This is a genomic window from Malikia spinosa, from assembly GCF_002980625.1.
Taxonomy (GTDB): domain Bacteria; phylum Pseudomonadota; class Gammaproteobacteria; order Burkholderiales; family Burkholderiaceae_C; genus Malikia; species Malikia spinosa.
The window spans coordinates 1-57671 of sequence record NZ_PVLR01000019.1; the positions used below are offsets into that span (position 1 = coordinate 1).

A 57671-nucleotide genomic window follows, 5' to 3' on the forward strand; every position below is an offset into this window, starting at 1 on the left:
CAGCGCGGCCAGCAGCTTGGCCACTGCCAGCGGCTGCAGCTCGGCGTCGGTTTCGACATGAATCGCCCGGTCAGCACCGATGGCCAGCGCGGTGCGCAGGGTTTCCTGGCACTGGGCGACGCCGCAGGAGACCGCGATCACTTCGGTCGCAGCGCCCTTTTCCTTCAGGCGCACCGCTTCCTCGATCGCGATCTCGTCGAACGGGTTCATGCTCATCTTGACGTTGGCGATGTCCACGCCCGTGCCGTCGGCCTTGACCCGCACCTTGACGTTGTAGTCCACCACGCGCTTGACGGGGACGAGGATCTTCATGTTTGACTCCGAATTTGAAAATGATCAGCTTTTGGCTGCTGCCGCGGCACGACGCGCCGAGGAAGATGTCATCACCAGCGCTTCGCCTTCGATGACGACCTTGCCCTTGACGGTGCAAACCGTCTCCAGTTCGGCCCTGGCCTTCTCGGGATTCAAGGACTTGACAGTGACGGTCGCATGAACCGTGTCACCCGGCCTGACCGGCGCCTTGAACCTGAGCGCCTGGCTGAGGTAAACGGTGCCAGGCCCAGGCAGGCGATTGGCCACTGCCGCAGAAATCACGCTGGCAGACAGGAAACCATGCGCGATGCGGCCACCAAAAATCGTGGTCTGGGCGAACTCCTCGTTGGTGTGGATCGCGTTGTTGTCACCCGAGACACCAGCGAACAGCACGATATCGGCCTCGGTGATCGTCTTGGCAAAGGTGGCGGTCATGCCCACTTGCAGGTCTTCGATGTCGTATCCGTTTTCTGCGTTCATCTGCTGGTTCCCTGGTAGCTGTTGAAGAAGATTAGTTGGCGAATGCCGCCAGACCGGTGATGGCGCGACCCAGGATCAGCGCATGCACGTCATGGGTGCCTTCGTAGGTGTTGACCACCTCGAGGTTGACCAGGTGACGCGCCACGCCGTACTCGTCGCTGATGCCGTTGCCCCCCATCATGTCACGAGCCATGCGGGCGATGTCGAGCGCCTTGCCGCAGCTGTTGCGCTTGAGGATCGAGGTGACTTCGACCGGCGCATTGCCGGCGTCCTTCATGCGGCCCAGCGCCAGGCAGCCTTGCAGCCCCAGGCTGATCTCGGTCAGCATGTCGGCCAGCTTCTTCTGGATCAGCTGGTTGGCGGCCAGCGGGCGGCCGAACTGCTGGCGATCCATCACGTACTGGCGGGCGCGGGCGTAGCAGTCCTCGGCGGCACCCAGGGCGCCCCAGGCGATGCCGAAGCGGGCGCTGTTGAGGCAGGTGAACGGGCCCTTGAGGCCGCGCACGGTCGGGAAGGCGTTCTCTTCCGGGCAGAACACCTCGTCCATCACGATCTCGCCGGTGATCGAGGCACGCAGGCCGACCTTGCCGTGGATGGCTGGCGCGCTCAGGCCCTTCCAGCCCTTCTCGAGGATGAAGCCGCGGATCGCGCCTTCGTCGTCCTTGGCCCAGACCACAAACACGTCGGCGATCGGGCTGTTGGTGATCCAGATCTTGGCGCCGCTGATCGAATAGCCGCCCGGCACCTTGCGGGCACGAGTGATCATGCTGGCCGGGTCGGAGCCGTGGTTGGGTTCGGTCAGGCCGAAGCAGCCGATGAATTCACCGCGCGCCAGCTTGGGCAGGTATTTCTGCTTCTGCTCCTCGGTGCCGAATTCGTTGATCGGCACCATCACGAGCGAGGACTGCACGCTCATCATCGAGCGGTAGCCGGAGTCGACGCGCTCGACCTCGCGCGCCACCAGGCCGTAGCAGACATAGTTCAGGCCCGAGCCGCCGTAAGCTTCAGGGATGGTCACGCCCAGCAGGCCGAGCTCGCCCATCTCGCGGAAGATCGCCGGATCGGTCGACTCGTGGCGGAAGGCCAGTTGCACGCGCGGCAGCAGCTTTTCCTGGCAGTAGGCATGCGCGGCGTCGCGCACCTGGCGCTCGTCGTCAGTCAGTTGGGTTTCGAGCTGGAAGGGATCGGACCAGGAAAAACGGGCGTTGGCACTCATGACGGCTCCTCTGTACGGGTTATGCGAGTAACGATAGATCGGACAAACTCATGGTAGTTGCCGTCTGCTGAAGCTGACACGAATCTTTCTCAACAAGATATGAGAAAAACAAATATCTAGAGGTAGTCCTACTCAGCGTTGACCAAACCGCACATCGCCGAAAATGGCTGGTAGGCCGCGCGGCAGAGAGCGCAAATAGGGCGCCGGGGCCTCGACTTGCCCCCCCAGCGCAGCAGCAGCATGCCAAGGCCAGCGTGGATTGAACAGGATGGTTCGCGCCAAGGCCACCATATCGGCCTTGCCGCTGGCAATGATGTCCTCGGCCTGTTGCGGCTCGGTAATGAGGCCAACCGCCATGGTCGGCAGCCCTGTCGCACGCCTGATGGAAGCCGCAAAATCCACCTGGTAGCCAGGTCCGAGCGGAATCTTCTGCAATGGAGAGAGTCCGCCACTGGAAACATGGATGAAAGTACAACCACGCTGCTTGAGCTCGTCGGCAAAAGCGAGGCTCTGCTCGAGATCCCAACCACCCTCGACCCAGTCCGTGGCAGAAATCCGCACACCAACGGGCATTGATTCTGGCACCGCCGATCGGACCGCCTCGAAAACTTCAAGCGGAAACCGTATTCGATTCGACAGCGAACCGCCAAACTCATCGGTGCGGAAATTCGACAAGGGCGACAGGAACTGGTGCAACAGATAGCCATGCGCGGCATGCACTTCTATCGCATCAATACCAATACGGCATGCCCGCTGAGCCGCCAAGGCAAAGGCATCTCGAATTCGGACCAGGGATTCCTGGTCCAGGGCCTCGGGTGCAGGCTCGCCGGGCGACGGTGGAACCGGAGAAGGCGCCAAGGGCGTCCAGCCGCCCTGGTCGACAGGAATCAACTGCCCACCCTGCCATGGCACATGGCTGGAAGCCTTGCGCCCCGCATGCGACAGTTGAATCGCAACAGGCATCGAAGCATGTTTTCTGACGGATGACAGCACATGGCTCAAGGCCTGCTCGTTCTCGTCAGACCAGAGGCCAAGGTCATGCGGCGATATCCGACCCAGAGCCTCGACCGCAGTCGCTTCCAGAATCAGCAAGCCAGCGCCAGAAAGCAGCAGATGCCCGAGATGCACCAGGTGCCAATCACTGGCATTGCCATCATGGGCCAAATACTGGCACATCGGCGCAATCACGATCCGGTTGCCCAGCCTGAGCCGACCCAGATCGAAAGCAGAAAAAAGCATGCTCATGATCTACCCTTGGTTATTGCTTTTCAATCTTCTTCAAGCTGTCCCTGAGCACCACGCCGGACAACAAGGGCAGCTCATCGGAGACGGAATTCCCCTCTATCAGACTGACGATCCGGTGCGCCGCACGGATACCGATCTCGTTGGTCGGCACATGAACCGTCGTCAACTTGGGCTGAACCAGATGAGCCAGCTCAATGTCGTCCGAGCCTGTGATGGACAGGTCGTCAGGAACGCTGATGCCTTGCTCGCGACACTCGGCCATGGCACCGACTGCTTGCAGATCGGTGCCACAAATGAGGACTGATGGCCGGTCCGGATGGCTGAGCAACTGGATCACGGCTTGCCGTCCGCCCTCGAAGGTGAAAGGCTGCTCGATGATCCATTCAGGCCTGAGCTTCAGACCTGCGGCCTGGAGTGCATCCTGCGTCGCGGCAATACGGGCGCGGACACGCTCGTTGCGATAAGACAAGCCGGGACAGATGGCGATTTGGGTGTGCCCGTACGCCAAGACCAGCCGAGCCATCTCGAAGGTAGCGTCGTAATAGGAAAAACCGACGCACGGACGGCTGTTCGCCTCGTCCAACGACTAGGTCAGCACATAGGGAATCATGTACTGCTCAAGCAACTCGAAGACAGCATCATCATGGTCCGTTCCAACCAATACCACAGCATCCACGCCGCGCTCGACAAAGGAACGCAACAGATCCAGCTCGCGCTCGGGCCGATATTCATGGCTGGCCACGAACAACTGGTAACCCAGGCTCCAAAGCGTCTGCTGCAAGGACTGTATGGACACGGCAAATATGGGGTTGTCCAGCGTCGGGTAAATGGCGGCCACCGAACGCGTCTTGCGCGAAGCCAATGCGCGCGCAGGACCATGGCGCACATACCCCAACTCTTTTACTGCCCGCGTCACACGCTCCAATGTTGACGACTTGACCTGATCAGGAACGGACAATGCGCGCGAGGCACTGCCCAAAGATACACCAGCCAAGCGAGCGACATCCTCAAGAGTGGGACGGGTAGTTGTTGTCATAAATTTGAATACTGGATCGACCTGGTTGAAAGTGACCGAACTCGCGGGAAACTGCCAGGCTTCTCAGGCACGACGGTCTTCAAGGATCAGGTCAGCGCCTTTTTCTGCCACCATTATCACCGCTCCTTGTATGTTTCCTGACACCATTTTCGGCATCACCGAGGCGTCAACGACCCTCAAGCCATCGAGCCCCCTGACCTTCAGGCGCAAGTCCACCACGGCATTTGCATCGGAACCCATTCTGCAAGTGGCAATCGGATGGTAGATGGTCTGCCCGTTGCTCCTGGCAAACTCCAGCCATTCAAGATCCGATTTCACTCCGACGCCAGGGCTGATCTCGTGATCGATGTAATCCTTCATGGCGGGTTGACTGACGATGCGGCGCGCCAATTTCATGCTGTCGATCATGCAGCGCTGATCGACTTCGCTGGCAAGAAAATTAGGGCGAATGACAGGCTGATCAAAAGGATTGCTGGACTGGATATGGATGCTACCTTTCGACTCTGGCCGCAATTGCGCAACACCAATTGTCATGCCCGGCAATCGATCGAGGACACGTTCAGCCGCGTTGGCATAACTGGCGTGGACCATGAAATACTGGGCATCAGGCGTCAGCAGGTCCGGCCGAGTCTTCAGGAATCCATGAACCAGACCCGTTCCCAGGGTGAGGATGCCTTTCTTGGCCGAGAAATATTTGGCAACCTCACGCGCCAAGCGCCAGCCTCTGGACATCTCGTTGAGAGTGACCGTGTTCTTCACACGCCAGTTCATGCGGGTGGCAAAATGGTCGATGTAGTTCTCCCCCACCCCTCTCGACACATGCCGAACAGGAATCCCCAGTGACTGCAGCAACTCAGGGCAACCAATCCCTGACAGCTCAAGGATTTGTGGGGTCTGGATCGCTCCTGCCGCCAGCACGACTTCGGTCGCAGCGCCGACCGTCACTTCGCGACCATTCTGCCGGTATGTCACTCCGGTGCAGCGCTTGCCGCTGAGCTCCAGCCGCAACACATGGGCATGGGTTTCAACCACCAGATTGGAGCGGGATCGGGCTGGCTTCAGATAAGCGTCATAAGCGCTCCAGCGACGACCGTTCAACTGGTTGACCTGGTAATAGCCAAATCCTTCCTGGGTGGGCGAGTTGTAATCCTCGTTGTAAGGCTGACCATCCTGGGCCGCGGCCTTCAAGAAAGCATCGGAGATCGGAAAGCGTTCGTTGACCTGCTCCAGATGGAACGGACCCGCCTTCCCCCGAGTCGAACCGCCGGGCTGGTAGTTCTCCAGCTTGCTGAAATAAGGTGAAACGTCACGGTATCCCCATCCGACAGCACCGTCAGCCTCCCAGGCGTCGTAGTCCTCGGGTTGCCCACGCACGTAGATCATTCCGTTGATCAGCGTTGAGCCACCCAGGCCTTTGCCACGGGGCACGGAGATTACCCGTCCCTTGGTATTTTCTTCCGGTGCCGTCTTGAACAGCCAGTTGTATTTCTTGTTGGTCAGCAGCTTGCTGAAGCCGGCCGGTATGGGTATCCACAGGCTGGAGGGCTCGCCGCCGGCCTCCAGCAAAAGAACGCGGAACTTGCCAGAGGCCGACAGGCGGTCTGCCAGCACGCAGCCGGCCGTTCCACCACCGACGATGACGTAGTCGAATGTTTCCATGATCGTGCGCAATCAAAATCAGATCCGGCAGGGATCATTGAAGAGGCAACACCTTGCCCGGGTTCAAGAAATTGTGAGGATCAAGGGCATGCTTGACGCGCCGTGCGATCTCAAGCTCCGCTGGTGCGCGACACCGCACCATTTCACTGACGCGGTATTGCCCAATGCCGTGCTCGGCAGAAATGCTGCCGCCAAACGAACACACGACGTCGTGCACCAGCCGATTCAAGGCAGCAGCATCCACCCCCGGGGCAACGATGACGTTGTAGTGGATGTTGCCGTCGCCGGCATGGCCAAAGGCATTGATCCTGGCCTCTGGAAATGCCTGCTGAACCGCTTGGTCAGCCTGCGCCAGGAAAGCGGGAATGGCGGAAATTGGCACCGACACATCGTGCTTGATCGATCGTCCCTCCTTGCCCTCGGCTTCGGTAATGGATTCCCGCAAGGCCCACAGCTCGGCTTCCTGACGCTCTGACTCAGCCACGACACCATCGGTCGCCATCTCTTGCTCCAGCAAGTCGCCGAGCAAGGACTCAGTCGCCTCACGCAAGCCGGGCAGCGAAGAACTGGCCTCCAGCAGGACATACCAGGCGGAATCGGTCAACGGCAGCCTGAGCTGTTGATGTCGCGCCACCAGCTCGAGTGCAGCGCCGGACATCAGCTCGAATCCGGTCAATGTCTCGCCTATGGCACGCCGGGCAGCGCAAAGAACGGCCAATGAGTGTTGCGCCGAAGCCACGGCCAACAGCGCCGTGACCCGATACCTGGGCATCGGTGCCAGTTGCAGGACGGCAGCGGTCACGATGCCCAGCGTCCCCTCGGTACCGATGAACCACTGCTTCCAGTCATAGCCAGCGTTGTCCTTGCGCAAACTACGCAAGCCATTGATCACTTGACCGTCGGCAATCACGACTTCCAGGCCCATGACACGGGCACGGGCCATGCCGTAACGCAACACGTTGGTGCCACCGGCGTTGGTCGAGACGATGCCACCGATGCGGGCGGATCCTTCTGCTGCCAGGCTGATCGGCAACAGCAGCCCTTGCTCCGCCACCGCCTCCTGTGCAGTTTGCAAGACACAGCCGGCCTCGACTTCAATCGTCTCGCCCACGACATCAATGTGACGGATCGCGTTCATGCGAGCCAGAGACAGCACGACCTGGCGGCCGCTGTCATCCGGCGTAGCGCCTCCGGACAGGCCGGTGTTTCCGCCCTGAGGCACGACGGAATAACCCGCAGCCGCACAGAGCCGAACCGCCGCGGCCACCTGCTCGGTATTGCGTGGCAACAGCGCACACAAGGGACGTCCCTTGAACATGTGGCGCCAGTCGTGGCAGTAAGGCTCCAGGTCTCGTTCGTCGGTCAGGACAGCAAGTTCGCCCAGCGATTGGCGCAAGGCCAGCAACAGCGCCTCGGCACTCATGGTGCCACCTCAAGCTGCTCCAGCTTGCCCCGCATGAAGGCCGCCATCAGTGCCAACTGCGACGAGAGCATGGGTGCGCCAAAATGAATCCGGCAGCCTCGGGCCTTGGCCGCACTCAAGAGCGGGGTCTCGGCGGGCTGCATGATGATTTCGGCCACCACCTGCGAGGCCTGCAGCTTGTCTGCCTGCAAGGGCAGCGCATCACCCGGGCGCAAGCCCAGCGAGGTGCCGTTGATCACCAGCTCATGCCCTGACGGATCTTCCGTGCCTACGTTCAGCACGGCAGCAGGATGGATCGAGCGGATGCGCTCGATCAGCTGCAGTGCCTTGTCGCTCGTGCGGTTGGCCACCGTGAGACGGCTGACTCCGGCCCGCACCAGCGCAAAGGCGATCGCGCTGGCAGCGCCTCCGGCTCCGGCCAGGTAGGCACTGAGGCCAGCGGGCTCGATGCCCTGTTGGCGCAGGCCCGCGACGAAGCCTTCGCCGTCCAGCATGGTGCCGTGCAGACGGCCGTCTGCAGAACGGTGCACCACATTGACTGCACCGATGAGCCTCGCGGCCGCAGAGACCTGGTCGCACAAGGCCACCATGGCCGATTTATGGGGTACGGTGACCACGAAACCGGACAGGTTTCTCACTGCACGCAGGCCTTGCACCACGGTGGCCAGTTCGCCTTCACCGACATGAATCGGCACCATCACGCCATCGAACGCCTCGGCAGCAAAATGCTGATTGATGCCTTGCGGTGTCTTGACGTGCTGAATGGGGTCGGCAAGTATGCCGAAGATCCGGGTGTTTCCAGTAATTTGATGCATGTGATCAGGCCAGTGTGTAGGCAGTCTTGACAGAGGTGTAGAACTCACGCGCGTGAGATCCCTGCTCGCGCGGTCCATAGCTCGATCCTTTTCTTCCACCAAACGGAGCGTGGTAATCCACACCGGCGGTCGGCACGTTGACCATGACCATCCCTGCCGTGGAACGGCGCTTGAAATCGGTAGCATGCTTGAGGGAAGTGGTGCAGATACCGGAAGAAAGTCCGAAATCGGTATCGTTCGCGAGGTGAACCGCTTCCTCGTAGTCGCGCACGCGCACCACGGATGCCACGGGACCGAATACCTCCTCACGGTTGATTCGCATGGCGTTGTGCGTTTGCGTGATGAGTGCCGGGGCCAGATAGAAGCCCGGCGTGTCACGCTGCAACAATTCACCACCGGCGTACAGAACCCCACCCTCCTGACAACCCAGTTCGATGTAATGGCGGTCTTGATCGAGCTGGTCTTGCGATGCGACGGGACCGATATCGGTACCGGCCTTGAGCGCATGATCCACCCGCAGTGCGGCCATGCGCTGCGCCATGGCTGCGACAAATTGGTCGTGTATGCCGTCTTCCACGATCAGGCGGCTGGAACCGGTGCAGCGCTGGCCGGTGGAAAAGAAAGAGCCATTGATAGCAACCGAGACGGCCAGTTCGAGATCTGCATCATTGAGCACCACCAACGGGTTCTTGCCGCCCATTTCCAGCTGAACCTTTGCGCCGCGCTCCATGCAGGTCATGCCGATGCTGCGGCCGGTGGAGACGGAACCCGTGAACGTGAGGGCCCGCACCTTGCGCGAATGGGCCAGCGTCTGACCCACCTTGGAGCCGGGTCCCATGACCAGATTGAAGGTGCCGGCTGGCAACTGTCCGGCACGGGCAATGATTTCAGACAAGGCCCAGGCGCTGCCCGGAACCAGATCGGCCGGCTTGAAGACGACAGCGTTACCAAAAGCCAGCGCCGGCGCGATTTTCCAGGCAGGAATCGCGATCGGGAAATTCCACGGCGTGATGATGCCCACCACACCCTCAGGTTCGCGTGTCACCTCGACATCGACGCCCGGTCGGATGGAGGGCAGTTTCTCGCCGGCCAGGCGCAACACTTCGCCCGAGAAGAACTTGAAGACACGACCGGCGCGTACCACCTCCCCGATGCCTTCTGCAAGCGTCTTGCCCTCTTCGCGCGCCAGCAGCTCTCCGAGCTCATTGCGACGGGCCAGCACCTCGGTACCGATCCTGTCCAGCGCGTCGGAGCGCTGCTCGGCAGTCCACTGGGCCCAGGTCTTCTGAGCCTGGTAGGCCGACTCAATTGCCTGTTCGGTCTGGGCCGCATCAGCTCGGCTGTATTCACCGATGACGTCCCGGGTATCGGACGGATTGATGTTCAATCCAGCCGTGACTCCCTCAACCCATTCACCGGCTATGAAATTCTTGTGCAACTTGGTGTTCATTGAATGGTTCCTCGCAATTTATTTCAGGTCATCAGCCAACCGCCGGCGACATCAATCACTTGCCCAGTGATGAAGCTCGACTGGTCTGAAGTCAAGAACAGGCAGGCATCAGCCACCTCAACCGGTTTACCTAGACGCCGCAGGGGAGTCACGGCAATGACCGCCTCATTGGCTTCGCGCGGCGCTCCGGCCACCATCGGGGTATCCACCCGACCGGGCGCCAGTGCGTTCACGGTGATGCCATGTGGGCCAAGCTCTCCCGCCAGGTGCCGCGTCAGGCCGATCAGGCCGGCCTTGGTGGTGCTGTAATGCGCCGCAACGATATCCAGATAGGCTTTTCCTGCGACCGAAGACATGCTGACAATCCGACCAAAACGGCGCTGCACCATGCCCGGCGCCAACAACCGGGTGAAGTTGAATACGCTATTCAGGTTGACGTCCATCACCTGCAGCCATTCCGCCGGCTCCATCTGCCAGATCGGTGACGGAAGCCCGGCATGCTTGGGTGAAATGCCTGCGTTGTTGATCAAGGTGTCAACAGGCCCCAACGCTGCGACCACGCTGCGGCAGGCCGCCTCGCAATCCGCATAGTTTCCGACATCAGCCGCGGCGAAATGCACCTTGCAGCCTTCGGCCGCCAGGGTTGAAACCAGGGCATTGGCCACTTCGGGCGAGCGATCGACCACGCCGACAGCGGCACCCTGGCGGGCGTATTGCCTGACGATCTCCGAACCAATGCCACCACCACCGCCAGTCACCAGGACCACGCGACCTTTGTGCGTCAATGTAGCTTCCACTTGTTGCCTCCTGATCGGGTGATCTCAATGCCCCAGATACGCGCGTCGCACATGCGGGTTATCCAGTAATTCGCGGCCCGTGCCACTGAGGGTGATGCAGCCATTCTCGAGAACGTAACCACGATCAGCGATCTGCAGGGTATGGAAAACGTTTTGCTCGACCAGCAATACCGTGGTGCCTTGATCGGCGACGGTTCGCACCACATCAAACATCTGATCCACCAACAGTGGCGACAAGCCCAGCGACGGCTCGTCAAAGACCAGCAAGCGCGGGTCGGCCATCATGCCGCGTGCAATCGCCACCATTTGCTGTTCACCGCCGGAAAGAGAACCGGCCAGCTGTGCCAGTCGCTCCTTGACACGCGGGAAAATCTCCAGGACTTTCTCCATGCGCTCCTTGTGGAATGGGCGGGCCGAAGTCTTGTAGGCACCCATCAGCAGGTTTTCCTCGACGGTCAGGAACGGGAACAGTTGCCGCCCTTCAGGAATCATCGTGATGCCAAGCTCCACGATTTCATGCGGAGCGTGGCTGGTCAAATTCAAGCTGTCGAACTCGATCGAACCACTGCGTGCCTTGACAAGGCCGCAAAGGGTTTTCAGCGTAGTGGTCTTGCCGGCGCCATTGGCCCCCACCAGCGTGACCACCTCACCCGCATGCACCTCGAGCGAGACACCACGCAGAACCTCACTTTTTCCGTAACCCGCGGTTACATCACGCAGCTTGAGCATGGGTGTAGCCCTTTCCTAAATAAGCCTCGATCACGGCCGGGTCATTGACGACATCAGCCGGCTTGCCCTCGCGCAACACCTTGCCGACGTTGATGACAACGATGCGGTCAGACAAGGCCATGGTCGCTTGCATCAGATGTTCGATCATCAGCACCGAAACACCGGAATCTCGAATCCTCTTGATCATTTCAATAGCGCGTGCCACATCAGAAGGATTCAATCCGGCCAGCACCTCGTCGAGCAGCAGGACCCGTGGTCGGGTGGCCAAGGCGCGCGCCACTTCCAGGCGCTTCATTCCGCCCACCGTGAGGCTGCGCGCCTCGGTATCGAGCAACGCGGTCAGGTCAGTCAGGTGCGCCACTTCGCGCGCGACAGCCTCGGCCTCCGAACGCAAGCGGGTGTGCATGAAGGCGCCGAGCATGATGTTTTCCATGACCGACAACCCTGCAAACGGCTGCACGATCTGGAACGTGCGTCCGACACCGGCCCTGGCAAAGGTTTCCGGAGACCGCGGCGAACTCCAGTCGACCCCGGTTCGGACAGTCACCGTGCCCTGGTCTGGCCGGATGAACCCCGACAACTGGTTGAAGACCGTGGTCTTGCCAGCCCCGTTGGGACCGATGACGCCCAGGATCTCGCCCTCATGCAAGGTCAGCGACACGTCGTCGGTGGCTTTCAGACCACCAAACCGCTTGTGCAGGCCCTCGGCCTTCAAGATGGGCTGGCCCAGACTGGTGGCAATCCTCTGGACAGCCGGCCTGGCGGGTTCTGCGGCCTTGGCCTTGTGGCCATTCGGCAGCCGATCGATCAGGCGCAGGACCTGCTGGCTGAGATGGCCGACCAGACCACGGGGGAAGAACAGCACGACAAACACCAGCAGCATGCCGTAGACAAAACCGTGAGTGCCATTGCCAAACGCACTCAGCCAGCCGCGCGCCAACTCGGCCACAGGCAGCACCAGCACGGTACCGACCACCGGACCCGCCACCGTTCCCAGACCGCCGATGAGCGCAAACATGGCAATCTGGATCGAGAGCTCGAGCGAGAATGCCGCGGAAGGCTCCAGGAACGTCAGGTACATGCCGTGGAAGCTGCCAATCAGGCTGGTCAGCACCGCCGATATGACAGCGGCCGCAATCTTTGCACGCACCGCATTGACACCCACGGCACGGGCCGCATCCTCGCGCTCACGCACAGCGATCAGGTAGAAACCGAAGCGCGAGCGGCGGATCAGCCATGCCACCAGCAAGGTGACGGCGAAGAATCCGAAGGCAACCAGCAGATAGGCCCACTTTTCGCGAAAGATCATCCAGGGCAGACCGATCTGCAACGGAACGTTCAAGCCCGCCGATCCACCGGTCCAGCCCTCGAAGTGGGTGACCAGCAGGCGCACGACCTCCAGGAAAGCAATCGTTGCCAGTGAAAAGAAGGGGCCGCGCAAGCGCAAGGTCGGATAGGCAATCAGCAGGGCAACCACGGATGAGACTGCGGCACCCGCAAACATCCCGATCCAGGGCGAGATGCCGAATTTCGCTACCAGCAGACCGGCCGAATAGCTGCCAATACCGTAGAAGACGGCGTGCCCAAGCGACAACTGGCCGGCAAATCCACCAACGATGTTCCAGGCAGTCGCCAAGCCGGCAAAGACACAGACCTGGATGGCCAGGTGGTAGACAAATGACGACTGGAGCGCCAGGGGCAGCCACAGGATGGCCGACAACGCCAGAAGTCCGATATAGACCCGTGGGTTCAAGATGGGGGGCATCATGGGATGTCCTTTACTCAGATCCGCGACCCAGACCGAACAGACCGGTCGGACGCACAATAAGAATGGCCAGGAAAACAAGGAAGTAGACAACCTCCTTCAATGCCGGACCGACGTAGTAACCCGCAAGACTGTCAATCAGTCCGATGAAAATGGAGCCGATGACAGCACCCGGCAAACTCCCCATGCCACCGAGCACGACGATCACGAAAGCAGTCAGGACAAAATACTGCCCCACGGTCGGAAAGGCGGGATACTGGACGGCCAGCAGACCGGCAGCAAGGCCGACCAGACCGGCTCCAATGCCAAATGCCAGCACATAGGATTTATTGACGTTGACACCCATCAGGGCAGCAGATACCCGATTCTGGGCCAGCGCCCTGAATGCGCGGCCAGTGTAGGTATGCTTCAGGAACAGGTGCATTCCGGTAGCCACGGCAATCGCAACCACAAAGGTGATGACTTGCCCGCTGACGAAGGTCAGCGAACCCAGCGTCAAGGGCTCGGTACCCAGGGTTACTTCGGCCTTGCGAATGTCTGCACCAAACAGCATCAGCGCAAGATTCAGCAGTGCCGTCGAAACACCGACAGTTGCAAAGATCTGGATATGGGCATCTGCTGTCAACAGCGGCTGAATGACAAGTCGCTGCATCAACGCCCCCAACACAAAGAGCAGCACTGCCACCAGCACCGCTGAGGCGTAGGGATGCAATCCCGCGTGTTGCGCCAGCAGCCAGACGGCATACATGCCTATCATCAGGAACTCGCCATGAGCAAAGTTCACGACCCGGACGACGCCAAATATCAGTGTCAAGCCAATGCTGATGATGGCGTAAGCACCGCCTAGCAGCAGTCCGTTAACCAAGAGCTGAATAAATATCGACACAGCAACCCCCATGTTGCGAGAGACTAGCCTCGCGCAACTTTAAAAAATTAACGACAGGTCGCGCAGCGCCTTATTTGGCAGCAATGGGCTTTGCTGTAGCAACCGATTCCGGGAACACCGTCAGCAGCTTGCCACCTTGCCATTGCATCAGGTTGCTGGAGGCCAACTGGTTCTGACCGTTCTCGCCGAACTGGAAGCCCCAGCCAGCGGCACTGGAGCCAACGAGCTTCTTGTAGGAAAGTACCGCCGACCGGATCTTTTCCTTGTCGGTTGACTTGGCTTCCACCATGACATCAAGGAAAGCCTTCGCTCCCACATAGTTCACCAAGCTATGCCCGGACCGGGGCTGGACCCCATATCGCTTCTGGTACGCGGCAACAAAGTTCTTCAAGCCTGGCGCACCGTCCTCCTTCATCGTGACTTGCGGGAAGTCAACGTTGAAAACCCCTTCAATCGAAGTCCCCAGTGCCTGCGCCGTTTCCTGCAGGGAATACCCGCCGCCAGCACCAATCACCGCCTTGGGCTTGAATCCAGCGCTTGCAGCTTGACGGAAAAACAGCAGGGTGTCGTTTTGATAAGAGGTCTGCAGCACGACATCGGCGCCCGATCCTTTCAGGCGCAACACCAGTGAAGACAAGTCCACACTCTTAGCCGAATAGGCCTGTGTCTCGACGACGTTCAAGCCAAGACGCTTGGCCTCTTCCTTCTGGAATCCGCCCACCAATGTCCCGTAAGGACCGTCTTCGTAGATGATGGCGATCTTCAGTGCCTTGGGGTCGATCTTCAGATTCGGAGCAATCACCTTGACAATGGATTCGATGCTGCGATCAGCAAAGCTCTTGGCTGTCGCATTGCTGCGGAACAGGTACTTGAATCCTCGGCCAGTGATCGTGTCAGCGACTGCACCCAGTTCAAAATATGGTACGCCGGCCAATTCGGTGACCTGGGTCGCGGCAGATGAAACGCCGGAGGCATAGCTGCCAAAGATGGCGGATACATTTTCGACCGACGTCAAGCGCCGCGCTTCGCCTACCGCCTGGTTGGCATCCACTGCATCGGCCTTCAACAGGGTGATTTTCTTTCCGTTGATGCCGCCACTGGTGTTTCGCTCTTCAACGGCCATTTCCACGCCACGGAAGCTTTCGTCGCCAAGCAAGGCCAGGCCACCGCTGAATGGATAGAGTGCACCCACCTTGACATCCTGCGCCTGTGACGGTGTGACAGCCATCACGGTCAGGCATGCCATGGCCGTTGCAAGTTGCTTGAAATGCTTGATCATTGTTGTCTCCTTCAGAATTTGACCGATAAAAATGAAGCGCTTCATTTTTTAATGAAAAAAAACGAGAATAGGCCATCACTCCCCGCCATGATAAAATGAAGCGCTTCATTTTTCAAGCGGACGCGCCCACTAAAATCTAAGTGTTTTCCCTAGGAACGGCCAAGCGGACGCAAGGCGGCTGGATGGCGAAGGCATCAGAAGGCAGCCTGGTAGATCGCGAGTGCATCCTCGTAGCCGATCGGGCGGGGATTGTGGTCCAGCAGGCGTTGCACCTTCATCGCTTCACGCGCCAGCAGCGGCAGCTCGCTGCGCGGGATGCCTGCCTGACGCAAGGTTTGTGCATAGGGCATGCGGGCTACCCGCTGCGAAATTGCCTGCACAAATGCTGCGGCAGCGTGGCCATCGTCGGTCGCCAGCAGGCCAGGCAAGATGGCTCGTCCCATTTCAGCATAAATTGTCTGCGCCGATTCCAGGTTGAAGCGCAGCACATGCGGCAACAGCAGGGAATTGGAAAGCCCATGCGGAATATGGAAATGCCCGCCCAGTGGATAGGCCAAGGCATGGACCGCTCCGACGGACGAATTGCCAAACGCCATTCCGGCCAGCAAGGAGCCGAACAGCATCTGCTCGCGCGCCACGAGATCATGGCCATCACCCACCGCTGCCGGCAGGTTGGAATACAGGATCTGCAAGGCTTTCAAAGCCAGCACATCAGAGATCGGATTTCTTTTCAGTACCGTAGTCAGCGCTTCGATCGCATGAACCATGGCGTCTATCCCGGTCATGGCCGTAACAGCTGGCGGCAAGCCCACGGTCAACTGGCTGTCAAGCAATGCCAGGTCGGGCAGCAGCAGGGAAGACACCACGGTCTTCTTCTCGTGCCCGGGCGTGGTGACCACGGAGACCCAGGTGACTTCGGACCCGGTGCCAGCCGTGGTAGGAACCTGGATCAGCGGCAACCGGGGCCCGCGCGCGAGTCCAGCGCCGTAGATGTCCTGCAGAAGTTGCGGCGTGCGCAGCAGCAAGGCCACCAGCTTCGCCGTGTCGAGTGAACTGCCGCCACCAAATCCGATCACGCCGTCGACAGCTGCAGACTGGCCGACCGCAACGGCTTGCAAGATACAGGCCTCGGGCGGGTCAGCCTGCACTTCGGAAAAGATGGAAACCGCCACCGAAGCGGCCGCCAAGGAAGCCACAGCCGCTTGCGTCAATCCCGCTTGCTGCAGACCGGCGTCGGTAACCAGCAGAACATGAGAGATGCCCAGGTTGCGCGCGAACGTACCCAGTTGAGCGATAGCACCTGGCTGGCAGACGATGCGTGGCGCTGTTTCGAATTGAAATGGATTCATGCTGCAAGATCGATGGTCTTTGTTGCGAACAATTCAACTGCATCGGAAGGAAAATCGACGTTCATGAAGATGATTTCCTCACTTGCCGCCGTGCGAGACACAGTCATCGCACAGCGGCAACTGCTCAATGCAGGTCTGGCGAACGGATTACTGTTTGCCAGGCACGGGCTTTGCCGTGGCCACATGCTCAGGGTAGACCGTCACCAGCTTGCCGCCTTGCCACTGCATCAAGTTGCTGGAGGCCAGCTGATTCTGCCCGTTCTCCCCGAAATGGAAGCCCCAACCGGCAGCACTGGAACCAATCGGCTTGCGATAGGCCAACGCCGATTGGCGGATTTTTTCAGGATCAGTGGATTTGGCCGCTGACATGATGTCAAGAAACGACTTGGCACCCACATAGTTTACCAGGCTGTGACCCGAGCGTGGCGCCGATCCATACCGCTTTTCATATGCCGCCACGAACTCTTTCAAGCCTGGCGCACCCGCCTCTTTCATGGTGATTTGCGGAAAGTCCACGTTATAGACTGCCTCGATTCCGCTACCCAGGGCCTGGGCAGTTTCCTGCAGCGAATAGCCACCGCCAGCGCCGATCACGGCCCGAGGCTTGTAGCCGGCACTTGCCGACTGGCGGAAGAACAGCAAGGTGTCGTTCTGATACGAGGTTTGCAGAACGATATCGGCATTGGCGCCCTTGAGACGAAGCACAAGAGAGGACAGGTCAACGCTTTTAGCCGAGTAAGCCTGGCTTTCGACCACGTTCAGTCCCAAGCGCTTGGCCTCCTCCTTCTGGAAGCCGCTGACCAGGGTACCGTAAGGGCCATCTTCATAGATGATGGCAATTCTCAGCGCCTTGGGATCAGTCTTCAGCGTCGGCGCGATGACCTTGACGATCGATTCGATGCTGCGATCAGCAAAGCTCTTGGCCGTCGAGTTGCTGCGGAACACATATTTGAAGCCCCTGGCCGTGATCGTGTCTGCAACCGCACCGAGCTCAAAATATGGCACACCCGACAGTTCAGTCACTTGTGTGGCGGCGGTAGCGACACCCGACGAGAAACTGCCAAAAATTGCCGAAACCCCCTCAACCGAAGTCAAGCGGCGAGCTTCGCCGACCGCCTGGTTCGCATCGACAGCATCGGCTTTCACCAGGACCACCTTTTTTCCATCCACGCCGCCGCTGGCGTTGCGTTCATCGACGGCCATTTGGGTACCGCGAAAGCTTTCATCGCCCAACAGCGCCAGACCGCCACTGAATGGGTACAAAGCTCCTATCTTGATCTCTTGAGCTTGAATCGACGCAGCGGCCATAGTAGTCAGACAGGCAACTGCAGTAGTCAGTCTTTTAACTCTCTTCAGCACAGGTATCTCCTCGAATTCAATCAAAAATGAAGCGCTTCATTTTGTGTCTAAAAAAATTCAAGTCACAAAATGCAAGCAAATACTAACCCGAAGCGGTTTATTTTTGTGCAGTCCATCATCAGCGAAAGCTAGTGGTTTTCCCTGATGATTGCCGTTTCAATCCATCATTCAGTCGAGCTTGAGCTTTCTGTCGCTGACGACTTTCCTGTAGGTCTCGAACTCGGACTTGATCTGGGCGGAAAACTGCTCCGGCGTATTGGCCACGATGATCGAACTCGTGTTCTCGATGCGGGTGCGCACCACAGGATCTTCCAGCGCGATGCGCACCGCACTGTTGACCTTGTCGACAATTTCACGCGGCAGGTTCCTGGGCCCGACTATGCCGTAATAGGCCATCCGGTTGACCGACTCCAAGCCGACCTCCTTGAAAGTCGGCACGTCTGGCAACTGTGCCACACGCTGCGGTGCTGCAACCACAATCGGCACCAGTTTCCCTGCCTTGATAAAGGGTAGCGCCGAAGGAAGCTGATCGAAGATCACAGGCAGTTGACCAGCCACGACATCGTTGAGTGCCGGCCCACTACCCCGGTACGGAATATGCGTCAGAAAAACCTCGGTCAGCCCCTTCCACAACTCGGTCTGCAGATGGGCAATTCCACCCGTGCCTGACGAGGCATAGGAATATTTTCCGGGACTCTTCTTGAGCTCGCGCAGCAGGCTGCGGTAGTCCTTGGCCGGGAAATCCGGATGGACGGCAATCACATTGGGAGTGGCGGCAATGTTGATGATCGGCGTGAAATCATTGATCGGGTGATAGGGAATCCTGGGGTTGATCGCCGGGTTGGCGGCCGTGGTCGAGACCGTGGCAATGCCCAGCGTATAGCCATCGGGAGCGGCTCGTGCGGTCTCGGCTGCGCCGACAGTGCCCCCGCCACCGGCCTTGTTCTCGACGATGACTGTCTGACCCAGTGCCTTGCCCAGCGGTTCGGCAATGCTGCGGGCAATGATGTCGGTCGTTCCGCCAGCGGAAAAAGGGACCTGGAGCTTGATGACTTTCTGCGGCCAGGCTTGCGACCAGGCGAACTGGCAGGATGTGGCGGCCAGTGCAGCCAAGAGGAATTGCTTGCGGTTCATGTTGTTGTCTCCTTGATTTTCATGCTCAACACCGATCCGACCACCGGCCACCCTGCCGGTCGCCATCCAGCGCAGGGGGTGGCAGCGGGGCGGTCGGGCGTTGGCCATCGAACCGCATCGGATTCGCGATCATCGGCGGCACGCTGCTGTCGGCAGACTCCAGCACCATGCCGCGCGCCTTGACATGCGGATGCGCCATCACCTGCTCGATGTCCAATATGGGAGAGCAAGGCACGGCCGCCCGGTCCAGCAGCCCGCTCCAGTCGGCGGTACTGCGCGACATGGTCCAACCCGTCAGCAAGGGCACCAGCTCGGCGCGGTGCGCGACCCGGGCCGGATTGGTGGCGAAACGCGGGTCGGCAGCCACATCGGCATGGCCGGCGGCCTCGCAGAAGCGCGCAAACTGGCCGTCATTGCCAACCGCCAGCACCATGTGGCCGTCCCGGGTCGGAAACACCTGGTAGGGCACGATGTTCGGATGGGCATTGCCCATCCGCGTCGGATTGGTCCGGCCAACCAGCTGGTTGCTGGCCTGGTTGGCCAGCATCGCCACCTGGACGTCGAACAAGGAGGCGTCAATCACCCGGCCCTGTCCGGTACGCGCACGCTCGTGCAGTGAGGCGAGGATGGCGGTCACGGCATACAGCCCGGTCATCAGGTCAGTGACGGCCACGCCCACCTTCTGGGGCTCGCCCCCCTTGTCTCCGGTGATGCTCATCAAGCCAGCTTCAGCCTGGATGGCAAAGTCGTAACCCGCCTTGTGTGACAGCGGGCCGTCTTGTCCGTAGCCTGTGATGGAGCAGTAGATGAGTCGCGGGTTGATAGCCTGCAGGCTGGCCGCATCCAGGCCGTACTTGGCCAGCTGACCTACCTTGTAGTTCTCGATCAGGATGTCGGCTTCGAGTGCCAGCTCTCGCACCTGGCTGATGCCCTCGGGGCTGGCGATGTCGATGGCCAGCGAGCGCTTGCCTCGGTTGGCACACAGGAAATAGGCAGCGACCCGGTCCGCACCCTTGCCCCACCAGGGAGGCCCCCAGGCGCGGGTGTCGTCACCGGAGCCTGGGCGCTCGACCTTGATGACATCGGCGCCGTAGTCGGCGAGCAACTGGCCGGCCCAGGGCCCTGCCAACACGCGTGATAAGTCGAGCACTCGAACACCGTCGAGCATCTGGGGCAGGAAGCTGGTCTGCATATGAATCAGTGAGTGAAGGCGGTGGATGCCTGCAATGGCGCGGCCTGGAATCCACGCTGGCATCTCGTGGCGGCCCGCGCAGGTGTTGTGTCGTTCGAGGTTGACCAGATGGCGAACGGTCGCTTTCGGTACCGGTCATGCGTAACCCGGTGAACTTGGCCAACTCATGGTAGTTCTGATTCCAAACGCCCTGCATGAATCTTTCTCAACAAGATATGAGAATAGCCAATATCTAAATTCAAATTAGGTACAAACCCCATTCAGGAAAACCCGCACTCCCAGGCTCCAGACATGAGAGAAAAGCAGCCCTGGCACGTCTTGCCAAGCCCAGTTGCACCCTGGCCTCAAATAGCAATGATTCTCATTTACAATGAGCCAGATACTTGTTTCCCAGGAGGTTCACATGGAGCACATGGCCACTTCAACCCGCAGAGCAAGGCGTTCGCATGTGTGATCAATGCATCAGTACCGTTGCGGCATCCGCCGGGTCGCGGCGCCGGCGTCTTTGGGACTTGCCGCACCAGTGCCACTGCCCGCTGGTGGGCGTGTGTTTTCCGCTCAGCACGCTGCGCCAGCTGGTCAACAAGGCGCTCGGCGGCAAGGCGATGGCCGATGACTACGAGGTCCACGTCGGCGCCGTGTCCGAATGCCTGCAACGCAACCGGCTTTCGGAGCTGCTGCAGAAAGACCTGGAGTCCCGCTACGCCAGCACGGTCCAGGCCTTCAGGGCAGCCAAGACCACCAAGGAGCTGGCCGGGCTGTGGGCCGATGCGGTGCGCAGAGGCGATGTCGCTGGCGCATTCTGGGCCGCGCTGACACATCCACGCTGCGACGAGGTGTTGCAGGAAGTGGTTCTGAGGGACATGCACATGCTGCAGCACCAGGCGGGAGCGGCCATCCGGGTCGACATTGGCAAGTTCAACCTGCTGCTCAGGGAGCATGGCGTTCTGGCCCGGGAGCTGGGCAAGGCGCAGCAACGTTGCACGCAATTGCTCGCGGAGAAGTCTGCCGAGATCGAGCAGTTGAACAGCCAGCTGGTACAGCAGCGAGCAGCAACCATCGGCAAGGAGACCCGGATCGCCTTCCTGCTCCAGGACCTGCAGCAGCTCAGGGCGTCACTACCGGACTATGAAAACACGTCAAGGCTGCGCAAGCAACTGGAACAGCTCGCCCACCGTCAAGCCGAGCTCGAAACGCAGAATGCGCAGCTGCGCCAGCAGCTCGGTCAAGCGCAACGCGCACTGAGCCTGCGCGGACCGGAAGACGCGCCTGCGCTGGCCAGCGAGCCTCAGCAGGACCCGATCAAGGAAGCACCGATCACGCTCCATCTCGGGAAGAAGACCGTCCTGTGTGTCGGTGGTCGCAATGGCAACCTGGCCCACTACCGGGAGGTCATCGAACGGGCGGGCGGTCAGTTTGCCCATCACGACGGGGGCCTGGAAAACCACCAGGGGGCGCTCGATGCCGTGCTGGGCGCAGCCGACCTGGTCATCTGCCAGACCGGTTGCATCAGCCACAACGCCTACTGGCGGGTCAAGGATTTCTGCAAGCGACACGGCAAGCAATGCGTTTTTGTCGAGAATCCCAGCACCTCGTCGCTGTCACGCTCACTGCAACAAATCGCGCAGGTTCCATGATTGGCGGCCAGCACCGGCTCGACATCAGATGCGAGAGGAAGGGAAATGCCGACCAAGGCCTGTCCCCTGCAGACAAAGCCGACGGGCTCAACAGCTTACTAGAATCGACAGACTACATTTGTCTTCTACCCAGCAACCCGAACGAGGTGAGACCATGCAATGCCCTGTCTGTCCCGACACCCTGCTCGCCATGACCGAGCGCCAAGGCATAGAAATCGACTACTGCCCGAAATGCCGCGGCATCTGGCTGGATCGCGGCGAGCTCGACAAGCTGATCGAGCGCAGCGCGGACAGCCAGTCCACCTCCCTGCCCCAGCCCCAGCCAGCCGCCCTGCCCCAGGCGCCACAGCAGGCCTACCAGCAACAGGCACCGCGTGACTTCCAGTATTCGGATTTCGGCAAGGGCCAGCACCATCCAGGCCATTACAACCAGGGACAATATCCGCAAAAGAAGAAAAAGTCGTGGCTCAGCGAACTGTTCGACGACTGATGCTTCGGCATTGCCAGTAGCCCCATGAGAAGAAAACTGCCCTCGATCCAGGCGCTGGTCTGCTTCATCGCCGCCGCGCGGCACCAGAGCTTCACGCGCGCCGCGCAGGAACTGTTCCTGACCCAGGGCGCGGTGTCGCGCCAGGTCGCCACGCTCGAGGAGTCGCTCGGGGTCGAGCTGTTCCGGCGCACCCAGCATGGCATGACACTGACGCCGGCCGGGGCCGACTACGCGCGCCAGGTCGCGCAGCGGCTCGATGCGCTCGAGCGCGACACGCTCGACCTGATGGGCCGGCGCGGCCAGGGCGAGAGCGTGACCCTGGCCGTGGTGCCGACCCTGGCCACACGCTGGCTGATCCCGCGCCTGGCCGCGCTGGCGCGCGAGCAGCCCGAGCTGACGGTGCATATCGATGCCCAGACCCGCCCGTTCCTGTTCGGCGACACCGGGGTCGACGCGGCCATCTTTGCCGGCACCGACGACCAGATGCGGCAATGGGCCGGCACGCGGGCGCAACTGCTGTTCGAGGAAGTGGTGGTGCCGGTCTGCAGTCCGGCGCTGCTGCGCGGCCGCAACGAGCTGAGCCCGGCCGCGCTGGCCGAGCTGCCGCTGCTGCAGCAGTCAACCCGACCCGACGCCTGGCGCCAGTGGTTCGAGAGCCAGGGGGTGGATGCGCTGCGTGCGATGGCAGGACCGCGCTACGAGCAGTATTCGATGCAGGTGGCAGCCGCGACCAGCGGACTCGGGGTCGCGCTGATGCCGACACTGCTGATCGAGGCCGAGCTGGCCGCCGGCAGCCTGGTGGTCGCCAGTGCCCACCCGGTGCTGAGCCGGCGCAGCTACTACCTGGTGCAGCCCGACCTGCCCGAGCGCCCGGCACTGACCTTGTTCAAGTCGTGGCTGCTGGCGCGCTCGGCGCAACAGCAACTCATGCCGCCCGGGATTACGCCGCCTGGCGCAGCAGCTCGCGACCGATGATCAGCTGCTGGACCTGGGTCGTGCCTTCATACAGGCGCAGCAGGCGCGCGTCGCGGTAGAAGCGCTCGACCGGGTACTCGTTGATGTAGCCGGCGCCGCCGTGCACCTGCACGCCACGGTCGGCCACGCGGCCCAGCATCTCGGTGGCGAACAGCTTGGCGCAGGAGACGCGCATCGAGACATCCGGGTCCGACAGATGGGCCGGCTTCTGGTCGAAGCGGGCCGCGACCTCGCGCACCAGCGACCAGGCTGCCAGCAGCTCGGCCTGGCTGTCGGCCAGCATGGCCTGGATCAGCTGGAACTCGCCGATCGGCTTGCCGAACTGCTTGCGCTCGCAGGCATAACGCACCGACTCGTCGAGGATGCGCGACGCCATGCCGCAGGAGACGGCCGAGATGTTCAGGCGGCCACGGTCGAGCACCTTCATCGCGGTCTTGAAGCCCTGGCCCGGCACGCCGCCGATGATATTGGCGGCCGGCACGCGCACGTTCTCGAGGATCACGTCGCAGGTCTTGGTGCCGCGCTGGCCCATCTTTTTGTCGGTCTTGCCGAGCTTGATGCCCGGCAGGTCGGCCGGCACGATGAAGGACGACACGCCACCCGCGCCCGGGCCGCCGGTGCGCGCCATCAACGTGAAGGCGCCGGCGCGCGGTGCGTTGGTGATGTAGCGCTTGGTGCCGTTGAGCACGTAATGGTCGCCGTCTGCTTCAGCCCGGGTCTTGAGCGAGGCGGCATCGGTGCCGGCGTCGGGCTCGGTCAGCGCGAACGACATGATCAGCTCGCCGCTGGCGACCTTGGGCAGGTACTCGGCCTTCTGCTCGGGCGTGCCGTCCATCAGGATGCCTTGCGAGCCGATGCCGATATTGGTGCCGAACACCGAGCGGAATGCGGTGGCGGTGCGACCGAGCTCGTAGTTGACCAGCACTTCCTGGCTCACCGACAGGCCGATGCCGCCGTATTCCTCGGGCACGGTCAGGCCGAACAGGCCCATTTCCTTCATGTCCTCGATGAGGTCGGCCGGCACCTCGTCGAATTCTTCGAGGTGGTTCTCGGCCGGCATCAGGCGCTCGCGGATGAAGCGCTGGATGGTCGGCAGCAGGATGTCAAATGATTCTGGGTCGAGGGCCATGGTCTTGCTCTGTAAAAGGATTAACGGTGTTGGAAGGCCGGCTTGCGCTTGTCGAGGAAGGCCTGCATGCCCTCCCTGGCGTCGGCGCTGGCAAAGCGGGCGTGCAGCTCGCGCCGCTCGAACAGGATGCCCTCGGCCAGCGAGGACTCCCAGGCGCGGTTGACCGACTCCTTGATCGCCAGCAGCGCCGGCAGCGAATAGCCGGCGATCTGCGTCGCCAGCGCCAGCGTGCGCTCGAACAGCTCGGCGTCCGGCACCACGCGCGAGACCAGGCCGTAGCGGTCGGCCTCCTGCGCGTCGAGCAGGCGCGCCGACAGGCACATGTCCATCGCCTTGGCCTTGCCGACGGCGCGCGGCAGGCGCTGGGTGCCGCCGGCGCCCGGCATCATGGCCAGCTTGATCTCGGGCAGCGCGAAGCGGGCCGACTCGGCCGCGACGATGATGTCGCAAGACAGCGCCAGCTCGCAGCCGCCGCCCATGGCGAAGCCGGCGACCGCCGCCAGCACCGGCTTGCGCACCTGGCGGATGGTCTCCCAGTTGCGCGTGATGAAGTCGCTGCCGTAGACATCCATGTAGCCGTAGTCGGCCATGGCGGCGATGTCGGCGCCAGCCGCGAAGGCCTTGTCGCTGCCGGTGATGACGATGGCGCCCACGCCGGGATCGGCATCGAAGGCCAGCAGTGCGGCACCGAGCGCATCCATCAGCGCGTCATTGAGCGCGTTGAGCTGGGCCGGCCGATTCAGCCGGATCAGCCCGACGCGACCTTCAGTCGAAACCAGTATGGGCGTATCAGTCAATTCTTTCTCCTGTGAAGGTCAGTCGATGCTGATCTTGCTGTCGCGGATCACGGTCGACAGCTGCTTGGTCTCAGCCGCCAGCAGGTTCTTGAAGTCGGCGTTGTTGAGGCCCACCGGCTCGGCGCCGAGCGCCTCGTAACGGGTCTTGATGGCAGGCAGCGTCAGCGCCTTGCCGATCTCGCTGGCCATGCGCGCGGCCACCTCGGGCGGCGTGCCGTTGGGCGCCCACATGCCAAACCAGATGTCGAGCTCGGCGCCCTTCATGCCGAGCTCGGACAGCGTCGGCACTTCGGGAAAGAAGGCACTGCGCTTGGCGCCTGCGACGGCCAGCATGCGCGCCTTGCCGGCGCGCACATGCGGAAAGGCGATGCCCGGGTCCATCACGAAGTCGGCCTGGCCGGCCAGCACATCCTGCAGCGCGGGCGCGGCGCCGCGGTAGGGAATATGCACCGCGAAGAACTTGGCCGACTGCTTGAACAGCTCGCCCGCCAGGTGCGGCGGCGTGCCGGCGCCTGCCGAGGTGTAGGACAGCTTGGCCGGGTTCTTCTGCGCAAACGCGACCAGCTCGCGCGCGTCCTTGAACGGCGACTGCTGGTTCACGACCACGTACATCTGGCTCTTGCCGACGCCGGCGACCGGGGTCAGGTCCTTGGCCGGGCTGATGGTCTGCTTGAACAGGAAGGGGTTGGCGGTCTCGAACGAGGTCGGCGCGACCAGGAAGGTATGGCCGTCGGGCTGGGCACGGATCACCTCGCTGGCCGCGACGTTGCCGCTGGCGCCCGGCTTGTTGTCGATCAGCACGGTCTGGCCGAGCGCCTCGCTTAAAGCGGCGCCCATCGAGCGCGCCATCACGTCGGTGGTGCCGCCGGGGGCAAAGCCCACCACGATCCGGATCGGCTTGGCCGCGGGCCAGGCCTGCTGGGCCTGCACGCTGCCGAGCACGCCCAAGGTGCACAGCGAGGCGACGGCGGCCCGGATCAGGTGGCGGCGGGTCTGGAAAGCGGGCTGGGTTGTCATCGTTGTCTCCTGTAATTGATGTTGATCTGTCGATGAACGGCTTCAGGCGCTGGCCAGCTGCTGCTGGAGCAGCTCGCGCAGCTTGAACTTCTGGATCTTTCCGGAAGGCGTCGCCGGCATGGCCTCGAGGATCTCTAGCCGCTCGGGGATGTACTGCATCGCCATCTTGTTGCTCTTGAAGTACTCGACCAGGCCGGCCAGGTCCAGGCTCTGGCCGGGCTTGAGCACGACGGCGGCGCAGGCGCGCTCGCCCATGCGCTCGTCGGGGTAGGAAACGATCGCGGCCTGCAGCACGGCCGGATGGCGATAGAGCAGGTTCTCGATCTCGACCACCGGGATGTTCTCGCCGCCGCGGATGATCACGTCCTTGCTGCGGCCGGTGATGCGGATATAGCCCTGCGCATCGATGCGGGCCAGGTCGCCGGTGTCGAGCCAGTCGTCGGCATCGGTGCCGTTCAGGTGCGGGCGACGCAGATAGCCGCCGAAATTGGAGCAGGCGCGCAGCATCAGGCTGCCGGCCTCACCAGGCGGCAGGGTCTTGCCGTCGATATCGACCACCTTGACCTCGACGCCGGGCAGCGGCAGGCCGTCGGTGGTGAAGGCGCGTTCGTCGTCATCCTCGAGCCGCGTGGTGGTGACGGCACCGTTCTCGGTCATGCCCCAGGCCGACACGATCTTGGTCCCGAGCACGGCACGCGCTTGCTCGACCAGCGCGCTCGGGATCGGCGCGCCAGCGCACAGAAAGGTCTTGAGCGTCGGCACCGGGGTGGCGTTTTCCGCCACGGTGCGGGTCAGGTCGGTCAGGAACGGGGTCGATGCCATCGTGAAGCTCGCGCCCTCGGTGCGGATCACCTCGATCGCCTTCTTCGGCTCCCAGACATCCTGCAGCACCGCACTGGCTTTGAGCATGATCGGCATCATCAGGCCGTACATGAAGCCGGTCTGGTGCGCCATCGGCGAGGCCATCAGCACCACGGTCTCGGCGTCCAGGTGCAGGCGGCGGGCGTAGGGAATGATGTTGGCCATGGTGGTGTTGGCCGAATGCATCACGCCCTTGGGCTCGCCGGTCGTGCCCGAGGTGTAGATCAGCTGGGTGATGTCGTCCGGGCCCGGGCGGTTGGCGCTCAGGATCTCGGCCGCATCGGGCGCCTTTTCCCACTCGGGGCCGCTGAGCAGGGCCTCGAAGCTGTCGGCGCCGTCGCCGTCGACGATCACGAGTTGCTGCAGCTCGGGGATGCTGTGCTGGAGGCTGCCCGCCATCTGCTCGAAGTCAAAGCCACGGAAGACCTTGGGCGTGATCAGCAGCTTGGCCTGGCCATGCTTGAGCATGAAGCCGAGCTCGCGCTCGCGGAAGATATGCATCAGCGGATTGATGACCGCACCGATGCGCGAACAGGCCAGGTAGGTCAGCGTGAACTGCCACCAGTTGGGCAGCTGGCAGGCCACGATGTCGTTCTTGCGCACGCCCAGGCGGTACAGGCCGACGGCCACCCGGTCCGCCATCTGCGCCAGCTCGCGGTAGCTGAAGCGCTTGACCTCACCGGTCTCGGTGCGATAGGCGGTCAGCGCCCGCTTGTCAGGACAGGCCGCGACGCAGGCATCGAGCTCGTCGTTGATGGTGCGGTCGTGCCAGAAACCCTGTTCGATCATGCGGGCGCGGCGCGGGGCCAGCAGTACGGCGTCGAATTCCATTTTTGTCTCCTCTGATGTTCTTGTAGGTAGCGTCGGTCGTGTCGGGGATCAGGCCGATCAGGCCGGCACGAACTTGCGGCCGGCGCGCACGCGCGCGATGATGGTCTTCATGATCTGGGCCGTGCCGTCGCCGATCTGGAAGCCCAGCACATCGCGCATGCGCTGCTCCATCAGGCCGCGGTCGTAGCCGCCGTGGCCATAGCACAGCAGGCACTGGTGGATCACGTCATAGGCCAGCTTGGGGCCCCACCACTTGGCCATGCCGGCCTCGGCCGTGTGCGGCAGGCCGCGGTCCTTGAGCCACAGGCCCTGGTAGCACAGCAGGCGGGCGCCCTCGACTTCGGTGTCGAACTGGGCCAGCGGATGGGTCACGCCCTGGAAGGCGGACAGCGGCTGGCCGAAGGCCTCGCGCTGGGTGATGTACTCCCAGGTTTCCTCCAGCGCGACGCGGGCCACGGCCAGTACCTGCAGGCCGATCAGCGCGCGCGAGAAGTCGAAGCCGTGCATGACCTGCACGAAGCCCTTGTTCTCGTCCCCCAGACGGTGGCTGACCGGCACGCGCACGTTCTCGAAGAAGATCGAACCGCGGCCGATGGCGCGCTGGCCATGGCAGTCGAAACGGTTGGTCGTGATGCCCGGGGTGTTCATCGGCACCATCAGCGCGGTGACGCCATGCGCCTTGTCCTCGGGCGTGCCGGTGCGGCCGAACACGACCGCGATGTCGGCCTGGTCGGCGGCCGAGATCGAGGTCTTCTCGCCGTTGATGACGTAATGGTCACCGTCGCGCTCGATCTTCAGGCGCAGGTTGGCCGCGTCCGAGCCGCCGCGCGGCTCGGTCAGCGCAATGGCGCAGATCGCCTCGCCCGCGATCAGCTTCTTGAGCCAGGGGCCGACCACCTCCGGGTTGCCGTACTTGGACAGGATCTGGCCGTTGAGCGAGGCCAGCAGGTTCAGGTAGGAAAAGCTCAGGTCGGCACGCGCGATCTCCTCGTGGATCACGCCAGCGGCGACGGTGCCCAGGCCCAGGCCGCCGAACTCTTCCGGCAGCTCGGGGCAGATGAAGCCCATCTCGCCCATCTCGCGCAGCAAGGCGCGGTCGAGCACGCGGGTCTGGTCGCGCTCCAGGAAGCCGGGCTTGACGCGCTCTTCGGCAAAGCGGCGCGCGGACTCCTGCAGCGCCTGCAGGTCTTCGTCGATGTAGGGGATCGGGTTCATCGGTTGGTGCCTCGCGCGGGATTACTTGAAGTACTTGCGGAACTCGGGCTTGCGCTTTTCCTTCAGCGCATTGACGCCTTCACGCGATTCCTCGGTGTCGTAGTAGAGCTTGAGCGCATACATGCCCAGGCCGGCAATGCCAGCCTGGTGCGCCGTGTCCATGTTGAAGCTGCGCTTGGCGATCGCCAGCGCGGTCGGGCTGCGCTCGCACAGTTCCTCGCCCCATTTCTGCACTTCGGCGTCGAGCTGGTCGGCCGGCACGCAGATATTGGCCAGGCCCATGGCGACGGCCTCGGCACCCGAGTAACGCTTGCACAGGTACCAGATCTCGCGCGCCTTCTTCTCGCCGACCACGCGGGCCAGGAAAGCGGTGCCGTAACCCGGATCGACCGAACCCATCTTGGGGCCGACCTGGCCGAAGATGGCCTTGTCCGAGCAGATGGTCAGGTCGCAGATGGTGGCCAGCACGTTGCCGCCGCCGATCGCGAAGCCCTGCACGCGGGCGATCACGGGCTTGGGGGTGTCGCGGATGGCGGCATGCAGCTCTTCCATCGGCAGGCCGATGGTGCCGCGGCCATCGTAGTTGCCGTCATGGGCCGACTGGTCGCCGCCAGTGCAGAAGGCACGGTCGCCGGCACCGGTCAGCACGATGGCGCCGACGCTGCGGTCGTAGCCGGCCTTGTTCATGGCCTTGATGATCTCGTCGCAGGTGGTGCCGCGGAAGGCATTCATCTTGTCGGCGCGGTTGATGATGATCCACGCCACGCCGTTGCGGACTTCGTACAGGATGTCTTCGAAATTCATGTGAGGCTCCTCGGAGGTTCGTAAGGAAGGGGAATCGGGATCAGCCGTGCATCGTCAGGCCGCCAGACACGCTGATGACCTGGCCGGTGATGAAGGAAGCGTCGTCGCTGCCGAAGAAGACGATGGCGCTGGCCAGGTCGTCGGGCTGGCCCAGGCGACCGAGCGGGATCGCGCTGCGGAAGGCCTCGATCAGCTTGGCCGGATCGCGTGCGCCTTCGGCCACGCCCGCCAGCAAGGCGGTGTCGGTCGGGCCCGGGCAGACCACGTTGACGGTGATGTTGTGGCGGGCATGCTCGCGCGCCAGGGTCTTGGACAGCGCGACCAGGCCGCCCTTGCAAGCCGAGTAGACGGCTTCGCCCGAGGAGCCACCGCGCGCGGCGTCGGAAGCGATGTTGACGATGCGGCCCGACTTGCGCTCGGACATGCCCGGCAGCACGGCGTGCAGCATGTGCAGCGCGCCGGTCAGGTTGATGTCGATCAGCTTGCTCCACTCGGCCGGCACGGTCTTGACGAAAGGCTTGAAGACATCCCAGCCGGCGTTGTTGACCAGCACATCGACCGTGCCGAGCTGGGCTTCGGTGGCGGCCACGGCAGCGTCGACCGCGGCGCGATCGGTGATGTCGCACTTGAAGGCGGCGGCCTGGCCGCCAGCGGCACGGATGTCGGCCGCGACCTGCTCGGCCGCCTCCAGGTTCATGTCGAAGACGGCGACTTTTGCGCCCTCGGCGGCGAAGCGGCGGCAGGTCGCGCCTCCGATGCCACCGGCACCACCGGTCACGATCACTGTCTTGGCTTGTAGCTTGCTCATGGGGATTCCTTGTGCATGTGGGGGTAATCGGCCGTCTACCCGGATTCAGTTTTAGGTAAACGTGTTGTCGTAGTTTATGCAAAAGATCCAAGCTTGCAAGCCCAACATCACAGCTAAGTTGTCATGGTTTACCCTAGATTTCGGCTAAATTCGGCATCATCCCACAGGCAACCCAATAGGGCTCGTGAAAATTTATGACAACTGATTGACGGTTAATGATTGAAATACATCGAACTGACCGACAGTCGGCCAAGAAAGCCGTCAGGCCGGCAGCGCGAAGATTTTTTCGTTGCGTGACAGCAGGCCCGCCGGCTCTTGCTACAGTGGTGCGCATGGAAGACAGCAACACTGCGGACAGCAACGGCAACCACATCCACGACCTGCAGGCCAGGCGCCTGGCCGATGCGGTAGTCGAGATGCACCTGACCTCGGAGGCCGGCACCAGGCCCCAGCGCGACGCCTACCGGCTGGCCTTTGTCGACAACGAGTTCCTGCTGCGGCGCGAGACGCGCGGCATCCGCTTCCAGCTCGAGCTGCTCAAGCCCGATCTCGAGCAGGAAGCGCTCGGCGTCAACAACACGATCGTCGTGTTCGGCAGCGCCCGCTTTCGCGAACCGGCCGAGGCCGAGCGCCAGCTGCACAAGGCCCAGGCCAGCGGCGACGCGGCGGCGATCCGGCGCGCCCAGGCGCTGGTGCGCAACGCGCATTACTACGAGAAGTCGCGCCGCTTCGCCCAGCTGGTGGCCGACTACAGCCTGAGCTGTGCCAAGGACGAGCAGCTCTACATCGCCACCGGCGGCGGCCCCGGCATCATGGAAGCGGCCAACCGAGGCGCCCATGACCGCGGCGCGCTCAATGTGGGCCTGAACATCCTGCTGCCGCACGAGCAGGAGCCCAACCCCTACATCAGCCCGGAGCTGAGCTTCAAGTTCCACTACTTCGCGCTGCGCAAGATGCATTTCCTGATGCGCGCCAAGGCGCTGGTCGCCTTTCCGGGCGGCTTCGGCACGCTCGACGAACTGTTCGAGGTGCTGACGCTGGTGCAGTGCAAGAAGGCAAAGCCGGTGCCGATCTTCCTGTTCGGCAGCGACTACTGGAAGCGGATCATCAACCTCGAGGCGCTGGTCGAGGAAGGCGCGGTCTCGCCCGAGGACCTGGAGCTGATCCAGTATGTCGACGAGCCGGAACAGGCCTGGGAAGGCATCAGGAAGTTCTACGAACTGGACTGCCCCTGCCCTGGCAGCTGAGCACCCTGCTCGGTCAGTGGCAGGCGCAAACTATTTCGGGGCCAGCGGCAAAGAATACATTTTTACAAATATAATTTTTGTACTGGCTTAACGAGAGCTCAGTATTTTTCACCATTGATCTAGTGATCTTCAGAGCCCCATCCGGGGCTCTTTTTTTATGATCAATGCGGGGCGCTAGCCTGGGCCGGCAGGCGGCCCAGCTGCAGATCGGTCAGACTGGCATAGAGCGGTCGGCTGACCAGGCGCGAGATGCCGCTCGAAATCATCGCGCAGGCCATCAGGCTCAGCACCAACTGGTAGCCGTCGACCATCTCCATCACGATGATGAAGGCCGTCATCGGCGCCTGGGTCACGGCGGCCAGGAAGCCGGCCATGCCGAGCGCAATCAGCGTCGGCGCATCGAAGTGGCCGGTCAACTGCGCGACGTCGCCCCCAAGCGCGCCACCGATCGCCAGCGCAGGCGCAAAGATGCCACCCGGCGCGCCCGACCAGGCGGTGATCCAGGTCGCGGCGAACTTGAGCAGCAGGTACAGCCCGCCGATCTCGCCGCTGCTGCCGCCCTCAAGCAGTTCGCGGGTATGCGTGTAGCCGCTGCCAAAGGTCGCCCCGCCAGTGACCAGACCGATCACCGCCACCGCCAGTCCGCAGCCCGCCGCAAAGCGGACCGGATAGCGCTGGCGCCAGCGCGTGAAACGGTCTTCCGACCGGCCCGACAGCGAACGCGTCAGCAGCCGGGCGAACAGGCCGCCGACCAGCCCGCAGCCCAGCGCCACCAGCAGCCCGGGGCCGAGCAGGGCCCAGCTGACGGGCTGGACCCGGATCACGCCGAAATAGGTCGAATTGCCGTAGACCGAGACCCCCATCAGGCCGGCCAGCACGATCGCGGCCATGATCAGGCCGTTGCTGCGCTGCTCGGGCCGGCGCGACAGCTCCTCGATCGCAAACATGATGCCGCCCAGCGGCGTGTTGAAGGCCGCCGCGATGCCGGCCGCGCCGCCCGCGACCAGCAGGCCCTGCTCGGAGACCGCGCTGCGCTGGGGCAGGAAGCGGCGCGCGGCATGCATGACGCCAGCGCCGATCTGCACCGAAGGCCCCTCGCGGCCCTGCGACAGGCCGCCGAGCAAGCCAGCCGCCGTCAGCAGCATCTTGGCCAGGGTCAGCCGCACCGACACATAGAGCCCGCGCCAGCGTGGCTCGACCCCGGGATGCAGCGCCGCCATCACCTGCGGAATGCCCGAACCGGCTGCACCGGGTGCCCATAGTCGCGTGGTCCAGACCACCGCGGCTGTGCACAAGGGCGTCCAGAGCAGGGGCAGCCAGGGCAGGCCGGCACGGGCATGGTGAAACAGCTCGAGCGCCTGCTCGGTCAGCCAGGTGAAGGCCACCACGACCAGCCCCGACAGGGTGCCGAAAGTCAACACCACGACCCGGGTCTGCCACAGGTCGCGGTCGCTGAGTTCGGCACGCAAGGCATTGACGATATGGGGGTCGGAACTCATGGCATCGGGTCCTGGAAAGGAAGGGGCAACAGTCTGTAGCCAAGCAAGGCTCAGGCCAAGCTGATTTTACAACATGCATTTGTGCAAATATAATGAGCCCTTCATTCCCGTCGGCTGACGGGTGCCATCGACGCCAACCAGGAGAACAAGCATGATGAAAATAGGACTGATGGGCTACGGCAAGGCCGGCAAGGCAGTGGCCAACGTGCTGGCCAACGACCCGCGCTACCAACTGTGCTGGGTCATGCGGCGCAGTTCCAGCGAGCAGGCACACCTCGAAGGCCAGCCGCAGATACCGGTGGTCGGACTGGCCGGGCTGGACATCGGTGACTGGCTGGACCAACATCCGGTCGATGCGATCGTCGATTTCTCGCAGGCCGACTCGGTCTACCTCTATGGCCAGGAACTGCGCCGGCGCGGCATCATGCTGGTCAGCGCGATCTCGGCCTACACGCCGCAGCACCTGGACTACCTGCGCGAAATGGGCCAGGACACCCGGGTCATGAGCTCGCCCAATATCACGCTGGGCATCAACTTCCTACTGCTGGCGGCCAAGCTGCTGCGCGGCATCGCACCGTTCGCCGATGTCGAGGTGGTCGAACAGCATTTCCGCGAAAAACCCGAGATCTCGGGCACCGCACGCAAGATTGCCCAGACGCTGGAGCTCGCAGACGACCGCGTCACCTCGCTGCGCGTGGGCGGCATCGTCGGCCATCACGAGGTGATCTTCGGCTTCCCGCACCAGACGGTGCGGCTGATCCACGACTCGATCCGGCGCGAGGCCTTCGGCACCGGCGCCGCCTTCGCGCTGCAGGAGCTGGCGCAACGCGACAAGGGCTTCTACAGCTTCGATGACCTGCTGCTGGAAAAAATCCGCACCCAGCTGCTGACCACGGCTTGACATTCGGGCATCATTGCCGGCATTGCAACTTGCCGGCCCAGCACCTTGTCCGCCCTACCCCAGCCTGCCTCCTCCTCCTCCTCACCCGTCCACAGCAGCGCCAGCCCGGAGCAGGCAGCGCAGGTGCTGCGCCAGTTCCGCGTGGTCTTCAATGCGGTACGCAGCCATTTCCAGCAGGTGGAAAAGCGGGTCGGCATTGGCGGCGCCCAGGTCTGGGCGCTCAACGTGATCCAGAACCAGCCGGGCGTGAGTGTCAACGAGCTGGCGCGCGCGATGGACATCCATCAGTCGACCGCCAGCAACCTGATCCGCCAGCTCGTCAAGCGCGAGTTGGTGCGGACCGAAAAATCGGCAGCAGACCGCCGCGGCGTGCAGCTATTCATCGAGGCGGCAGGCCAGCTGCTGCTGCAAGGCGCGCCCGGCCCCTACGAAGGGGTGTTGCCCGAGGCACTGCAGCAACTCCCGCGCGCGACCCTGGACCAGCTCCAGCTCAGCCTGGCCCAGCTGATCCAGGCACTGAAGGCCGACGAGCAGGCCGGCGGCATCCCGCTGGCTGAACTCTGACTCAGGCGGCTGCGCGTGGCGGCACCATGGCCGCGATGATGTCGCTCAAGGTGATGCTACCCAGCAGCTGGCCACGCTTGTTCACCACATTGGCAGCTTCCTTGCCTTCGGCGCTGAGCAGACGTGCAGCCTCCTCTATCACCAAGCTGGCCTCGACCGTAGGGCCTTCGACGCTGACGCCAGGCTGCATCAAGGTGCGGCAACTGATCACGCGACCGCGATTGACCTCGCGCACGAAGCTGCTGATGTAGTCGTCGGCCGGCTGGAGCACGATCTGCTGGCCATTGCCCTGCTGCACCACCTCGCCGTCGCGCAGGATGGCGATACGGTCGCCCAGGCGCAAGGCCTCATCCAGATCATGCGTGATGAAGACGATGGTCTTGCCGATGTCCTGCTGCAGATCGAGCAGCACCTGCTGCATGTCGCTGCGAATGAGCGGATCCAGCGCCGAGAAGGCCTCATCCATCAGCAGCACGGGGGCGTCATTCGAGAGCGCGCGCGCCAGGCCCACGCGCTGCTGCATGCCCCCCGAAAGCTGGTTCGGATAATGGTCTTCATAGCCCTTGAGACCGACGCGCTCGATCCACTCGGCCGCCTTCTCGCGCCGCTGCTTGCGACCCATGCCGCGTACCTGCAGCCCGTACTCGGTGTTCTCCAGCACCGTCAGGTGCGGAAACAGCGCGAACTTCTGGAACACCATCGCCGTCTGTTCGCTGCGGAACTGGCGCAAGGCGGCGGGCTTGAGCGCTCTGACGTCCTGCTCACCGACATGAATGGCACCCGCAGTGGGTTCAATCAGGCGATTGATGTGCCGGATCAGCGTGCTCTTGCCCGAGCCCGACAGCCCCATGACCACCTGGATCTGGCCAGCCGGCATGTCGATGTTGATATCGCGCAGCCCCAGCACATGGCCATGGGTGTCGCGCAACTCCTGCTTGCTCATGCCCTGGCGCACCAGGTCGATGAAGCGATCCGGCTGAGGACCGAAGATCTTGTAGAGCTGCAGGATCCGGATTCCGGTCGGTGTGGCTTCAACCATGCTGGGCCTCCAGGTGTTTCTGCAGGCGCTTGCCGTAGGCCTGCGAGGCGCGGTCAAAAACGATGGCAATGCCCACGATGGCCAGGCCATTGAACAGGCCCATGGCGAAATACTGGTTGGTGATGGCCTTCAGCACCGGCTGGCCCAGGCCCTGAACGCCGATCATGGAGGCGATCACCACCATCGAGAGCGACAGCATGATGGTCTGGTTGACACCGGCCATGATGGTCGGCAACGCCAGCGGCAACTGCACCTGGCGCAGCTTCTGCCAGGCCGAGGAACCAAAGGCATCGGCGGCTTCCAGCAGATCCTTGTCGACCAGCCGGATGCCGAGGTTGGTGAACCGGATCACGGGCGCAATGGCATAGATCACCACCGCGATCAGGCCCGGCACGCGACCGATGCCCAGCAGCATGACGACCGGGATCAGGTAGACAAAGCTCGGCATGGTCTGCATCACGTCAAGGGCCGGACTGACCCAACGCTGCAACCTATCGAAACGGCTCATGGCAATGCCAATCGGCAAGCCCAGCGCCAGCGCGACCACTGTGCAGACGAAGATCATGGCGATCGTCTTCATGGTGTCGTCCCACATGCCGAAGACGCCGATCAGCAGCAGGGTCAGCACGGTACCGACCACGATCCTGAGCGAGCGCGCAGCCAGCCAGGTCAACAAGGCGATGCCTGCGATGACCAGCGGCCAGGGGGTTTGCGTCAGCAGCCGCTCCGACAGCAGCAGGAACTCGCGCAAGGGCTCGAAGAATTGCTCCAGCGTCTCGCCATGCTCGCGCGTGAAGTCCCGGAAACCGCCGTCGATGGCACGCCGGATCTCGCTCAGCAGCTTGGAGCCGAGCGCCGGAAAATCGTTCAGCCAGCTCATGCCGATCAAAGCGCCGCCTTGACCTTGGCTGCCACTTCAGGACTGACCCAGGTCGTCCAGATATCCGGATGGTTTTCGAGGAAATGGCGCGCGCCGTCCTCACCCGATGCTTGGTTGTCGCTCATCCAGGCCAGCAAGGCGTTGACCGTGTCGTTGCCCCAGCTGCGCTGGTTCAGGTAGTCGACTGCCGGCCCGCCGGCTTTCTTGAAGCGGTCGGTGATCACAGTGAAGACCTCGGCACTGGCCCAGTCGGTCTTGACCGGACGGAGGCAGTCGGCCTTGGAGTTGCAGGCCTCGAAGGCCGCCTTGTCATGCGGCACACCGGCGTCGAGCTTGACCATCTCGTATTTACCCAGGATCGAGGTCGGTGCCCAGTAATAACCCAGCCAGCCCTGCTTGCGCTCGTAAGCCTTGGCCAGCGAGCCGTCCAGCCCGGCGGCCGAACCGGTATCGAGCAGCACGAAGCCCTTGCCAGCCGCACCCCAGGCCTTGAAGGCGTTCTCGGTAGTGATCTGGCAGTTCCAACCCGATGGACAGTTGTGCACAGCACCCTTTTTCCGGTCCTCGGGGGCCGGGAACAGGTCGGGACGATTCAGTGCGTCATCGATGGTCTTGAGCGCAGGGTTGGCATCGGCCAGGTACTTCGGAATCCACCAGCCCTCGATGCCGCCGTCCTTGAGCGCGCGCGCGGCATAGTGCAGTCGCCCCGCCTTGACGGCCTCGTCGAGCGGCTGCCGCACCGCATTGACCCAGGCCTCGGGGGCCACGTCGGGCTTGCCCTTCTCCATCATCGAGGTCAGCGTCGGCATGGTGTCACCCGGCACGATCTCGACCTCGCAGCCGAAGCCTTGGTCGAGGATGAAGCGATCGATCTGCGCCAGCACTTCGGCTGACTGCCAGTTCATGCTGACCACGGAGACCTTGCCACAGTCAGCGCTGGCCAGACCAGGCAAGGCGGCCAAGGCCAGCAAGGCGGCGGTTCGGTAGAAAGTGGGACGGGTCATGAGGATGCTCCGGATAGGGGGATGAACATGGACCGGGCTGCAGACGAAATCCCGAGCGGTCAGGAGGCCAGAGCCACGGGCAGGAACGCGACTGAGGCAGATCAATCATCACGCCTGGAACCATGCAGGTCCGCATGGGAATGCATGCTGGAAAACTTGTCACAGGATGCAACAAGCGCAAATATATTTGAACAAATATAATTTGTCAACCCTGTGCCGAGACGACTGGCCCGAAGACGAACCGGATCAGTGCTCAGCGCGGCGGCATGCCGGACTGCACACCAGCCGCTTCAGGTCCGCCGCTCGCTTCGCGCCCCGGCAAGCTGGCCAGGTGCAGCGTCTGGGTCGGGTAGGCGAACTCGGCGCCATGTTCACGCACGATCGCCATGATGCGCAGCAGCACATCCTCCTTGACGGCGTGGTACTTGACCCATTCGGTGGTGCGGGTCAGGCAATAGACCATGAACTCCAGGTGCGACTGCCCATAGCTGGTGAAATGCACGATCTGGGTCTGGGCCTGGTCGATCTCGGGGTGCTCGCGCAACATCTGGCGAATGGCGCTGCAGATCGGTGCCATCCGTTCGCCGTCCTCGTAACGGATGCCCAGGTTCTCGGAAATGCGCCGGTTCGTCATGCGCGAGGGGTTCTCGACCACGATGCTGGCGAACATCGAGTTCGGAATGTAGAGCGGGCGCTTGTCGAAGGTGCGGATGCGCGTCAGGCGCCAGCCGATGTCCTCGACCGTGCCCTCGATCGCGCGGTCCGGCGAACGGATCCAGTCGCCGACCTTGAACGGCTTGTCGAGGTAGAGCATCAGGCCACCGAAGAAGTTCGACAGCAGGTCCTTGGAGGCAAACCCGACCGCGACGCCACCGATGCCACCAAAGGCCAGCACGCCCGAAACCGAATAGCCCAGGGTCTGCAACGCCACCAGCACCGCCGTGATGATGACCGACAGGCGCAGCAGCTTGGCCACGGCCTTGGCGGTGGTCTGGTCCATCGGCTTGCTGACACGGGCCGGATCGAGCAGGTTGACTTCGAGGTGCGAGATCAGCCGGGTCAGGAACAGCGCGCCGATGAAGATGAACACGACCCGGCGCAGCTCGGGCAACAGGTCAAGGAAGGCATTGGGGCCGACTTGCTTGAGGAGGGTGGCGGCGATCGAGATCCCGAGCAGCCAGACCGTCAGCCGCACCGGGATGCGGGCAGCCTCGAGCAAGGCGTCGTCCCAGATCGACTCGGTGCGGGCAACGATCTTCTCGGCCAGGTCGATCAGGCGCATCAGCAGGAAGTTACAGCTGACCGTCGCGAGCACGACCAGGAACACCTGGACCAGCCAGATGCTGGGATCTGGCGAAATTTGGAGATAGGCTTGCACAATGTCCATGACTGATTGGAAAAGAATTCCGTGACCAGTTAATTATATTTGTTCAAATATGTCAAACCAGTTCCCTGCCCTCGTCCACCCGCTCGCGATCTGGCTCCAGTTCGGGTTCTGTGTCGCCCTGATCGGACTGGCCGGGGCACGCCTGATCCGCTACGGCGACGCGATCGCGAGCTGGACCGGCATGTCGCGCAGCTGGATCGGGCTGATCCTGGTCGCCTCGGTCACCTCGTTGCCGGAGCTGGTGACCGGACTGAGCGCGGTGACGATTGCCCGCGCGCCCGACCTGGCCGTGGGCGATGTGCTGGGCAGCTGCGTCTTCAACCTCGCGATCCTTGCCGCGGTCGACATCGGCTACCGCAAGGCACCGCTGTACGGAGTGGTCAGCCACCAACACCTGCTGTCGGCGGGTTTCGGCGTCATCCTGCTGGCGAGCACCGCCTTGCTGTTGCTGCTCGATCAGCAGGGCCTGCTGCCGGCGCTGGGCCATGTCAGCCTGGGCAGCCCACTGCTGCTGGCGCTCTACCTGCTGGCGCTGCGTGCCATCTACCTGAGCGAGAAGCGCTTGCCCGCCAGCACCGAGCCAGAACCGGCGCTGATGCCCTTGCGTACGGCATTGACCGGCTACGCGCTGGCCGCGATGGTGGTGGTGGCCAGCGGCATCTGGCTGCCCCTGATCGGGGTCGAACTGGCGCGGGTCATGGGCTGGTCGAACTCGCTGGTCGGCACCCTGTTCGTGGCGCTGGCCACCTCGGTACCGGAACTGGCCACCACCTGGGCTGCACTGCGCATCGGCGCTGTCGACCTCGCGGTCGGCAATCTGCTGGGCAGCAACCTGTTCGACCTGCTGATCCTGGCCTTCGACGACCTGGCCTATCTCGACGGCAGCTTGTACCGCGCCGTCTCGCCGCTGCATATGCTGAGCGCCCTGAGCGCCTGCCTGATGAGCGGTGCGGTAGTGGTCGCGCTGGCTTACCGCCCGGCAGCGCGGGTGCGCCATATCGGCAGCTGGGCCAGCCTGGCCTTGCTGGCGGTCTATCTGCTCAACGGACTGCTGCAGTACCTGCACAGCTGAGCAGGACAGGGCTTGGGTCAGCCCAATCCCTTTGCCGTGCCATGAGATGGCGGGTGCCCTATGCTTGTTGCGCTTGCGCCATGACTTGCGCAGCACAATGTCCAGAGGTTCCTCCATGCTCGTCAATCCAGATTTTTCATCCCGCGCCAGCCTCACTCCAGACGACTACCAGTGGGTCGCGTCGCCGCAGGCGGGTGTGGAGCGGGTGATGCTGGACCGGCTGGGCGGAGAAAAGGCCCGCGCCACCAGCCTCGTGCGCTATGCGCCGGGCTCGCAGTTCCCGGCCCACTCCCACCCGGGTGGAGAGGAGATCCTGGTGCTCTCGGGCACCTTCTCCGAGGGCGATCAGCATTACCCGGCCGGCTGCTATCTGCGCAGCCCGCCAGGCTCGAGCCACCAACCCTACAGCGACGAAGGGGCCACTATCTTCGTCAAGCTGTGGCAGATGCCGGCTGGCGAAACGCGCCGGGTGCGCCTTGACACCCGGGTGCCATCGGCCTGGCAGCGCCTGGGCGAGCGGGAGCTCTGTCCGCTGTTCTCGGACCCGGCGGAACAGGTCTGCCTGCTGCGCCTGCCGGCTGGCGCCCCCCCGTTGCCCGAGCCGGTGCCCAGCGCCGAGTTGCTGGTGCTGGCCGGCGCGGTGCTGGACGGCACGACTTGCTACCAGTGCGGCAGCTGGCTGCGGCTGCCCCAAGGTCGCTACCCCGAACTGGTCGCGGGAGCGCAGGGCGCCACCCTCTACCTGAAAACCGGTCATCTGCCGATGGCAGCATAGGCAACCAGAGCATGCAGACAGCAAGAATCGCCATCGTCGGTGCCGGTGTCAGCGGCCTGTACGCCGCCTGGCTGCTGCAACAGCAGGGCATGACCGACTGGCTGCTGATCGAGGGCCGCGCGGCGGTGGGCGGACGCATCCTGTCCGAGCCGGCAGCCGACGCCTGCGCGGCGGTCAACCCAGCCAACAGGACGGACCGTTTCGACCTGGGCCCCTCGTGGTTCTGGCCCGGCTACCAGCGCCAGCTGGACTGCCTGGTGCAGGAGCTGGGACTGCAGCGCTTCGAGCAGCACGAGAGCGGTGACATGGTGGTCGAGCGCTCGCCCAGCGCGCCAGTCCGGCGGATGCAGGGCTATGTGAACTCGCCGCCCTCGATGCGGCTGGTGGGGGGAATGGGCGCACTGACCGATGCGCTGCTGCAGCGGCTGGATGCGACGCGGATCGTGACCGGCCAGAGCGTGCGGCGCATGCGCTGCACGGATGGCCAGGTCGAGCTCGACAGCGAGGACGCCAGCGGACATGCCACCAGCTGGCGCGCCGAGCAGGCCTGGCTGGCCATGCCGCCGCGGCTGGCCGTGCAGCAGATCGGATTCACGCCGGCGCTGCCAGCGCCATTGGCGCGGGCCTGGCAGGCGACGGCGACCTGGATGGCGCCCCATGCCAAGTATGTCGCCATCTACGACCGACCGTTCTGGCGCGAGCAGGGGCTGTCAGGCGAGGCGCGCAGCGCCTGCGGACCCTTGGGCGAGATCCACGATGCCTCGATGCCGGGCGGCAGCGCGGCACTGTTCGGCTTCTTCGGCATTCCGGCCCGCCTGCGTCAGGGCGTGCCAGAGGCCGAGCTGCGAGCGGACTGCCGCGCGCAACTGGCGCGTCTGTTCGGGCCCCAGGCGTTGACGCCAAGGGCTGAGTTGTTCAAGGATTGGGCAATCGATCCGTACACCGCCACGGCGGCTGACATTGACAGTCTCGGCCAGCATCCCGAGGCACCGGCAAGCGGAGCTTCGAGCGGACCCTGGGCCGGCCGCTTGACGGGCATTGGCAGCGAATGGTCGCGCCAGTTCCCAGGCTATGTCGCTGGCGCGATCGAAGCCGCCAGTGTCGGCCTGCAATCCCTGGCGGCATTCAGCCGCTCGTGAGCCAGCCGACTGAAGCCTGAGGCCCAGCCGGCCGGGGTTATCCTCAAAGCGGAAACAGCCGGAAGCAGAGGATAGCGATCAGGGTCGGGCCGAGCGCGCCGGCAAGCAGGCCATGGGCGGCAATCGCGCCATGCTCGAAGGTACCCTTGAGGATCGAGGCACCGGCCGGGTTCGGCGCATTGGCGATCAGGGTCAGGCCGCCACCGGTCACGGCACCGGTCAGCAGGGCGTACTTGAATTCGGGCGTCAGGCCCTCGACCAGGGAGCCCAGGTAGGTCAGCGCCGCGTTGTCGGTGATCGCGGTCAGCGCGACCGCGCCGAAGAAGACCTGGGTCTCGTCCATCATCAGCAGCAAGGGCTGCAGCCACCATTGCTGCATGCCGCCCAGCACCACCAGGCCACCGAGGAAGAAAGCGACCAGCAGGCCCTCGCGCAGCATCAGGCGGTCCTGGTAGGCCGGGTAAGCGGTGGCCACGCCCATGAACAGCAGGAATACCGCGATGAAGGCCGCCGGGTGATGGGCGAAGAGGACGATGGCCAGCAGGAACAGCAGATGGCCGGCCACCATAGACAGCGGCACGCCGCTGTAGGGCGATTTGGACGAGTGCTCCAGGCCGCGCAGTTCACGCGCGAACAGGAAGGTCACGCCGACCGCATTGATCAGCACCGCCACGGCGGCCTTCCAGCCGACATGGGTCAGCATGTAGCTGAGGTCAAAGCCCCAGGCCTTGGCAACCATCAGCACCGGCGGCGCAGCATAGGGCGTGAGCGTGCCACCGATCGAGATGTTGACGAACAGCGTGCCAAGCGCCGCGTACTTCAGCGGCGTGGAAGCGCGCGCAAAGATGGTGTCCTTCATCAGCAGCGCGGCCAGGGTCATCGCGGCCGGCTCGGTGATGAAGGAGCCCAGCAGCGGCACGACCGCCAGCGTGGTGAAGAAGAAGGCCATGGTGCGCGGCAGCGGAATCACCCGCACGATGGCTTGCACGGCAACCGAGGCCGCCTGCAGCACGGGGCGGCTGCCGGCGACGACCATGATCGCGAACACGAACAGCGGTTCGGTGAAGTTGCGGCTGTCGAGGTAGGCGAGCGCCTCGCCTTGGCCGACCATGAAGGACATCACGACCATCAGGATCATGGCCCAGAAGCCAAAGACGATCTCGACCTCGGCCAGCAGATGCCAGACACCGGCATGGGTCGGGCGGGTGTGCGCCAGGTATTCGAAGTACTTGGTCGAGAAGGTGTGCAGCAGCGCCAGGGCAAAAATGGCGGCGGCAACGAACTGGAGCAGGGTTGGTGACATGAAAGTGCGCAACAAAACCGCGCGGCGGCCCGACCTGCGCAAGAACCTGCCGAGACCCAATGCCACCGACACCCTGCTTCAAGTTTAACCCAAAGCGCAGCGCTTCAAGCCTCGCTGTCGCCAGCACCGAGCGGCAGCATCTGGGCCGAGCGCTCGGGCGGTAGCGCCTCGACCTGCTTCAGGGCTCGGGTCATGGCGCGGCTGCGCACCTCGGCCTGCTCCAGGCTGTTGAGCACGGTCTGGGTCTGGGTCTTGACGCGTGCCAGCGTATCGCCGAACTTGCCGAACTCGGTCTTGACCGCGCCGAGCACCTGCCAGACCTCGCTCGAGCGCTTCTCGAGCGCCAGGGTGCGAAAGCCCATCTGCAGCGCATTGAGCATGGCCAGCAGCGTGGTCGGTCCCGCCAGCGTGACCCGGTGCTCGCGCTGCAGCGCCTCGACCAGGCCGGGGCGGCGCAGCACCTCGGCATACAGGCCCTCGGTCGGCAGGAACAGCAGCGCGAAGTCGGTGGTGTGCGGCGGTTCGAGGTATTTGTCGGCAATGGATTTGGCCTCCAGCCGGATCCGCGTCTCGAGCGCCTTGGCCGCGGATTCGGCCGCCACCGGGTCGGCCAGGCGCTGGGCGTCAAGCAGGCGCTCGTAGTCCTCGTTCGGGAACTTGGCGTCGATCGGCAACCAGACCGGCGAGCCGTCCTCGCCCTTGCCGGGCAGGCGCAGCGCGAAGTCGACCACGTTGCGGCTGCCGGGCCGGGTCGCGACCTGGGCCGCGTACTGCTCGGGCGCGAACACCTGTTCGAGCAGCGCCGCGAGCTGGGCCTCGCCGAACATGCCGCGCGTCTTGACATTGGTCAACAGATGCTTCAAGTCGCCGACCCCGGCGGCCAGCGCCTGCATCTCGCCCAGGCCCTTGTGCACCTGCTCGAGCCGCTGCGCGACATGGGCGAAGCTCTCGCTCAGGCGGGTTTCGAGCGTGCGGTGCAGCTTCTCGTCGACGGTGGCGCGCATCTCGTCGAGCTTGGCCGCGTTGCTCTGCTGCAGCTGCTGCAGCTGGGCTTCGAGCGTGGCGCGCAGCTCGGTCAGGCGCTGGGCGTTGGAGTCGCTCAGGGCCTGCCACTGCTGGCTCATGCTGTCGCCCAGGCTGCCGCGCAGCTGCACGATCTGCTGTGCCAGCGCGTCGAGCCGCTCACCCTGGCTGCGCGTGGCCTGTGCGCCTTGCCCCAGCAGGGCCTGCTGGAAGCCGGCCAGGCCCTGCGCCTGCTCCTGGCGCTGGCCGCGCGCGGAGTCGGCGATCTCGCGCCGCAGCTCGCGTTCGAGCCGGTCGATCTGGTCGGCCAGCTGCTCGAGCGCCAGCGCCATGGCCTGGCGCTGCAGGATCTGCTCGGGCGACTCGGATACTGACCCGGCCTGGCCCAGCCGCCAGGCGATCCAGCCCAGTCCGGCCAGGTTGAGCAGGGCCAGTGCGGCCAACAGCATGTCGCTCATGAAAGTCACGCTCCCAAAAACAAGGGCCAGCACCGCTGCCGGCACTGGCCCGAACTGGCCACTGGGGTCAGGAAAACGCGAATCAGACGGCCAGCAGCTCGACTTCGAACAGCAAGGTGGCGTTGGGCGGGATCACGCCGCCGGCGCCGCGGGCGCCATAGCCCAGCTCGGCCGGGATCACGAGGCGACGGGTGCCGCCGACGGCCATGCCCTGCACGCCTTCGTCCCAGCCCTTGATGACATGGCCGGCTGCGAGCGGGAACACGAAAGGCTGGCCGCGGTCCTTGCTGCTGTCGAACTTGGCGCCTTGCTGGCCGTCGTTGTAGAGCCAGCCGGTGTAATGCACGGACACGCGCTGGCCGGCCTGGGCAACGGCGCCCGAACCAACAACGGTGTCTTCATACTGCAGGCCGGAGGGAGTGGTGATCATGAGAGCTTCCTAGCTAGAAAAAAGAGAGCGAATGTTAAGGCAAGGCCGAGCCGTGCGTGCGCGCCCGGCGACGGGAGCCGGCTTTAGTCGAGCCAGCGCGTGAAGGACTCGACCGGCTCGCGCGGGGTCTCGAAGCGGTTGACCGCTGCAGCCGGGTCGGCATAGCCCAGCGCCATGCCGCAGACCAGCATCTCGCCCTCGCCAGCGCCGACATGCGGCAGCACGATGCTGTGAAAGGCGTTCCAGGCCGCCTGCGGGCAGGTGTCGAGCCCATGGGCGCGGGCTGCGACCATCAGGTTCTGCAGGAAGCCGCCGTAGTCGAGCAGCGAGCCGCGCCCCATCACCCGGTCGACGGTGAACATCAGGCCGACCGGCGCATCGAACAGGCGGAAGTTGCGCTGCTGCTGCAGGTGCATCGCTTCGCGGTCGCCCTTGCCGATGCCGAGCAGGCCGTACAGGCCCCAGCCGTTCTCGCGTCGGCGGTCGATGTAGGGGCTGACCCATTGCTCGGGGTAGTAGTCGTAGGGCTCGCGGTATTGCGCGGCCAGCTGCGGGTCGGCACGCATCTCGTCATGCGCGGCGCAGACCTTGGCGACCAGCTGGTCGCGGCTGTCGCCCTGCAGCACATAGACCTTCCAGGGCTGGGTATTGGTGCCCGAGGGCGCGCGGCTGGCGAGCTGCAGCAACTGGGTCAGCAGCTCGCGCGGCACCGGCTTGGGCAAAAAGGCGCGCACGGAATGGCGGCCATTGATGGCGGCTTCCACGCTCGCCGGGTCCAGGGGCGCCACAGCGGCGCCGGGGGCATTGTCAAGGCTCAAGACTTGTCTCCTGTCGTTGGCCGGGCCACCAGCGCGGCAAGGCCCGGATCGAAACATTGTGCCAGCATGGCCAGCAGCGGCCTCAGGCCCGGGCGGCCGACAGGGCCTGCCAGCGCCGCCCGTAGTCGAGTGCGACCCGGTAGCTGTTGACCTGCAGCCCGACCGTGACCGCGATGTCGCGCCCGTAGCCACCAGCCATGGTCATGGCCAGTGGGATGCGGCGCTGCCAGGCCCAGTAGAACACGCGCCGGTCGCGCGCCTCCAACCCGTCGGCCGTGACCTTGAGCCGGCCGAGCCGGTCGTTCTCGTGCGGGTCCATGCCGGCCAGATAGATGATCAGACCGGGCTCGAAGCGGCGCTCAAGCTCGGCCAGGCCCTGCTCGAGCGCAGCCAGGTAGTCGGCATCGCCACAGCCATCGGGCAGGTCGATGTCGCAGTCGCTGGCCTCCTTGCGGAACGGAAAGTTCTTCTCGCCGTGCAGCGAGAGCGTGAACACGCTGTCGTCGCCCTGGAAGATGCGCGCCGTGCCGTTGCCTTGGTGTACATCGAGGTCGATCACGGCCACCCGCAGCGGCTGGCGGCGCCAGGCCTCGCCGCGCCGGCCCCATTCGGCCTGCATCACGCGCGCGGCCACCGCCGCGTCGTTGAAGACACAGAAACCCGCGCCCTTGTCGGCATAGGCATGGTGGGTGCCGCCCGCCAGGTTGGCCGCCAGGCCGCTGCCCGACAAGGCAGCGCGGCAGGCCTGCAGCGTGGCACCGACCGAGCGCAGCGCGCGCTCGGCCATGGCCGGCGACCAGGGAAAACCGATCTCGCGCTGCTGCGCCGGCGTCAGCGTGCCCTCGGCCACGGCAGCGATATAGGCCGGGTGGTGCACCAGCGCCAGCTCGCCGGCGCTGGCCGGCAGCGCCGGGGCCAGGCGCCACTCGGGCAGCTCCTGCTCGAGGCGCTCGCGCAGCAACGCGTACTTGGCCATCGGAAAACGGTGCCCATCAGGCAAGGGCAATACGAACTGATCAGAATAAAAGGCTTGCACCACGATATTCTGGCGCAAACCCGGCAACCCGACGCCGGCCTGGGCCAGCCGCCAGCCCTGACCCAGGCCTTGCAAAGCTGGCGCATCTCCCTATAATCGTTTCCATGCTGCACTGCAGCAATCAAGGTCCTGATGCCCGACAGGCGTCCTGATCCCCAAGCCCAATCCAACAGGAGACAAGACATGCTGACCGCCGAACAAATCCTCGCCGCCCAGAAGGCCCATATCGAAACCCTGTTCGGCCTGACGCAAAAGGCTTTCGAAGGGGTCGAGCGCATGGTCGACCTCAATCTGCAGGCGACCCGCGCCACCGTCAACGAAGCCGCCAGCCAGACCCAGGCCCTGCTCAGCGTCAAGGACGCGCAGGAACTGCTCGAGCTGCAAGCCACCCTGATGCAGCCGCTGGCCGAGAAGGTCAGCGCCTACAGCCGCCAGTTGTTCGAGATCGCCTCCGACACCGGCGCCGAATTCACCAAGGCCGGCGAGGACCAGTCGGCCGACGCCCAGCACAAGTTCATGGCCCTGTTCGACAACGTGGCGCGCAACGCACCGGCCGGCTCCGAGCCGCTGGTCACGGCCATGCGCAGCGCCATGAATGCCGCCTCGGGCGCCATGGATCAGGTGCAAAAGGCTGTCAAGCAAGCCACCGAGATGACACAGTCCAACATCCACACCCTGGCCCAGAATGCCAGCGCCAAGCCGGCCAGCAAGAAGCGCTGAAACCGGCGGCCATCAGGGCCGGATCGACCGGCCCAGCACAAGTTTGAGGTTGTCTCCTCGGGTCCCAGGGAACACAGGTTCAGGGACCTTTCACAAGCCTCGCGCCCGTCGCGGGGCTTTTTTTTGCGTACGCGACTGCACCAGCCACCGGCATCAGCCGCCGGCTGGCGCCAGCGGTACGCGCCTGGCCTGCAGCCGCTCGCGCAGGCGCGGCAAGGCGGCCTGCATGGCGGCGCGACCGGCCGCGATCGAGCGCTGGCGCGCCGAGAAATCCGCGCTGCCGATGCCGCGCAACTCGGGCTTGAGCACGAAATCGGCCTCGGCGAGCGCGTAGCGGTTGATGGTCTGGCCCATGATGTCGAAGGTCTGCATCAGCACCTTGAAGGTGTCACTGGTGGCGTTGCCCTCGGGCGGGCTCGAGATATTGACCGCGATCACGAACTCGGCCCCCATCTGGCGCGCCTGCTGCACCGGCACCGGCGCCACCAGGCCGCCGTCGACATATTCGCGCCCGCCGATCGCCACCGGCGAGAACACGCCCGGCACCGCGCTGGAGGCGCGCACGGCCGTGCCGGTGTCGCCGCGCTGAAACAGCATGCTCTGGCCATTGGCCAGGTCGGTCGCGACGATGCCGAGCGGGCGCTTCATGTCCTGGATCGCCTTGCCCTGCACCTGCGCGTTGACATAGCGCGCCAGCGCATCGCCGCGCAGCAGGCCGCGGTTGAACAGCGGCAGCGTCCAGTCGGTGATCGCGGCCTCCTCCATGCGCAGCGCCGCCTGCTCGAGTTCGGCGCCGTTGCGCCCGCTGGCGTAGAGCGCAGCGACCAGGCTGCCGGCCGAGGTGCCGACCACCAGATCGGGCAGCAGGCCCTGCTGCTCGAGCACCTGGATCACACCGACATGGGCAAAGCCGCGCGCCGCGCCGCCACCCAGCGCCAGCCCGATGCGAGGCGCCCGGGTGCGCGGGGGTTCGTGCGGAAGGTCAGGCGCCACATCGGGCCGGGTCACAACCGCCGGACCTTGCGGGCCCGCCGGGTCGGTCAGGGTCGCGCAACCGGCCAGGGTGCCGAGCCAGGCCAGTCCAGCCCCCAGGCAGGCGCGCCGTGACAGTCCGACTGGAGGGGAAAATGGTTCGATCGACATCCGGAATTGAGCGCCTTGAGAGCGTTGAGCTGGTGATTGCATCAATTTTAGGATGAATGCCATTTTCTGTCTGTGGGCATCGCCGTGCCGCATCGGCGAAAATAGCGCGGTGGCCATACCTCAGTCTTTCATCCAGGAACTCCTTTCGCGCGTCGACATCGTCGAGGTCGTCGGTCGCTATGTGCAGCTCAAGAAGGGCGGCGCCAACTTCATGGGGCTGTGCCCCTTCCACGGCGAGAAATCGCCCTCCTTCAGCGTCAGCCCGACCAAGCAGTTCTTCCACTGCTTCGGCTGCGGCAAGCATGGCAACGCGGTCGGCTTCCTGATGGAGCACACCGGCATCGGCTTCGTCGAGGCGGTCAAGGACCTAGCGCAGCAGACCGGCCTGCAGGTGCCGCAGGAAGACCTGAGCCCGCAGGAGCGCGCCCGCGCCGCCGAACAGCGCCAGCAGCAGGCCACGCTCAACGACCTGCTCGACAAGGTGGCCGCCAGCTACTACCAGCAGCTGTGCCAGACCAAGCGCGCGCAGGACTACCTCAAGGGCCGCGGCCTGTCGGGGCAGATCGCCAAGGCCTTCGGCCTGGGCTATGCGCCCGAGGGCTGGCGCTTCCTGTCTACCGTGCTGCCCGACTACCAGAGCGCGCAGCTGGTCGAGGCCGGACTAGTGATCGCGTCCGAGGAAACGCCGGCCGGCGCGGGCGAGGAAGCCAGACCAGCCAAGCGCTACGACCGCTTTCGCGACCGGATCATGTTCCCGATCCGCAACGTCAAGGGCGAATGCATCGGCTTTGGCGGCCGGGTGCTGGACCAGGGCGAGCCCAAGTACCTGAACTCGCCCGAAACCCCGGTCTTCAACAAGGGCCATGAGCTGTACGGCCTGTTCGAGGCCCGCAGCGCGATCCGCCAGGCCGGCTATTGCCTGGTGACCGAGGGCTATATGGACGTGGTCGCGCTGGCCCAGCTCGGCTTCGCGCAGGCGGTCGCCACCCTGGGCACGGCCTGCACGGCCGACCATCTGCGGCTGCTGTTCCGTTTCACCGATGCGGTGGTGTTCAGCTTCGACGGCGACAACGCGGGCCGGCGCGCCGCGCGCAAGGCGCTCGAGGCCGCCCTGCCGTGGGCCAGCGACACCCGCTCGATCAAGTTCCTGTTCCTGCCGCCCGAGCATGATCCCGACAGCTTCATCCGCGCCCATGGCCCGGACGCCTTCGCGCAGAGCATCAAGCAGGCGATGCCGCTGAGCCGCTTCCTGCAGGAGGCCGCGGCCAGCGATTGCGACCTCGAAACCGCCGAGGGCCGCGCGCGCATGGCCGCGCAGGCACAGCCGCTCTGGCATTCGATGCCCGACGGCGCGCTCAAGCGCCAGCTGCTGGGCGAATTTGCCGATGCGGTCGGGCTCGACGCGCGCGAGCTCGACCGGATCTGGTCGGCCAGCGAGCAGCGCGACCGCAGCCGCGGCCTGCCCGGGCGCAAGGCCAGGGCGGACTCGGGCGCCAGCCCCGAGGCACAGGCGCCACGCCGCCGCCAGCGCCACGAGCCGTCAGGCGACCACGATTACGACCATGCTGGCGACCCCTTGCTGCGCGAGCGCTCCGAACGCCACAGCAGCACGGCCAGCGACGGCAACGGCCGGCGCCCGACTGCCAGGCGCAGCGGCGCGCGCGGACTGCTCGGGCGCACCGACCGCGTGGCGCGTCTGGTGCTGGCCACGCCCGAGGCCTGGGACTGGCTCAGCGCTGACGACCACCAGTTGCTCGCGCACGAGCCGGCGCCGCATGGTCCGCTGTTTGCCTGGCTCGAGACCCAGTGGCACGAGCATGGCCCGCAGCCCTGGGCCGCGCTGCGCGAGGCCTTGCGCGACCAGCCGTTCGAGGCACTCGCGCTCGAGCTCAATGCCGGCGGCCTGGCGCTGCAGCGGCCCGAGGACGAGGAAGAGCCCGGCAGCAACGGGGTCGCCCTGCCCTCGCCAGCCGACCTCAGGCGCGAGCTGGGCGAGCTGATGCGCCGGCTGCATATCGACGAGCTCAAGCAGCGCGAAACCGAGCTGATCGCCCAGGTCGGCCAGGACCCGCAGGCGCTCGAGCGCTACCGCGAACTGCAAGCGCTCAGAAAATCGCTCGAAGCCGGGAACTAGCGCCTGCGGGTATAATCCAAGGACTTGTCACGCAAGCGCGACAGCAGCACCTCCGGACCGGCCAAAGCCCCAGAACGGGCAACAGGGAAGCATTCCCCGGCCAATAGCCAGCCACGCTACATCCGCAAGGACTGCACACCAAATGTTCGCCCACCCAGCTTGCCTGCCGACCTCCCGCGTGGGGTCGGACCGTCTGGCCCTGCCAGATCGGATTGCGCTAAGCCATTGAATCCACCGTTCCAACCGCCGCGGCGCCTGCGCCCCGGCAGAAAGCGCCGTACGTGAGCACCAAATCGACCAAAGCCTCCCTGATCCAAGCCGCAGACGAGTTTCTCGCCGCGGCTGCCCTGGCCGAAAATGCCGCCGCCCCCAAGAAGCGTGCCGCCCGCAAGAAGGCCGCGCCCGTCGAAGGCGGCAGCGACCTGCCGGTGGCAGCCAAGCCGGCAGCGGCCAAGCGCGGTCGCAAGCCCAAGGCCGAGGTCAAGGCGGTCGGTGAAGTCGGCTTCGATGATGCCGACCTGAGCGACATCGACGAATTGCTGGCCGAGGAACCGGTGGCGGAGGAAGCGGTCGCCGATGCGCCGGTCGAGAAGGTCAAGCCGCTGCGCATGAAGGTCAGCAAGGCCAAGGAACGCGCGCTGATGAAGGAATTCGGCCTCGACGAGACCGTCCTGACCGAAGAAGAAGCCAAGCTGCGCCGCGAGAGCCTGAAGAAGCTGATTAAGATCGGCAAGACCCGCGGCTACCTGACGCACGGCGAGATCAACGACCACCTGCCCGACAAGCTGGTCGAGGCCGAGACGCTCGAAGTCGTGGTGGCACTGCTCAACGACATGGGCGTGGCGGTCTACGAGCAGACCCCGGACGCCGAGACCCTGCTGCTGAGCAACACCGGCCCGACCGCCGCGACCGAAGAGGAAGCCGAGGAAGAAGCCGAAGCCGCACTGTCTACCGTCGACAGCGAATTCGGCCGCACCACCGACCCGGTGCGCATGTACATGCGCGAGATGGGCACGGTCGAGCTGCTGACGCGCGAAGGCGAGATCGAGATTGCCAAGCGCATCGAAGGCGGCCTGCACGACATGGTGGCGGCGATCTCGCAGTCGCCGGCCACGATCAAGGAAATCCTGGCCATGGGCGAGGACATCCGCTCGGGCGCGGTCGTGATCTCGACCGTGGTCGACGGCTTCACCAACGCCAACGAGGCCGACGACTATGTGGCCGAAGAGGACTTCGACAGCTACGACGAAGCCGATGACGACGACGGCAAGGGTGGCTCCAAGGCGCTGACGCGCAAGCTCGAAGAACTCAAGCGCGAGGCGCTGTCGCGCTTTGATGACATGCGCGCGCTGTCCGAGCAGCTGCAGCAGATCTACAGCAGCGAAGGCTACGGCACCCCGGCCTACAAGAAGGCGCAGGCCGCGCTGACCGAGCGCCTGATGTCGATCCGCTTCACCGCCAAGGCAATCGAGAAGCTGTGCGAGACCGTGCGCCAGCAGGTCGAGGGCGTGCGCAAGAAGGAACGCGAGCTGCGCAAGATCATCGTCGACAAGTGCCGCATGCCGCAGGAGACCTTCGTCAAGGAATTCCCGCCCAACCTGATCAACCGCCAGTGGGTCGAGAAGCAGGCCGCGGCCAACAAGCCGTGGAGCGTGACGATGGCACGCCATATCCCGCCGATCCAGCTGCTGCAGCAGCAACTGATCGACCTGCAGACCGAAGTGGTGGTGCCGCTGGATCAGCTGAAAGCGATCCACAAGCGCATGAACGAAGGCGAGGCGATGTCGCGCTACGCCAAGAAGGAGATGATCGAGGCCAACCTGCGCCTGGTGATCTCGATCGCCAAGAAGTACACCAACCGCGGCCTGCAGTTCCTCGACCTGATCCAGGAAGGCAACATCGGCCTGATGAAGGCGGTCGACAAGTTCGAATACCGTCGCGGCTACAAGTTCTCGACCTATGCGACCTGGTGGATTCGCCAGGCCATCACGCGCTCGATCGCTGACCAGGCACGCACGATCCGGATTCCGGTCCACATGATCGAGACCATCAACAAGATGAACCGCATCAGCCGCCAGCACCTGCAGGAGCATGGCTTCGAGCCCGATGCCTCGATCCTGGCCGAGAAGATGGAGATGCCCGAGGACAAGATCCGCAAGATCATGAAGATCGCCAAGGAGCCGATCTCGATGGAGACCCCGATCGGCGACGACGACGACAGCCACCTGGGCGACTTCATCGAGGACAACGCCAACACCGCGCCGATGGACGCCGCGATGCAGGCCGGTCTGCGCGACGTGGTCAAGGAAATCCTCGACACGCTGACGCCGCGCGAAGCCAAGGTGCTGCGCATGCGCTTTGGCATCGAGATGTCGACCGACCACACGCTGGAGGAAGTCGGCAAGCAGTTCGACGTCACGCGCGAGCGCATCCGCCAGATCGAATCGAAGGCGGTGCGCAAGCTCAAGCACCCGAGCCGCTCGGACAAGCTGCGCAGCTTCATCGACACGCTGAATTGATGCCAGCGCCCAAGGCGCTGTCCCCATGAAAGAAGCCCGAGTCGCAAGACCCGGGCTTCTTTCTTTTTGTGTGGCGCCGGCGAGACAGCCGGTGCGGGGCTGGACTCAGACCTGGCGTGCGAAGGCGCCCAGCGTGGCTTTCTCGAGCTGATCCAGCGACTTGAAGTGATTGCGGTAGGCCAGCATCGAGTTGGGCTGCAGGCCGACCTTGACGGCCAGGGAATACTGCTGGCGGGCGGCCTCGAACGGCAGCGTCATGGCGCCGCGGACCGGATCGGTCATGACGCGGGCCAGCGGCATCGTGAGAGCAGAGATCATGGAAAACATCTTTTTAGTCCAAACAATGGACGCGATGTTAGGGTAAACCCTTTGCCTTGTCAATATTGGCATTTGTCGCACATTTCCAACAATTGACCCTGGGGTCGCGGCGGACTTGAACGCTGACCCACCGGCTCAGGCAGGGCTCAGGAGGCTGCAACAGGCGGCCCGTAGGCGGCCATGAAGACGGCAACGGCCCGTTTGACCGAGGCAGCGATCTGCTCCGGATCGACCGCATCGAGCATCTGGAACATGAAGCGGTCGATCCATTCCGCCTCGAGCAAGCCCTTGAGGTGCAGGCTGGCGATCCTCGGATCGGCCTGGCGCAGCTTGCCCTGATCCATCGCCTGCTGCAGGAACTCGGCCACCTCGGCGGCGCTGCGGGCATGGCCGCGCTCGTAGCAGGTGCGGCCCAGGTCGGAGCGCACGATCTCGGACACCACCAGCCGGCGCGCCGCCTGCACCTCGGGCGAATAGAGCAAGGTCAGCAGGCCGCGGCCGAAGCTCTCGAGCCCCTGGGTGATGTCTTGCAGCGTCGGATCGAGCGCCTCGTGGGTGGCCTGGAACTGGTCTTCGGTCGCCTGCATCAACACCTCGGCGAACACCTCTTCCTTGGACGAGAAGTAGTTGTAGAGCGTGGCCTTGGAACCGCCCACGCGCAGGCAGAGCTCGGACATCGAGGCGCGCTCGAAGCCGGTTTCCCGGAACAGGTCGGCCGCCTCATCGAGGATCGCCTGTCTCTTGCCTTCGGTTTTTTTTCTCATGGCGACATCCTTTCTTGAACCAGACCGTACATTTTATCTTGTCCCGGCTCTGGGTCAATGTTAAACTAAACAGTACAGTTATTTAATGGAGCCGTGATGCCGTTCTCGCCTGCTGCAACCCCATCCCTGCCATCGCGGCGCTTTCGCTCACTGCTGACCCTGGCCAGCCTCATGGCCCTGGCGGCATGTGCCCAGCTGCCCGACCTGGCCGAGCGCAGCGCCCTGGCCAGCCCGGCCGACTTGCAGAGCGCGCAGGCATTGAGCGCGCCCCAGGCCGACTGGCCGGTCGAGCGCTGGTGGGCCGGCTATGGCGACGCCCAGCTCGAGGCCCTGGTCGATGAAGCCTTGCGCGGCGCGCCCGACATGGCGGTGGCAACGGCGCGCTTGCGGCTGGCCGAAGCCGCGACCCAGAGCGCGGCTGCCGCGCTGCGCCCCCAGCTCAGCGCCAACGCCTCGATCACCGAGGAAAAGCTCAGCTACAACTACCTGTTCCCGCGCTCGCAAAAAACCGACGGCTGGAACGACTACGGCCGCGCGACGCTGGACTTCAGCTGGGAGCTCGACTTTTGGGGCCGCAACCGCGCAGCGCTGGCGGCAGCGACCTCCGAGCGCGAGGCCAGCCAGGCCGAATGGGCCCAGGCACGCCTGCTGCTGTCGTCGGGCATCGCCAGCGCCTACGCCGAGCTGAGCCGACTGTTCGCCAGCCGCGACACAGCGCTGCAGTCGATCGAGGTACGCCGCAAGACCGCCACCCTGCTGGCCGAGCGCTTCGACAACGGGATGGAAAACCGCGCCAGCGTGCGCCAGGCCGACGCCAGGCGCACCGCTGCCGAGGGCGCGCTGCTGCAACTCGACGAACAGATCGGCCTGCAGCGGCACCGGATTGCGCTACTGATCGGCGCCGGACCCGACCGCGGACTGTCGATCCAGCGGCCGCGCGTCAAGCTCGAGCAGTCGTTCGGCCTGCCGGCGCAGCTCGCGCTCGACCTGCTGGGCCGGCGACCCGATGTGATCGCAGCCCGGCTCCAGGCGCAGGCGCAAGCCAGCCGGATCGAGCAAAAGAGCGCCGAGTTCTACCCCAACGTCAACCTGTCGGCCTTTATCGGCGTGCAGTCGCTCGGGCTGGACCTGCTGGGCAAGAACGGATCGGCCATCGGCAGTGTCGGGCCGGCGATCTCGCTGCCGCTGCTCAATGGCGGACGCCTGCGCGGCGAGCTGCGCGCCAGCGAAGCCCGCTACGAGGAAGCCGTGGCGCGCTACCAAGGCACGCTGGCGCGCGCGCTGCAGGAGGTGGCCGACAGCGCGCTGAGCCAGCAGGCCCTGGCGGCGCAACTGGCCAAGAGCCGCGAGACGGTGGCCGCCGCCACCGAGGCCTACCGCATCGCGCGCCAGCGCTACGAAGGCGGACTGGCCAACTACCTGGACGTGCTGTCGGCCGAGGACCTGCTGCTGGGCAGCCTGGACGTGCTGACCGAGCTGCACGCCCGTTCATTCACGCTCGACATCGCCCTCAAGCGCGCCCTGGGTGGCGGCTACCAGGTCGCCCAACGCTGACACCACACCCGTACCGCACCAGCATCGCATCCGTACCGCAGAAGGAAAATCGACATGACGCAAGACAACAGCACCGACCAGACCCTCAAGCAACGCCGCAACAAGCGCCTGCTGGCGCTCGGGGGTGGCGTCGTGGTGGTGGCTGCAGCCGCCACCGCCTACTGGACGCTGTACGCGTCGCATTTCGTCTCGACCGACAACGCCTATGCGGCGGTCGAGGTGGCCCAGGTGACTCCGGCGATCGGCGGCACCGTCGCCGAGGTCAAGGTCAAGGACACGCAGGCGGTCAAGCAGGGCGACGTGCTGGTCACGATCGATCCGACTGACGCCAAGCTGGCCCTGGCCCAGGCCGAGGCGGAGCTGGGACGGGCGGTGCGCCGCGTGCGCGCCTATGTCGCCAATGACGGCGGACTGGCAGCCCAGGTCAGCGCCCGCGTCGCCGAGGAAAAGCGCGCCGAGGCGCAGCTCAGCGCGGCCCAGGCCGACTTCGAGCGGGCCCAGATCGACCTCAAGCGGCGCCAGGCGCTGCTGGCTTCGGGTTCGGTCTCGGGCGACGAGCTGACCAAGGCCCAGAACGCCCATGCGGCCGCGCAGGCCAATCTGGCCTCGGCCAAGGCCGCGATTGTCCAGGCCAGCGCCAACCGCGTCGCGGCGCAAGGTGCCCGGGAGGCGAACGCGGCCCTGATCGACCAGGCCCAAGGCGACAGCAACCCCGAGATCCTGCTGGCACGTGCCAAGCGCGACCAGGCCAAGATCGACCTCGAGCGCACCGTGATCCGGGCCCCGATGGACGGCGTGGTGGCCAAGCGCCAGGTCCAGCTCGGCCAGCGCGTGCCAGCCGGCGCCCCGCTGCTGTCGGTGGTGCCGGTGCAGGACATCTACGTCAACGCCAACTTCAAGGAAGGCCAGCTGCAGAAGGTCCGCCCGGGACAGACCGCGACCGTCACGTCCGACCTCTACGGCAGCTCGGTCAGCTACCACGGCGTGGTCGAAGGCCTGGCTGGCGGCTCGGGCTCGGCCTTCGCCGCCATTCCGGCCCAGAACGCCACCGGCAACTGGATCAAGGTGGTGCAGCGCCTGCCGCTGCGCATCCGCCTCGACGCCGAGGAGCTTGCCACCCATCCGCTCAAGGTCGGACTGTCGATGACGGTCAAGATCGACACGCGCAGCGGCGCCCAGTAAGGGTGATCTGACATGAGCAGCGCCTCACTTGTGAACGACCGCGACGCCCCCTTGAGCGGGGGCATGCTCTGG

Annotated in this window: 52 protein-coding genes and 1 pseudogene (1 of these 53 running past the window's edge); 15 read left to right on the forward strand and 38 right to left on the reverse strand. The window is 64.2% G+C overall.

Features of this window, described 5'->3' with window-relative positions:
- The 18 genes and pseudogenes from C6P61_RS07625 to C6P61_RS07710 all read right to left on the reverse strand — a co-directional run.
- A partial coding sequence (locus C6P61_RS07625) for an electron transfer flavoprotein subunit beta/FixA family protein (RefSeq protein ID WP_425319738.1) occupies positions 1-312 on the reverse strand: 312 nt, incomplete at its 3' end.
- Between the two features lie 24 nt (positions 313-336).
- Positions 337-792, reverse strand: coding sequence for a MaoC family dehydratase (locus C6P61_RS07630; RefSeq protein ID WP_105729338.1), 456 nt, complete (start codon positions 790-792; stop codon positions 337-339).
- 31 nt (positions 793-823) lie between these two features.
- Entirely contained in the window at positions 824-2008 is a 1185-nt protein-coding gene (locus tag C6P61_RS07635; RefSeq protein WP_105729339.1) for an acyl-CoA dehydrogenase, read from the reverse strand.
- A 132-nt stretch (positions 2009-2140) separates the two neighbouring features.
- The gene (locus C6P61_RS07640; RefSeq protein ID WP_105729340.1) at positions 2141-3253 is read right to left on the reverse strand and encodes an NADH:flavin oxidoreductase/NADH oxidase; all 1113 of its coding nucleotides are present in this window, start codon (positions 3251-3253) and stop codon (positions 2141-2143) included.
- A gap of 13 nt (positions 3254-3266) precedes the next feature.
- Positions 3267-4289 (reverse strand): annotated as a pseudogene (locus C6P61_RS07645) (LacI family DNA-binding transcriptional regulator).
- 63 nt (positions 4290-4352) lie between these two features.
- Complete coding sequence (locus C6P61_RS07650; RefSeq protein WP_105729401.1) at positions 4353-5948, reverse strand: GMC family oxidoreductase; 1596 nt, start codon at positions 5946-5948, stop codon at positions 4353-4355.
- A gap of 34 nt (positions 5949-5982) precedes the next feature.
- Positions 5983-7371 carry an FAD-binding oxidoreductase gene (locus tag C6P61_RS07655; RefSeq protein WP_105729341.1) on the reverse strand — a complete coding sequence of 463 codons (1389 nt, stop codon included), beginning with the start codon at positions 7369-7371 and terminating at the stop codon, positions 5983-5985.
- Positions 7368-8186, reverse strand: coding sequence for a shikimate dehydrogenase family protein (locus C6P61_RS07660; protein WP_105729342.1), 819 nt, complete (start codon positions 8184-8186; stop codon positions 7368-7370). Before C6P61_RS07660 ends, C6P61_RS07655 begins: the two co-directional genes overlap by 4 nt.
- 4 nt (positions 8187-8190) lie before the next feature.
- Positions 8191-9624: an aldehyde dehydrogenase family protein gene (locus C6P61_RS07665; RefSeq protein ID WP_105729402.1), complete on the reverse strand. Its 1434-nt coding sequence runs from the start codon at positions 9622-9624 to the stop codon at positions 8191-8193.
- A gap of 35 nt (positions 9625-9659) precedes the next feature.
- Complete coding sequence (locus C6P61_RS07670) at positions 9660-10433, reverse strand: SDR family oxidoreductase (protein ID WP_244908831.1); 774 nt, start codon at positions 10431-10433, stop codon at positions 9660-9662.
- 24 nt (positions 10434-10457) lie between these two features.
- Positions 10458-11162, reverse strand: coding sequence for an ABC transporter ATP-binding protein (locus C6P61_RS07675; RefSeq protein WP_105729344.1), 705 nt, complete (start codon positions 11160-11162; stop codon positions 10458-10460).
- The gene (locus C6P61_RS07680; protein ID WP_105729345.1) at positions 11146-12930 is read right to left on the reverse strand and encodes a branched-chain amino acid ABC transporter ATP-binding protein/permease; all 1785 of its coding nucleotides are present in this window, start codon (positions 12928-12930) and stop codon (positions 11146-11148) included. The genes C6P61_RS07675 and C6P61_RS07680 overlap by 17 nt, the downstream gene beginning before the upstream one ends.
- Positions 12931-12940: 10 nt before the next feature.
- Positions 12941-13813: a branched-chain amino acid ABC transporter permease gene (locus C6P61_RS07685; protein WP_105729403.1), complete on the reverse strand. Its 873-nt coding sequence runs from the start codon at positions 13811-13813 to the stop codon at positions 12941-12943.
- Positions 13814-13883: 70 nt separating this feature from the next.
- On the reverse strand, positions 13884-15092 hold the full coding sequence (locus tag C6P61_RS07690; RefSeq protein WP_105729346.1) for an ABC transporter substrate-binding protein: 1209 nt from the start codon (positions 15090-15092) through the stop codon (positions 13884-13886).
- Between the two features lie 194 nt (positions 15093-15286).
- Positions 15287-16441 (reverse strand): iron-containing alcohol dehydrogenase, encoded by a 1155-nt coding sequence (locus tag C6P61_RS07695; protein WP_105729347.1) that lies wholly within the window; start codon positions 16439-16441, stop codon positions 15287-15289.
- A 147-nt stretch (positions 16442-16588) separates the two neighbouring features.
- Positions 16589-17800, reverse strand: a complete 1212-nt coding sequence (locus C6P61_RS07700) for an ABC transporter substrate-binding protein (RefSeq protein ID WP_342352611.1) — start codon at positions 17798-17800, stop codon at positions 16589-16591.
- Positions 17801-17968: 168 nt separating this feature from the next.
- Positions 17969-18934: a tripartite tricarboxylate transporter substrate binding protein BugE gene (locus C6P61_RS07705; protein ID WP_105729349.1), complete on the reverse strand. Its 966-nt coding sequence runs from the start codon at positions 18932-18934 to the stop codon at positions 17969-17971.
- A gap of 25 nt (positions 18935-18959) precedes the next feature.
- Positions 18960-20126, reverse strand: a complete 1167-nt coding sequence (locus tag C6P61_RS07710) for a CaiB/BaiF CoA transferase family protein (RefSeq protein ID WP_244908832.1) — start codon at positions 20124-20126, stop codon at positions 18960-18962.
- A 512-nt stretch (positions 20127-20638) separates the two neighbouring features.
- On the opposite strand from C6P61_RS07710, the gene C6P61_RS07715 reads away from it, so the two are divergent.
- The 3 genes from C6P61_RS07715 (at position 20639) to C6P61_RS07725 (ending at position 23228) form a co-directional block, all read left to right on the forward strand.
- Complete coding sequence (locus tag C6P61_RS07715; protein ID WP_244908834.1) at positions 20639-21763, forward strand: DUF2325 domain-containing protein; 1125 nt, start codon at positions 20639-20641, stop codon at positions 21761-21763.
- A 154-nt stretch (positions 21764-21917) separates the two neighbouring features.
- Positions 21918-22253 carry a TFIIB-type zinc ribbon-containing protein gene (locus C6P61_RS07720; protein ID WP_105729351.1) on the forward strand — a complete coding sequence of 112 codons (336 nt, stop codon included), beginning with the start codon at positions 21918-21920 and terminating at the stop codon, positions 22251-22253.
- Between the two features lie 24 nt (positions 22254-22277).
- Entirely contained in the window at positions 22278-23228 is a 951-nt protein-coding gene (locus tag C6P61_RS07725; protein WP_105729352.1) for a LysR substrate-binding domain-containing protein, read from the forward strand.
- Here C6P61_RS07725 and C6P61_RS07730 read toward each other — a convergent pair.
- The 7 genes from C6P61_RS07730 to badH are packed head-to-tail and all read right to left on the reverse strand — an operon-like array spanning position 23194 to position 30690.
- Complete coding sequence (locus tag C6P61_RS07730) at positions 23194-24357, reverse strand: acyl-CoA dehydrogenase family protein (RefSeq protein ID WP_105729353.1); 1164 nt, start codon at positions 24355-24357, stop codon at positions 23194-23196. The genes C6P61_RS07725 and C6P61_RS07730 overlap by 35 nt on opposite strands.
- Before the next feature lie 20 nt (positions 24358-24377).
- Positions 24378-25154 (reverse strand): enoyl-CoA hydratase, encoded by a 777-nt coding sequence (locus C6P61_RS07735; RefSeq protein ID WP_105729354.1) that lies wholly within the window; start codon positions 25152-25154, stop codon positions 24378-24380.
- An 18-nt stretch (positions 25155-25172) separates the two neighbouring features.
- Positions 25173-26171 carry a Bug family tripartite tricarboxylate transporter substrate binding protein gene (locus C6P61_RS07740; protein WP_105729355.1) on the reverse strand — a complete coding sequence of 333 codons (999 nt, stop codon included), beginning with the start codon at positions 26169-26171 and terminating at the stop codon, positions 25173-25175.
- Between the two features lie 42 nt (positions 26172-26213).
- Positions 26214-27863, reverse strand: a complete 1650-nt coding sequence (gene aliA / locus C6P61_RS07745) for a cyclohexanecarboxylate-CoA ligase (protein WP_105729356.1) — start codon at positions 27861-27863, stop codon at positions 26214-26216.
- Between the two features lie 57 nt (positions 27864-27920).
- Positions 27921-29078 carry a cyclohexanecarboxyl-CoA dehydrogenase gene (gene aliB / locus C6P61_RS07750; RefSeq protein ID WP_105729357.1) on the reverse strand — a complete coding sequence of 386 codons (1158 nt, stop codon included), beginning with the start codon at positions 29076-29078 and terminating at the stop codon, positions 27921-27923.
- Between the two features lie 21 nt (positions 29079-29099).
- Positions 29100-29882 (reverse strand): 2-ketocyclohexanecarboxyl-CoA hydrolase, encoded by a 783-nt coding sequence (gene badI, locus C6P61_RS07755; protein WP_105729358.1) that lies wholly within the window; start codon positions 29880-29882, stop codon positions 29100-29102.
- Positions 29883-29922: 40 nt separating this feature from the next.
- The gene (gene badH / locus C6P61_RS07760) at positions 29923-30690 is read right to left on the reverse strand and encodes a 2-hydroxycyclohexanecarboxyl-CoA dehydrogenase (protein ID WP_105729359.1); all 768 of its coding nucleotides are present in this window, start codon (positions 30688-30690) and stop codon (positions 29923-29925) included.
- A gap of 332 nt (positions 30691-31022) precedes the next feature.
- Here badH and C6P61_RS07765 point away from each other — a divergent pair, with 332 nt between their 5' ends.
- Positions 31023-31937 (forward strand): LOG family protein, encoded by a 915-nt coding sequence (locus C6P61_RS07765; protein ID WP_105729360.1) that lies wholly within the window; start codon positions 31023-31025, stop codon positions 31935-31937.
- A gap of 161 nt (positions 31938-32098) precedes the next feature.
- Here C6P61_RS07765 and C6P61_RS07770 read toward each other — a convergent pair whose 3' ends face one another.
- A complete protein-coding gene (locus tag C6P61_RS07770) occupies positions 32099-33436 on the reverse strand; it encodes a chloride channel protein (protein WP_105729361.1) in 1338 nt (445 codons plus the stop codon).
- Positions 33437-33587: 151 nt separating this feature from the next.
- On the opposite strand from C6P61_RS07770, the gene C6P61_RS07775 reads away from it, so the two are divergent.
- Positions 33588-34337, forward strand: a complete 750-nt coding sequence (locus C6P61_RS07775) for a 4-hydroxy-tetrahydrodipicolinate reductase (protein WP_244908835.1) — start codon at positions 33588-33590, stop codon at positions 34335-34337.
- 45 nt (positions 34338-34382) lie between these two features.
- Complete coding sequence (locus C6P61_RS07780; RefSeq protein ID WP_105729362.1) at positions 34383-34901, forward strand: MarR family winged helix-turn-helix transcriptional regulator; 519 nt, start codon at positions 34383-34385, stop codon at positions 34899-34901.
- 1 nt (position 34902) lies between these two features.
- Here C6P61_RS07780 and C6P61_RS07785 read toward each other — a convergent pair whose 3' ends face one another.
- The 4 genes from C6P61_RS07785 to C6P61_RS07800 form a co-directional block, all read right to left on the reverse strand.
- Positions 34903-35940, reverse strand: a complete 1038-nt coding sequence (locus tag C6P61_RS07785; RefSeq protein ID WP_105729363.1) for a quaternary amine ABC transporter ATP-binding protein — start codon at positions 35938-35940, stop codon at positions 34903-34905.
- A complete protein-coding gene (locus C6P61_RS07790) occupies positions 35933-36820 on the reverse strand; it encodes an ABC transporter permease (RefSeq protein ID WP_105729406.1) in 888 nt (295 codons plus the stop codon). The genes C6P61_RS07785 and C6P61_RS07790 overlap by 8 nt, the downstream gene beginning before the upstream one ends.
- A gap of 5 nt (positions 36821-36825) precedes the next feature.
- Positions 36826-37824 (reverse strand): ABC transporter substrate-binding protein, encoded by a 999-nt coding sequence (locus C6P61_RS07795; protein ID WP_105729364.1) that lies wholly within the window; start codon positions 37822-37824, stop codon positions 36826-36828.
- 253 nt (positions 37825-38077) lie between these two features.
- The gene (locus C6P61_RS07800) at positions 38078-39211 is read right to left on the reverse strand and encodes a mechanosensitive ion channel family protein (protein WP_105729365.1); all 1134 of its coding nucleotides are present in this window, start codon (positions 39209-39211) and stop codon (positions 38078-38080) included.
- A 49-nt stretch (positions 39212-39260) separates the two neighbouring features.
- Here C6P61_RS07800 and C6P61_RS07805 point away from each other — a divergent pair, with 49 nt between their 5' ends.
- From C6P61_RS07805 to C6P61_RS07815, 3 genes are all read left to right on the forward strand, one after another.
- A complete protein-coding gene (locus C6P61_RS07805; RefSeq protein ID WP_105729366.1) occupies positions 39261-40283 on the forward strand; it encodes a sodium:calcium antiporter in 1023 nt (340 codons plus the stop codon).
- A gap of 115 nt (positions 40284-40398) precedes the next feature.
- Entirely contained in the window at positions 40399-41058 is a 660-nt protein-coding gene (locus C6P61_RS07810; protein WP_105729367.1) for a cupin domain-containing protein, read from the forward strand.
- Positions 41059-41069: 11 nt separating this feature from the next.
- Positions 41070-42197, forward strand: a complete 1128-nt coding sequence (locus C6P61_RS07815; RefSeq protein WP_105729368.1) for a flavin monoamine oxidase family protein — start codon at positions 41070-41072, stop codon at positions 42195-42197.
- A 43-nt stretch (positions 42198-42240) separates the two neighbouring features.
- Here the strand turns inward: C6P61_RS07815 and C6P61_RS07820 are convergent, their stop codons facing one another.
- The 5 genes from C6P61_RS07820 to C6P61_RS07840 form a co-directional block, all read right to left on the reverse strand.
- Complete coding sequence (locus C6P61_RS07820) at positions 42241-43500, reverse strand: putative Na+/H+ antiporter (RefSeq protein WP_105729407.1); 1260 nt, start codon at positions 43498-43500, stop codon at positions 42241-42243.
- Positions 43501-43604: 104 nt separating this feature from the next.
- Complete coding sequence (locus tag C6P61_RS07825; protein ID WP_105729369.1) at positions 43605-44981, reverse strand: DNA recombination protein RmuC; 1377 nt, start codon at positions 44979-44981, stop codon at positions 43605-43607.
- Between the two features lie 82 nt (positions 44982-45063).
- On the reverse strand, positions 45064-45411 hold the full coding sequence (locus C6P61_RS07830) for an FKBP-type peptidyl-prolyl cis-trans isomerase (protein WP_105729370.1): 348 nt from the start codon (positions 45409-45411) through the stop codon (positions 45064-45066).
- An 83-nt stretch (positions 45412-45494) separates the two neighbouring features.
- Positions 45495-46229 (reverse strand): nitroreductase, encoded by a 735-nt coding sequence (locus C6P61_RS07835; RefSeq protein ID WP_244908836.1) that lies wholly within the window; start codon positions 46227-46229, stop codon positions 45495-45497.
- Between the two features lie 82 nt (positions 46230-46311).
- The gene (locus C6P61_RS07840) at positions 46312-47265 is read right to left on the reverse strand and encodes a histone deacetylase family protein (protein WP_211296943.1); all 954 of its coding nucleotides are present in this window, start codon (positions 47263-47265) and stop codon (positions 46312-46314) included.
- Positions 47266-47448: 183 nt separating this feature from the next.
- Between C6P61_RS07840 and C6P61_RS07845 the strand changes: the two genes are divergently transcribed.
- The gene (locus C6P61_RS07845) at positions 47449-47985 is read left to right on the forward strand and encodes a phasin family protein (protein WP_105729372.1); all 537 of its coding nucleotides are present in this window, start codon (positions 47449-47451) and stop codon (positions 47983-47985) included.
- A gap of 153 nt (positions 47986-48138) precedes the next feature.
- Here C6P61_RS07845 and C6P61_RS07850 read toward each other — a convergent pair whose 3' ends face one another.
- On the reverse strand, positions 48139-49128 hold the full coding sequence (locus C6P61_RS07850; RefSeq protein ID WP_105729373.1) for a patatin-like phospholipase family protein: 990 nt from the start codon (positions 49126-49128) through the stop codon (positions 48139-48141).
- A gap of 109 nt (positions 49129-49237) precedes the next feature.
- Here C6P61_RS07850 and dnaG point away from each other — a divergent pair, with 109 nt between their 5' ends.
- Positions 49238-51262, forward strand: a complete 2025-nt coding sequence (dnaG, locus tag C6P61_RS07855; protein ID WP_105729409.1) for a DNA primase — start codon at positions 49238-49240, stop codon at positions 51260-51262.
- Between the two features lie 224 nt (positions 51263-51486).
- On the forward strand, positions 51487-53781 hold the full coding sequence (gene rpoD, locus C6P61_RS07860; protein ID WP_105729374.1) for an RNA polymerase sigma factor RpoD: 2295 nt from the start codon (positions 51487-51489) through the stop codon (positions 53779-53781).
- Between the two features lie 105 nt (positions 53782-53886).
- Here rpoD and C6P61_RS07865 read toward each other — a convergent pair whose 3' ends face one another.
- Positions 53887-54099 carry a hypothetical protein gene (locus tag C6P61_RS07865; protein WP_146114996.1) on the reverse strand — a complete coding sequence of 71 codons (213 nt, stop codon included), beginning with the start codon at positions 54097-54099 and terminating at the stop codon, positions 53887-53889.
- Positions 54100-54245: 146 nt separating this feature from the next.
- Complete coding sequence (locus tag C6P61_RS07870; RefSeq protein ID WP_105729376.1) at positions 54246-54863, reverse strand: TetR/AcrR family transcriptional regulator; 618 nt, start codon at positions 54861-54863, stop codon at positions 54246-54248.
- Positions 54864-55034: 171 nt separating this feature from the next.
- On the opposite strand from C6P61_RS07870, the gene C6P61_RS07875 reads away from it, so the two are divergent.
- The 3 genes in view from C6P61_RS07875 to C6P61_RS07885 are tightly spaced (at most 54 nt apart) and all read left to right on the forward strand, a layout consistent with a single transcriptional unit that may run on beyond the window.
- Positions 55035-56417 (forward strand): efflux transporter outer membrane subunit, encoded by a 1383-nt coding sequence (locus C6P61_RS07875; RefSeq protein WP_244908838.1) that lies wholly within the window; start codon positions 55035-55037, stop codon positions 56415-56417.
- Positions 56418-56471: 54 nt separating this feature from the next.
- A complete protein-coding gene (locus C6P61_RS07880) occupies positions 56472-57599 on the forward strand; it encodes an HlyD family efflux transporter periplasmic adaptor subunit (protein WP_105729378.1) in 1128 nt (375 codons plus the stop codon).
- A 12-nt stretch (positions 57600-57611) separates the two neighbouring features.
- Positions 57612-57671 carry the beginning of a DHA2 family efflux MFS transporter permease subunit gene (locus C6P61_RS07885; RefSeq protein ID WP_244908839.1) on the forward strand. The gene runs 1488 nt beyond the window's last position, so only the first 60 of its 1548 coding nucleotides appear in the window; its start codon is at positions 57612-57614; its stop codon lies off the right edge, out of view.

Coding starts and splice junctions, on each gene's coding strand:
- C6P61_RS07710 (WP_244908832.1), bottom strand. CDS start 20,126: ATGCAGACCAGCTTCCTGCCCCAGATGCTCGACGGTGTTCGAGTGCTC.
- C6P61_RS07810 (WP_105729367.1), top strand. CDS start 40,399: ATGCTCGTCAATCCAGATTTTTCATCCCGCGCCAGCCTCACTCCAGAC.
- C6P61_RS07675 (WP_105729344.1), bottom strand. CDS start 11,162: ATGCTCAAGCTGCGTGATGTAACCGCGGGTTACGGAAAAAGTGAGGTT.
- C6P61_RS07660 (WP_105729342.1), bottom strand. CDS start 8,186: ATGCATCAAATTACTGGAAACACCCGGATCTTCGGCATACTTGCCGAC.
- C6P61_RS07825 (WP_105729369.1), bottom strand. CDS start 44,981: ATGAGCGACATGCTGTTGGCCGCACTGGCCCTGCTCAACCTGGCCGGA.
- C6P61_RS07695 (WP_105729347.1), bottom strand. CDS start 16,441: ATGAATCCATTTCAATTCGAAACAGCGCCACGCATCGTCTGCCAGCCA.
- badH (WP_105729359.1), bottom strand. CDS start 30,690: ATGAGCAAGCTACAAGCCAAGACAGTGATCGTGACCGGTGGTGCCGGT.
- C6P61_RS07865 (WP_146114996.1), bottom strand. CDS start 54,099: ATGATCTCTGCTCTCACGATGCCGCTGGCCCGCGTCATGACCGATCCG.
- C6P61_RS07880 (WP_105729378.1), top strand. CDS start 56,472: ATGACGCAAGACAACAGCACCGACCAGACCCTCAAGCAACGCCGCAAC.
- C6P61_RS07720 (WP_105729351.1), top strand. CDS start 21,918: ATGCAATGCCCTGTCTGTCCCGACACCCTGCTCGCCATGACCGAGCGC.
- C6P61_RS07805 (WP_105729366.1), top strand. CDS start 39,261: ATGTCAAACCAGTTCCCTGCCCTCGTCCACCCGCTCGCGATCTGGCTC.
- C6P61_RS07850 (WP_105729373.1), bottom strand. CDS start 49,128: ATGTCGATCGAACCATTTTCCCCTCCAGTCGGACTGTCACGGCGCGCC.
- C6P61_RS07875 (WP_244908838.1), top strand. CDS start 55,035: ATGGCCCTGGCGGCATGTGCCCAGCTGCCCGACCTGGCCGAGCGCAGC.
- C6P61_RS07650 (WP_105729401.1), bottom strand. CDS start 5,948: ATGGAAACATTCGACTACGTCATCGTCGGTGGTGGAACGGCCGGCTGC.
- C6P61_RS07655 (WP_105729341.1), bottom strand. CDS start 7,371: ATGAGTGCCGAGGCGCTGTTGCTGGCCTTGCGCCAATCGCTGGGCGAA.
- C6P61_RS07830 (WP_105729370.1), bottom strand. CDS start 45,411: ATGATCACCACTCCCTCCGGCCTGCAGTATGAAGACACCGTTGTTGGT.
- aliA (WP_105729356.1), bottom strand. CDS start 27,863: ATGGAATTCGACGCCGTACTGCTGGCCCCGCGCCGCGCCCGCATGATC.
- C6P61_RS07765 (WP_105729360.1), top strand. CDS start 31,023: ATGGAAGACAGCAACACTGCGGACAGCAACGGCAACCACATCCACGAC.
- C6P61_RS07820 (WP_105729407.1), bottom strand. CDS start 43,500: ATGTCACCAACCCTGCTCCAGTTCGTTGCCGCCGCCATTTTTGCCCTG.
- C6P61_RS07635 (WP_105729339.1), bottom strand. CDS start 2,008: ATGAGTGCCAACGCCCGTTTTTCCTGGTCCGATCCCTTCCAGCTCGAA.
- C6P61_RS07845 (WP_105729372.1), top strand. CDS start 47,449: ATGCTGACCGCCGAACAAATCCTCGCCGCCCAGAAGGCCCATATCGAA.
- C6P61_RS07775 (WP_244908835.1), top strand. CDS start 33,588: ATGATGAAAATAGGACTGATGGGCTACGGCAAGGCCGGCAAGGCAGTG.
- badI (WP_105729358.1), bottom strand. CDS start 29,882: ATGAATTTCGAAGACATCCTGTACGAAGTCCGCAACGGCGTGGCGTGG.
- aliB (WP_105729357.1), bottom strand. CDS start 29,078: ATGAACCCGATCCCCTACATCGACGAAGACCTGCAGGCGCTGCAGGAG.
- C6P61_RS07740 (WP_105729355.1), bottom strand. CDS start 26,171: ATGACAACCCAGCCCGCTTTCCAGACCCGCCGCCACCTGATCCGGGCC.
- C6P61_RS07815 (WP_105729368.1), top strand. CDS start 41,070: ATGCAGACAGCAAGAATCGCCATCGTCGGTGCCGGTGTCAGCGGCCTG.
- C6P61_RS07725 (WP_105729352.1), top strand. CDS start 22,278: ATGAGAAGAAAACTGCCCTCGATCCAGGCGCTGGTCTGCTTCATCGCC.
- C6P61_RS07770 (WP_105729361.1), bottom strand. CDS start 33,436: ATGAGTTCCGACCCCCATATCGTCAATGCCTTGCGTGCCGAACTCAGC.
- C6P61_RS07795 (WP_105729364.1), bottom strand. CDS start 37,824: ATGACCCGTCCCACTTTCTACCGAACCGCCGCCTTGCTGGCCTTGGCC.
- C6P61_RS07730 (WP_105729353.1), bottom strand. CDS start 24,357: ATGGCCCTCGACCCAGAATCATTTGACATCCTGCTGCCGACCATCCAG.
- C6P61_RS07800 (WP_105729365.1), bottom strand. CDS start 39,211: ATGGACATTGTGCAAGCCTATCTCCAAATTTCGCCAGATCCCAGCATC.
- C6P61_RS07705 (WP_105729349.1), bottom strand. CDS start 18,934: ATGAACCGCAAGCAATTCCTCTTGGCTGCACTGGCCGCCACATCCTGC.
- C6P61_RS07690 (WP_105729346.1), bottom strand. CDS start 15,092: ATGATCAAGCATTTCAAGCAACTTGCAACGGCCATGGCATGCCTGACC.
- C6P61_RS07870 (WP_105729376.1), bottom strand. CDS start 54,863: ATGAGAAAAAAAACCGAAGGCAAGAGACAGGCGATCCTCGATGAGGCG.
- C6P61_RS07630 (WP_105729338.1), bottom strand. CDS start 792: ATGAACGCAGAAAACGGATACGACATCGAAGACCTGCAAGTGGGCATG.
- C6P61_RS07640 (WP_105729340.1), bottom strand. CDS start 3,253: ATGAGCATGCTTTTTTCTGCTTTCGATCTGGGTCGGCTCAGGCTGGGC.
- C6P61_RS07680 (WP_105729345.1), bottom strand. CDS start 12,930: ATGATGCCCCCCATCTTGAACCCACGGGTCTATATCGGACTTCTGGCG.
- C6P61_RS07790 (WP_105729406.1), bottom strand. CDS start 36,820: ATGAGCTGGCTGAACGATTTTCCGGCGCTCGGCTCCAAGCTGCTGAGC.
- C6P61_RS07785 (WP_105729363.1), bottom strand. CDS start 35,940: ATGGTTGAAGCCACACCGACCGGAATCCGGATCCTGCAGCTCTACAAG.